This window comes from Caballeronia mineralivorans PML1(12), assembly GCF_001028175.1.
GTDB classification, from domain to species: domain Bacteria; phylum Pseudomonadota; class Gammaproteobacteria; order Burkholderiales; family Burkholderiaceae; genus Caballeronia; species Caballeronia mineralivorans.
This window is the reverse complement of sequence record NZ_AEJF01000051.1, coordinates 57,672-108,245: the sequence shown is the minus strand read 5'-3', so window position 1 is coordinate 108,245 and position 50,574 is coordinate 57,672. Positions and strand designations below refer to the sequence as shown.

Below are 50,574 nucleotides of genomic sequence, written 5' to 3'. Positions count from 1 at the left end.
GAAGGAAACGAGCGCGCTCGTACGCGCGGCGCAGGCGGGCGTGGTCGTCGTGCAGGCGACACGCGCACCGCGTGGCACCGTGCCCATGCAGCGCTTCCTCACGACCGACGGCCTGCTGGCAGGCGGCGATCTCGCGCCGCCCAAGTTGCGCATTGCGCTGATGCTCGCGATCGCGGCCGACGACGCGAGCGGCGGTATCGACTTGCCGCGTCTTCAGGCGCGCCTGCTCGCACTCTGATGCGACGTGCGATGAGCGCGGCGCTCTTCCCTCTCAGCCATTGACCCGATCATCATGCAACTTTCCTATCTCGTCACCTTCACGCATCCCGACCCGGACGCGCGTATTAGCGCAGGCGATCTGGAGACGATGACCACGCGCATCGACTCCACGCCAAATCTTCGCCGCGCGCGCCTCTACACGCCGCAGCGCGCCGACGATTACTACACGAACGACGGTCCTTCGCCCATCTTCGCGCTGCAACTGGACTTCGATACCCTCGCAGCGCTCGAAGCATCCATTGCCGCCGATGGTCACCTGCAAAGCATCGCGCACCGCGATTTTCCGAGCCTCGCGGCGTGCGCCGTCGAACAGCAGGTGATGGCGCGCCGACCGTTCCCGGTGCTCGACCCCATGCCGCGCGTACCCGATGGCACGCTACCCTGCCAGTTCCTGGTCCACTATCCTGGCCGTGCGGAAAATCTCGACGAATGGCTCGCCTATTACCTCGCGCATCACCCGCAAATCATGAAGTTCTTCGACGGCGTGCGCGAAATAGAGATCTTCACCCGCGTGGACTGGGTCGACGCGATGCCGTGGGCAAGGGTTCACTACATGCAGCGCAACAAGCTTATGTTCGACAGCGCCGAAGCGATAACCGTCGCGATGAATTCGCCCGTGCGTCATCAGATGCGCGCCGATTTCGAGCGCTTTCCGCCGTTTGAAGGCAGCAACATCCATCATCCAATGTCGGCGCGGACACTCGTGAAGTGAGCCCGCCGGGTCCAGCGTTGCAGCGTGCCGAACCCGGTATTTCCACTACTGCGTTGGAGCAGTGGCAATACCTTGAGCTGCGCGTTTGGCATCAAGACGCTTTTGCGCCGCAACGAGGTCGTTCGGATAGTCATACCGCACTAAGTCAGGCTGATATCCAACGCCGATCAGTTCCCTGAGTTCCTGCGTCACCTTCGTCCGGGTGACAGGGCTATCGTTCGATGTTTGCGCGAACGCAACCCCGGGGAGAAGAACCAGCGTTGCGGCAAGCGGCAGCATCATTCTAGGCATGTTCATGATCCACACTCCTGGCGAGGCGCTAGATGAGGTTGGACCAGCCTCGCTCAGCCAAGTATAGGTGTGAATCTGCAACAACTGAAAGGCGTGGAAAGCAAAATGCGTGTCCCGAGATTCCCGAAAGGTATCCGCAAGCGTCGCTCAAGCGTCGCTCGAAGAATCGCCGGACAACGCGGCATTGATAGCAGAGGCCAGGCCCGCTGGATTGTCCCGCATCATGAAGTGCCCTGCTTTATGCACGATGTCGACCGCGATACCTGCTCTCGGCAAGCTGAGGGCGTCGGGATGCGGTAGCGAGTGCTCGCCGAAAATCACTGAGCGCGGCATTTTTAACCCGAACAACAATTGGCGCCACGGCAGTGATACGCCTTGTACCAGTGATGTCGCCGCACGATGGATTGCTCTGGGACAGGAGATCGCGAGAGTAGCCGCCCAACCGGGATCGCCTTCTTTCGACGCGGTCGCGACCATTTGCGCGTGGCCGTATAGCACGTAGTCAGATTCGGAATAGGCGGCAATCTTGCGACTGAACAATCCTCCGCCCGCGTCAAGATTCGGCTCTGCGAGAACCAGCCGGCGCACCTCGCGAGGCGCCATCGTAGCAGCGACGATAGCGACCGCCCCGCCCATGCTATGACCGAAGAGATCGACTTCCCTTTCGAGACCCTGAATGAGTTCGACGACGATTCGAGCATGGTCTTCTACACGATATCCAAAACGCTCGGGCCTATCGCTATATCCGGATCCCAGCAAATCGACCAGAATGCCGCGCCGCCCGGTCAATGCCGAATCCGCAATCACTTGCGGGTAGTCGCACGAGGACGCGCAGCCAAGCCCATGGATAAACACCAGCGGCGTGCCTGACCCCGGAAGGTCATGGAAGCGCAGCATCGCATTGTGCCCGGAGAGCGTGAGAACGCGCATGGATGATTCCCGGTCGATAGGCCCGACCCGTGGCGCTCAGGCGGTCGCTAAAGTACGCGCCGGCGGGGGCAAGACATCGGGCGGGATCGGGCAATCATAAGACTTGTACCCGCGCTTTTCGTCGAGTTCCGCTTTTGCTGCGCGCAGCACATCCGGTTGGGCGGCCAGATCGACGGCGGTCGCCGCCAGCGTCTGCGCGGCGAGCAACATGCCCCGGTGAGCCAGCGTCGCCTTTCCCTGCGAGACCATTTGCCATGAGTGAAAACCTGTTCCCCACGCGAAGCAGGACGTCAGGCATTGCGTGGTCGGGACGACCCAGGTGACATCGCCTACATCGGTCGAACCTGTCACCGGGCGGATCATGTCGGCCCGATACGGCTGGATTTCAGTCACGATCGGCCGCGGGTCACGCAGGGCCACCGCGAAATGACGGGCGCTGTTCTCGAAATCGCCAAGCGAAATGGTCTGCTGAATCTGCCTGGCGAATTCAACGTCGCGCTCGCTGACGTCGAAGCCACCGAGCGCCCGCATGTTCGCGTCGAGAACCTGGTCGAGCGTATCGTTATGCAGCACGTTCGAGCATGCCTTGTCGAAAACGATCTCGAGACGTGTGCCGGTCATCAATGCGGCACCGTTCGCGATCTGCTTGACGCGCTCGAACAGGTCGCGCGCGTCTGCGCTGTGAGGGGATCGCACTGTATAAAGCAGTTCGGCGAGCACCGGCACCACGTTGGTCGAAATGCCGCCGGAATTGATGTAGGCGAAATGCACGCGCGCCTGATCCGGCATGTGCTCGCGCAGATAGTTGACACCGACATTCATGAGTTCCGCGGCGTCCAGCGCGCTGCGCCCAAGATGCGGCGCCAATGCCGCGTGCGCAGCCTTGCCGTGAAAGCGGAAATACGCCTGGACGTTCGCGAGCGTGGCATTCATGAACACCGAATTGGCTACCGACGGATGCCAGCTCAACGCAACGTCGAGGTCATCGAACAATCCGGCGCGCGCCATGAACGTCTTGCCGGCGGCCGCTTCCTCGGCGGGGCAACCGTAGAACCTCACCGTGGCAGCGATATGGTTTTCGGCAAAGTAATCTCTCGCGGCAACTGCAGCGAGATGTGCGCCCGCGCCGAGCAGGTGATGGCCGCAGCCGTGTCCGTTGGTGTTGACTCCGTCAGCGGCCGGTACGCAGGTCAGCGCTCCGCTTTCCTGGCTCAGTCCGGCCAAGGCATCGTACTCGCCGAGAAATCCGATGACCGGGCCGCCGCTGCCCGCCTCTGCCACGAACGCCGTCGGCATTCCGGCTACGCCACGCGTCACGCGAAACCCTTCCTCCTCGAGCAGCGCCGCATGCAGTTCGGCAGAGCGGTATTCGCTGTAGCGCATCTCGGCATGCGCCCAGATTTCATTTGCCAGTTCAAGGTATCGCTGCTGCTTTGCCTCGACGAGACGCTTCACCTGTGCTGCGTGCTTCACATAACCTCCATTCGTTCGGGATCGGTAGTCGGTAGTCGGTTCGGAAAGATTCGCGGCGGCAACCGGCCGCCAATCTTTCCGATTTCTGCTGGCGTAGAGTATGTCGACAGATGACAAGCCAACACCTCAATGAAAGTGTTGCTGTTGACTCCCGGTTGTCTCCTCCTGACAAAATTTGGCGTCATACATTGACCATGAAGCTACATCAACTCCGCGCACTTGTTGCAATAGCCGACACCGGCAGCATCCGGAACGCAGCCCGCGCCACGGACCTCTCGCCAGCCGCCATTACGAAGGCGATACGCGAGCTCGAGGAAGATCTGAATGTCACTCTGATCATTCGCGAGGCCACCGGTGTGACGCTGACCGAGGCAGGCCAGACGCTGCTCGGTCATGCGAGGCTGACAGTCGGGCAATTGGCACGTGCGCGGCAGGAAATGGAGCGGCTATCCGGTATGAGGGACGGCACCCTGTCGATTGCAGCGGTGTCGTGGGTCGGTCTAACGTTGCTCGGAGAGGTTGTCGGCCTGTTCCAGACACGTATGCCCGAGGTAAAGATCGAATTCTTCGAAGGATTGGCAACCGTGTCGATACCCAGATTGCGTGATGGAACACTCGATATCTCGATTGGAAGGGCCAGCCCCGTTACGCAAACGGAGGAGTTCACCCATGTCCCGCTGTTTCGCACGGGCTACGCGGTGGTCGCCCGGGCAGAACATCGCCTGGCCGAGTGCAGATCGCTGCATGAATTGAAGGACGCCGAGTGGATCCTGAATCGCGACTCTTCCGTCGACGAGCTCGCCGCGGACAACGCGTTCACCGAATACTGCCGTGTCTACGAACCACGCATTCACATATCGCATTCCAGCGCCATCGCGCTTGGGCTGGTCGCAAGCACGAATATGCTGACGCTGATGCCCTGGCCACTCGCTGAACTGCTCGTGAGCAAGGAACGATTAGCAGTCCTCCCGCTCGTCGACTCGATTGCCGAGGCCGAGGTCAGTCTCATATACCGGCGGGGTGCGCCGCTTAGCAATGCCGCTAAATACTTCGTGGAGTGCCTGACGAGCGTAATCCGCACTTCCATGACCTCGGAAGATCCTTTAAAGCGCCGGCTCTTTCACTCTGTCGAGTGCCTGTTGTAGGCGGTACGCATCCGGTTTCGCAGCGAGCTGTTTCTCACGACGCGGCCCATTCGCTCCATGCCGGACAAGCATGGCGCCGGATTGCTTCGTGCGTACTTTCTGAATGATCCATCGGTCACGAAAGCCACATGAGACCAGATGAAGCCTGATGAATTTTGACCCGTTGACGACAGTAAAAACGAACTACATTATTTTTTCAACCGCGCGGCAACAACGCCGGCGCTAACCCAAATTCGGAGACGGGTGTGCCAAATCAAGCAAACGGGTGCGAGCACTCGACAGTCCAGACTGCATCGACCCGCGACTTCATCGCGGTGGTCGTGGGTAACGCCCTGGAGTTCTTCGACTTCACGGTTTACGCCTTCTTTGCGGTGTTTATCGGCAAGGCCTTTTTCCCGGCGTTTTCTCCGGCGAGCCAGGTGATCGCATCGGTCGCCGTGTTCGGCGTCGGTTTCGTCGCACGGCCGATCGGCGGCCTGGTGATCGGTGCCTACGCGGACCGTTCAGGCCGCAAGGCGGCGCTGTCTCTTACGATCGGCCTGATGGCGCTCGGCACCGCGATCCTCGCGTTCACGCCATCGTATGCGACGATCGGCATGGTGGCCCCCGTCCTCGTCGTCATCGGCCGCCTGCTGCAAGGATTTTCAGCCGGTGGCGAAATGGGGCCCGCGACAACATACCTGCTTGAAATGGCGGCGTCGAACCGGCGCGGCTTCTACACGAGCTGGCAGCTTGCGACCCAAGGCGTGGCCTCGCTGCTCGGCGGGCTGGTCGGCTACGTCGTGTCGTCGATGCTGTCGCCCGCTGCGCTCGAGGAGTGGGGATGGCGCGTACCGTTCGTCGTCGGTCTGCTGATCGCGCCGGTCGGACTGTATATCCGCAAGCAACTGAGCGAAACCCTCGATCTCGAGTCCGCAGTCAAAGGGACGAGTGAGCTCGTATCCGTCATCGTCAGCAAGCACCTTGCCGATTTGCTGATCTCGTGTGCCGTGCTGATTGGGCCGACGATCACGGTGTATGTTGTCGGGTACTACATGACGACCTACGGCTTGCGCGTGTTGCACCTGCCCACTTCGACCTCGATGCTGGTCGGACTCATCACCGGCGGTGTGGGAATCGTCGCATCGCTGACCGCAGGCCTGATCTACGACCGGTTTCCCAATACGAAGTGGATGCTGCTGCCGCAGCTTCTGACGGTTCTGGCGATCGTGCCGTTATTCGTCTGGGTAACCCAGAACGGCACTGCCGCCACCTTTCTTTCGATGGTCGGACTGCTGACGTTGTTGCGCGTGCTAATGGCGCCATTCCAGCTGTGCTTCATCCCCGAGATATTCCCTAACGCGATTCGCAGCACGTGCGTGTCCATCTGTTTCAGCGTGCCGACCACGATATTCGGCGGCAGCGCGCAAGTGGTAGTCGCATGGCTCGCCGCCAGGACCGCCGATCCGATGTCGCCGGCCTGGTATCTGCTCGCTGCAAATGCAATCTCGCTGCTCGCCGTCCTGACGCTCTACATGCGGCATCGCGCAACGCTGGGTCGCAACAGCGGGTTCCACGCCAAGGCAGGAATCTAGCCGCCTGTAGATAGTCGAACCACCCCGATCAATTATTCATGTTCGTGATTCGGATGCACGGCCTGACCTGTCGTTTCGATTGCGGGTCGAACAGCGACGGACTGCGTGCTTCAATCAAAAGGGATAGCAAGTGAATTTCGATCAACTCGATCAAGAGATTGCCGCACGGATCGAATCGTACCGTGAGGTATGTGTCCACCTGAGCGACCGGCTGTGGGATCTCGCCGAAACGGCCTATGCAGAGTACGAGTCGGCTGAACTGCAAATCCGCGAACTCGAGCGGCATGGCTTTCGAATCACGCGTGACGTTGCGGGCATCCCTACTGCGTTTGTCGCCGAAGCCGGCGATGGCGGCCCCGTCATCGGCTTTCTCGGCGAGTACGACGCGTTGCCTCATCTCAGCCAGATCGCCAACTCCGCCAGCCGACAACCTGCTGTAGACGCCGGCAGCGGACATGGATGCGGCCACAACCTGCTGGGCGGCGCGACACTGATGTCCGCGTTCGCCATCAAGGATTGGCTCCATGCGTCCGGCCGCCCGGGCCGGGTCCGCTATTACGGCTGTCCCGCCGAGGAAGGCGGAGCCGGAAAGACGTTCATGACGCGAGCTGGCGCATTCGCCGATCTCGACACCGCACTCACCTGGCATCCCGCAAGCGTCCTCGCCATCGACGCGATGACAACCCTTGCGACGCTCCACGCGCGCTTCACGTTCAACGGCGTCGCTGCGCATGCGGCGGCCGCGCCTCACCTGGGACGCAGTGCACTCGACGCCGTCACGCTGATGAATGTTGCCGCCAACTATCTGCGCGAGCACATGCCCAGCGACGCCCGCCTTCACTACGCACTGCACGATACGGGAGGGACAGCGCCCAACGTCGTGCAGGCTCGCGCCGAGGTCGTCTATCAATTGCGCGCACCAGAACTCTCCACGATCCATTCGCTGCTCGAGCGTCTGCGAAAGATTGCGGACGGCGCCGCGATGATGACCGACACCACCGTCGTATGCCGGGTGGAGAAGGCAATGTCGAATATGAAGCCCAACAAGGTGCTGTCCGGTCTGATGTACGAACGCATGCTCGCGATCGGTCCAACACCGTTCGATATCGTCGATCATGAGTTTGCCGCGCGCATGCACGCCGCGATTTCACCCGCCGAAGCGAAGGATAGCTTGTCGATTTTCGGCGCCCATCGGCTCGTTGGAGTCCTGCATGACGGGGTTCTGCCCGCTGAATCGATGCCGTCGTTGTTGCCCGCCTCAACCGATGTAGGAGATGTCAGTTGGGTCGTACCGACTGCCCGCTGTCTCGGCGCCTGTTTCGCGCTGGGTACGCCGTTCCATTCCTGGCAGTTGGTCGCACAAGGCAAATCGTCGATAGCGCACAAAGGCATGCTTCATATCGCAAAGGTCATGGCTGCCACCGCCGCAGCACTCTACGCGAGTCCTTTGTTGCTTGAACAGGCCAAGGCGGAGTTGCGTGAGCAATCGGCTGATGAAGCCTACTTCTGCCCCATCCCGGACGACGTGCTTCCTCCCGTCGCCCGAGAAGGTCGAACGCAAAGAGGCTCGATGCGGGGGTCGTTTCCAATCCAATACGCAAGAGTCGACGCATGAAGCGTGAAGATAGCCAGAGGCTCGCGCTCATCGAGCAACTCGTCGAAGCAAAGCGCGACACCTATATTGAACTTGCGGATCGGATCTGGGATCTTGCCGAGGCGCGTTGGGAAGAATTTCGCTCAGTCGAAGCGCAGATCGAGATGCTTGAGCGCGAAGGATTTCGGATCACGAGGAGCCTCGCCGGTCTGCCGACGGCGTTCGTCGCCGAGGCCGGCGATGCAGGGCCCGTCGCCGGTTTCCTGGGCGAATACGATGCATTGTCGAACATGAGCCAGCAAGCCGCGGCCGTAGAAGCATGCCCGGTATGCGCCGGGGGCAACGGACACGGATGCGGCCATCACCTGCTCGGTGTCGGTGCGATGCTGGCCGCGGTTGCCACGCGCGACTACCTCGTTTCCCAAGGTTTGCCAGGGATCGTTCGGTATTTCGGATGCCCTGCCGAGGAAGGTGGTGCGGGCAAGACCTACATGGCTCGCGAGGGCGTCTTCGACGAGATCGACTTTGCGTTGACCTGGCACCCCGGCCCTTTCTCGGGGATTTTCAAGTACAAATCGCTGGCGGTGATTCAGGCATTCTTCCGCTTTTCCGGCGTGGCCTCGCACGCAGCGGCTTCACCCCATCTGGGACGCAGCGCGCTCGATGCGGTTGAACTGATGAACGTCGGTGTGAATTTCCTGCGCGAGCACATGCCCGCCGAGGCTCGCGTCCATTACGCCATCACCGATGCCGGCGGCCTGGCTGCGAACGTTGTCCAGGCTCGTGCCGAAGTGCTGTACGTCGTCCGCGCGCCGAACATCGAGCAGGCGCGTGCGCTATTCGAGCGTGTCCGGCGAATCGGTGCGGGCGCTGCGCTGATGTCCGAAACGAGCGTCGAGGTCGAAGTCGATCGCGCATGCTCCGACGTGCTGCGCAACGAAACGATCGAAGCCTTGATCATGGATAACCTCGAGTGGCTCGGTCCCCCACCCTTCGACCAGTTCGACCGCGATTTCGTCACGCGGCTCGCCGGGAACATCAGCGCGGCTGATTTGCAGGAATGCCTCGACGCCTATCGAGGACCCGCCGACGCCCATGGACTCGCCGATGCGCCGCTTTCACTGAACGAAAAACCTGGCTCGTTGACAGGATCGAGCGATGTCGGAGACGTGAGTTGGATCGTGCCGACAACCCAATACCTCGGCGCGTGCTACGCCGTGGGTACCAACATGCATACGTGGCAGTTGGTGTCCCAAGGGAAACTGCCCGCCGCACACAAAGGAATGCTGCATGCAGCGAAGGTGCTCGCGGCAACCGCGGTGAATCTGTTGACCGAGCCGCCGTATATCAGCGCTGCTCGGGCAGAACATGCGCGCCTTACGGGTGGACGTCGCTACGTCTGCCCTATTCCCGAAGCGGTGCTCGCGCCGCCGCTGCGTAGAAGTAAAAGGACGGGATAAAGAAATCTTGCCTGATTCCAAACCGCACGCCTTGCACGCACTTAAGCTGATCTGATCCATGACATTTTCTTACTTCATTACGGCGACCAACGAGCACGATCCGGGCGCTCGGATAAGCGCGGCACATTATGGGCTCATTCAGGAGACCATCCGCGCGACACCTGACTTATTGAAGGCCGAACTTTATACACCCGCCCAGATCACGACTTATCACGACGACGGGCATTCTCCCCTGCTCGCGCTCCGGCTGGAGTTCGCCTGCATCGAGGCGCTCGAGTCACAAGTCGCCGAGAGCGGACATCTCTGGCGGCTTGCGCAGTCGGACGACTGGCTCGCGACAGGCGCAAGCCTGGTCACGCATCAGGCCATGCTCACTCGAACGTTTCTACCTCTCACGAGGACGATCGCGGAACCGGCGTTGTGCAGCTATCTCGTGCACTACCCAGGTGCCGCGGAAAATTTCAACGAATGGCTTTCCTACTACATCGCGCATCATCCTCAGATCATGCTCGACTATCCGAACGTACGGCAGGTCAACGTATTCACCCGGGTCGACTGGTGTGACTCGATGCCATGGACGCGGGTGAACCACATGCAGCGAAACATGCTGACCTTCCCTTCATCGCAACTACTCGCTGAGGCGCTGACGTCGCCCGTGCGTGCGCGAATGCGAGACGACAATGGACGGTTTCCGGCGTTCTCGGGACGCGCTTGTCACTACCCGATGCTCACCACCGTAGTTGCTCCAGACAACGGGAAGTACTTCGAAACACCACTGTAGTTCGCAAGCTGACACAAAAGGAGAAAGCCGAGCCCGAAGAGGCTTCATTCAATACCTCACATTACACGGTTAAATATTAGTAATGCTAATTATAAATAGATAGTCGATCACGTTTGGAATTCAACTCCGTCAACTAATCGACCCGAAAAATCGAGCATCAATAAGAACATTTTTGGGCGATCTATGCAGCACTTTAAGAGGATGTTTAAAATGCGTAGGAAAGTTCTAGTCACCGCTACCCTGCTCGGCTCCATCGCAAGTACCGCGCACGCGCAAAGCAGCGTGACGCTATATGGGCTCGTCGATTCGGCAATCGGTTACACGAGCAACATGGGTTCGACCAATGGCCACATCAATCACGGCATTCAGGCGCTGCCCGGCGCCATGTCGGCGAACCGGTGGGGCTTGCTCGGCTTCGAAGACATCGGAGGCGGCACGCAAGCCACCTTCAGGCTTGAAAACGGCTTCAACATTCAGAACGGCGCGCTCGGACAAGGCGGCCGGATGTTCGGCCGCAGCGCGTACGTGGGCCTCGTCAACAACAGTTGGGGAACCGTAACGGCGGGGCGCCAATACATGCCGTTCCAGGAAGATGTGGGCAACGAAATGGCCGCCCTCTACATGTCAGGTTATACGTTCCACCCGTATGACAGTGACGACATGAACTGCACGTTCCGGCCCAACAATGCGATCAAGTACACGACACCTACCATCGCCGGTTTCACCGCGAAGGCCCTGTACGCGTTTTCGAACCTCCCAGGCCAGATCAATACCAACCGCCTATGGAGTGGCAGCGCCGACTACGTGAACGGTCCGGTCCACCTCGATGCGGGTTTCTTCACGGTCACCCAGCCAGGCTACAGCACAGCCGGTGCGGAAGCTTCGGATAACACATACGGTGCACTTCCGACGATTGCCGCCGGCGGCATTGCGAAGCACACGGTATGGGGCGCCGGCGGCACCTATACGTTCGGCTCGCTCCTCGCGAGCATCATCTATACAAATGCGGCCTTCGACGCAACCGTCGGCGGCGCACTGAAGTTCAACAACTATGAAACGAGCTTGCGCTATCAGGTCACGCCCGCTACGGTGCTGACCGCGGCCTATCTCTACACGACTCAGAGAAGCACCGTTGCCGCCGGTGGAAACACGCACTACAACCAGGGTGCATTGGGTATCAACTACTTCCTGTCGAAGACGACCGACTTGTACAGCAACGTTGTCTACCAAAGAGCCGCCGGTACGGCCCATGCGTGGATTCTCAACGGAACGGCGGCGTCCAGCAACAACAGCCAGTTCATGGCCCTGGTTGGGATCCGGAAGAAGTTCTAGGAACGGCTTTGTCAACTTGTCGAGACTGAGGCGCAGAGACGGCGGGAAAGAACATGCCTCAGAAACTCGGGGTGACTTCTGCAGGCCGAAGGGATGGAAGTCGGCAGTCATCTGTGATCGACATGATCAAAGAAAAAACTGGCAATCCGTTCTTCTTCGGCGCCCCCTTCTCGGGTATGACGCCGGCATTCTGTGCGAAGCAGCTTGGGCGCAGCGTCGAAGTCTTTCTGAGGACGTATGTGAAATGGCTAGATGGGGGCAAACGATATGGAGATGGCTCGGCTGGAGAATTCACTGATGTCCCCGGCCGGTCCCCAAAAGAAACGCGCGGCGCGCAAATGACTGATAACGCTAAGGATTCTGGTGGCCGGGTGGGACACGCATTGAAGCGCCTGAGGCCCGTCATCTCAGGAGTTCTTGATGTGGCCCGTGGCAGGTTACCCCCAAAACTACCCCCAAAAATGGCGGAACAGATCGGAATGTCGGCCGGGAAGACGAATGGCCCGCGCTATCGATCTTCCTCACGAAAGCTGTAGGCAATGTTGCGATAGCACGACGGTCCGCAATATGCACCGGTACTGCTCGCGAGACCGGGCACAGTGAGCTAGCGGGGGATGGCCGTGCGTGCTGCGAAGCGGGATCGAAAAATCCCAGCAAACCCACTCCCATCATCGCCTTGATAAAACACCTCCCCATCGGGTACACATTCACCGCGTGACAGCTCTTCCAACGTCAGAAATGGCCGACATGGTTGACCGTCACAGACCCGAAGCGGAAGTTGAACGGTTGAACGACCGTCTCTGCACGCTGAAAGCGGCCATTGGACGAGCGATGAAATTTTCCAAGCAATGCCGACGCCGCCCAGCGTATCGCCAGTCGATTGCGAGATCAGTGGTCGACCACTACGCGCGGCGCTGCGACGACACATGATCTGTATCTGATTCAGTTTGCGTTAGTTGTCGGTCGGCTGCCGTCTCAACTTAGTTCAGCGTAGATGACTTAGACAATCGCATGCGCAGAATCTCGATCTGCTCTTCGACCACTGCATCGGAAAGCCTTTCCAAGCGACGGCGAATCACTTCCAGCGGAGATAGATCGAACACACCTGAGACAACGGCGCCGCCCAGCAACAGGCAGTCGTTGTCAGCGCGGACATAAGCAGCAGGAATGTCGAGTGCGCTGAGGTCAATCTCTTCCTGCCGAGCGATCGTCCGTGCGGCAAGGAGAAAATCTAGGGGGGCGTCGACTATGTCCAACTCGACGTGAGTTTGCCACGCATCAGAAGCATAGGATGAGAAGCAAATGGCTGACATGCGTTCTGTCAGACGGGCGGCATATACTCGCGTCGCGCGAAGTGGAACGCGAAATGTGGACGTAGGTTGAATGAGCGCAAGCAACTCACCCTTATGCTCCTTGAGACACTTCGAAGCGCGCCGTACGCCCTGAACAAACAGCTCAAAATATTCGACCGCCGGGGCTATGCGTCGCCCTTCGACTTCCACTGCGCTGCGGCTATGATACTGGACGAGTTGTCGGCACTCCGACGATAAAACGACTTGCAGGCCAGCGTTCGGATCGGCACGGAAGAAGAAGTCAACGCAGCTTAGGCCACCATAGTCGATTTCCTGTCCACCGTAGCGGTCGAAGTTCATGAACAGCGACGTGACGTCATCGTGCTCTTCCCGAGGTCGCTTCAGCAGATGTGCTGCCGCTGACTCGGAAAATCGTGGTTGACACAATGTTTCGCAATCCACGACTACGGGGCCGTTATGAGAAGCGACGATGTTCTCGAAATGTAGGTCCGACGCGTTCAGCGCGCTCGCGACGGCGTATAGCACACCGCCATTGAACGCAAACCGTTGGGCGGACTCGCCGTTGAGCGCCGGGTGATATTGCACCTCAGCCATCCAATGGTAGCCGTCGCGCACTAAAACTTTGGCCGCGCCAAGTTCAAGCCCCCATTGAGACAGCATATGAGATATATCCGCCAGCAGTTGCGCGCCAGATCCGGATCGGGGTTTGTAATACAGTGAGTGCTGACCGGAAAAATCAAGCCTTAGCACGTGCTGACCATGGTGCTTGTCCGCTGACGCGATCCGTACGGAGTCGAGTTTAGAATCCACAACCCATGAACACACGCTCCGCAGTTCTAATTTGTCCAGCATATACCGATGCTCGACGACATTGAATTCAGTTATTAACTGTCGCGACTGCTCGTGAAGCGCTCTGTCGAGAACTGGGCAGCGGCTAAGTTGGTCTCTAATCCATTGGGCCAGTCCGATTGCCGATAATTCACTAAAAAGCTGCTCGACGGCACTCTTTAAAGGATGGCACATTCGTTTGTAGAGCGCGACAAGTTCCAGTTCTAGGCCCGCGACCACCGCTGGATGGGAAGGCCGGTCCGGCTGTAGCCGGTTAATGACTGTCTTCGCGATTTCTCGGAGGCCTGCCTCGTCATCATCTGCTGAGACATCTGCGCCCCCAATCATGGATGAGATCAGCAAATCTTGTACTCCAGCACCCCGATGGCGAGAAGTTGACGCCCTAGTTCAAGTGCGTCCGGAATCGCAATGCCGAGTTCCTGAGTAAGAATGCGTGGGGTGAATTCGAGCCTGTCATTGATCATTTGCAACGCGCGGAAGTATCCTGCAGGGAAAGCCGCTTTAGCGATCAACTCAGAGCGCACGCCATAGTCGAACAAAAGGCCAAGCACCTCGATTGTCGAGAGCTCGCGCGACAGTCGATAGATGATGGGCTCTCCTCCCGTACATACCAGAGTGTCATCCTGCGCAAGACTCCCGATGCGCAGGATTGAGGCCAGACAGTCCCGTGGAAGGAATACCCTATTTGTCGCATGCGGGGTATCCGTGCCGCTTCGCCCATCCAGTGCTCGCAGGGCTTCGTGCACCGCCTCATCTTGCAGACCAATTGTAAGCGGCCGGCGCAACGCCTGCTCAAGCATGCTAGTTTTGCGGATCATCGCGACGATGCCGTCGGCGACTGTTGGGACGTGAACGCCTGCGGACAGATGCAAGGAGCCCGCTTGGCCCGGCGACCCCCGGTGAATGTGGCCTCGCGGGATGAATAGAACATCGCCCGGCTCGAGATCTACTTGAAGATATTCGCGTCCGGACTGATCCTGAGCTACTGGTGGCTTGTGCATTCCCTCAACTGGAAATGGCGTATCGGGCTCGGCAATAGACCATGACTTTGTCCCGTGAATCTGGACTAGAAAGACGTCAACCTCGTCGTAGTGGTAGCCGAAACAGTGTTGGGACGACGGGGACAAAAATGCCGTGACAAAGGTACGTGCACCCTCTGAATATGCATGATTGATCTCGTGACAGAGCTGCGCAATACGGGGATTGCAATGGTTCAACTTATTGAAAATGGCCGTGTAGCCAATTGCCAACCCCTCAAAGATCCACTGAAGCGCATCCTGCCGCGCCGCAGCGACCGTCGGATAGATCTCCTTATCCGCTCCCGCCATGCGGATGTTTTGGTCGATCCGAAATCGATTTATCCAAAGATCAACCTCGAAATCCGCCAGCGAATACTGGAAGGTCGGGGTCGCGTCCGTAAGGCGAAATTTTCGCGCAGTGTCGCCAGGATAGAATCCCATCAGTTGGCAATCGCGTCAGCAAATGATCGACGGTAGGATCAGCTGAGTTCCTGCTCGCGCGATCTGAAGCATGTCGCTTTGCGTGAGCGGTGGCGTTAACGGTGGTGCGGGGATGATGAAATGCAGCTTAGGTGATTCGTCGGTCACGAAAACGTATTCAATATCCGGATTCACTTGGATGCCCTCGGCTTGAAGGACTGCTTTCGGATCCGCCAGCAAGGCTGCCTTGAACGCGGGATCCTGCCAGCACTTCAGCACGATCCCAGCCATCTGTTCTCGAATTCGTGCTTTCTGTGCAGCTAGCGCTTCGCCCTGGACGATCATGTTTTGTGGCATTTTCGATCCCCCCTCCCCGAGTGGTGAGAAAACAATATTCTTAGGCGACGCGCTGTGTCAAGCAATTCGGACCCTATGGATTATTCAGCTAAATGGTAGGACGCACCTTCGGGTTAGCCGCCTTCCCTTTGCCCATCCTTTTAGCAGTTGCTCGAACGACCGCAATGTCGACATTATTCCGGGCTGTTGCGAATGAGTGCTTTTGGCCGATTTCTGCCCAAAGTCGCGCTCGAGTCGCCACGGACTCGACGGCAGCTCTCAGGGCAAATCGGGCGAATCGACAAGCCTTATCTTAAACCTCGCCCCGCGCCCGGTCATCAGGGTCAGCATGTTCTCGGCGCGCTTGAATGGAGAGGACATGGATCGGATCGACGTCTTTGGATCGATAACCGTCAGCGTCACCTTGTTGCCCAACAGATCGGTATTCTGCTCAGCCAACAAGGTATTGACTTCGGCGAGCTTCATCTTCGACAGTTCGAGATGCTTATCGTCCTCGGCCTTGCGAAGCGCATCGTACACCCCCTTCTCCAGCAGCATGGGCGCTTTAACGAGAATCGTCCTTGCTTCACCACTGTCCAGGCTGATCGGAAGATCTAGGCTCTTCCCATCCATCGTCTCCAACGTATCGAAGCCGCCGATTTGCGTATGCTGACCGCCGTTCAGATTTTCGAGATCTGCACTGGTGACAGATAGGCGGCGATCGCTGGTGTTCGAAATCGTCACGAGCCAGCACATCACCGCCATGCCGTTGAGGGAACCTCCGCGGTATTCAAATTGGCATTGCTCCGTCACCTTGGCCGAGTAGGAAATTGCCTCATCCTTCATGTTGTTGGCCTGGTAGGCCGAATAAGCGGACCAGGCCGAGATTGCTGCGGAGGCAATCGCAATAAACGTCTCGCGGTTCGGCTTTCCAAACATGAAGTTCCAAAGCTTCTCCCTGAGCGGTGACTTCGGCGAGGGCGAAGGTGCAGAAACGGATGCTGGTGTCGAAGTGGGCGTCGGCGTCACAGATGACGCTGACGTCGGCATTGGTTCCGGTGCTGGTGCTTTGGCTGATGTCGGTGATGCCGTGGGGTTCGTTGGGCCGGGCGGGGGTGAATTACTTGGTCCGTGTGACGGTGGCGTTCCGGAGGGCATGAGTGTCATCTCCCATTTCGATAAAGCAACGGTATCGCAGACACTCCGCAGCGATTGTGAGCACGGAAAGCTGGGAATGAAAGGGACAGCGTGATAATAGGTCGTGAAAAGCGCCCGCGTCGGTTCCTCTTAACGTCGTCGCACCGCTTCCGGTGCATTCTGGGCGCATAGCAGCCGGTCGACGACTAAAGTTGCGCGCAACTGAACGGCAGCACCTGGCTGGGGAGACATCCCGCACGACCGGAGCAACACGGGCCGATCGCAACGTCCGGCTAGTCCAATTAATTCGCGTCTCGAATCCGGCGAATCTCACGAATTCGATTCGAGCGTCGTTCGCCGCGAGACCGAATTCGTGAGCAAGTCATTGCCCATGCTGGAGTGCCAGTCTCAAAAATAGGTACTTTTTACCTATGACTAGCTTGGATTCATCGTCTGCCGAGCCACATCAGGCAAGGAATTAGAAGGAAATTAGGCTGTTGGTCGAAAAGCTCGCTTTTCAGTCCAGGAGCCAACTAGGAGCCACGCCGGCGCAGCTTGGCGTTTAGTAGGTAGTAGAAAGATTGCATCACGCCCGATTGATGAAATTGGTAGACGCAGGGAACTCAGACCAAATTTGAGTCCTCTCGAAGAAATTCTTGAGGTGAAGCCCGTCAAACTCGGTGAAGGCCCTGGACGATTCAGTCCGAGCTAATGCCGAGCCAAGCCCTCGAATCGAAAGATCCAAGGGAAGGTGTAGAGAGCAGACGGCGGCCCCCTATGGCAAAGCGGTAACACGCGGCGCTATGGTGAAGGCGTGCTTCAGACCACGAACGCCGCTTCTTCGGAAGAGTCGGCGGCGAAAGCCGAAGTGGCAAGAAAATCCCCGCCGCAAGGCGTGCCGGTTCGATTCCGGCCCCGGGCACCGCAAAATATTCCGGTAAGTTCCAGAGAAGTATAGAAACCCGCGCCAGCTCAAGGCTTCGCGGGTTTTTTTGTCTTGGCTGAGCGGAGATGTTCCGTGGACATCTGTTGGTATCGGGTGGTATTTTTGTTGGTATCGACCTCGCAAACGCACTTTTCCGCTTCGAGATACCAACATGCCGCTCACCGACATCCAGATTAGGAACGCACGCTACAACTTAGACGGAACCGGCAACCGCCTGTCAGATGGTGGCGGCATGTACCTTCAGCTCGATAAGTCCGGCGGGAAATACTGGCGGATGAACTATCGGTTCGTCGGCAAACAAAAAACGCTCGCGCTCGGCGCATATCCAGCCGTGTCGCTAGCGGCAGCTCGCAAGAAACGCGACAACGCGCGCGAAAAGCTTGCGGCGGGAATAGACCCTGGCGAGGCGAAGAAAACCGAAAAACGCGCAGTGCGCATCGCCGCCGCCAATTCATTTGAAGTCGTCGCCAATGGCTGGATGGAAGAACGCAAGACGGTTGTTGAAATCGGTCAGTACGAGAAGACATCGGCCCGCTTCAAGAATGATGTGTTTCCGTGGCTGGGCAAGAGACCGATCACCGAAATCGACGCCCCGGAGATCCTTTCTGTCCTAAAGCGCATCGACGGCCGGGGCGCGCGATTTACGGCCCATCGGGTGCGCAGCGAGATCAGCCGGGTCTTCCGCTATGGCATCAAGGAAGGGTTTTGCAAGACCGACCCGGCTAAGGATCTGATCGGCGCGATACCCCCCCAGTAGAAAAGCATTTCGCGGCTATTACCGAACCCGTGAAAGTCGGAGAGATGCTGCGCGCGTTTGACGGTTTTTCAGGTACGTTCCCAGTGCTTTGTGCGCTCAAGATAGCACCGATGATATTCGTGCGGCCCGGCGAATTGCGGCAGGCGGAATGGACTCAGTTCGATCTGGACAAGGGCGAATGGCGCTACCTCATTAGCAAGACCAAGACGGAGCACCTGGTGCCACTCGCCACGCAGGCAGTTGCAATCCTCCGCGAACTGCACGCGATGACAGGGCAAGGCCGATTCGTGTTCCCGAGCGCCCGCTCCAAGCTTCGTCCGATGAGCGAAGCCGCCATCAATGCAGCGCTGCGTCGACTCGGGTACGACACTCGCACGGAAATTACGGGCCACGGCTTTCGGGCGATGGCGCGTACGATCCTGCATGAGGAACTCGAACAGAAACCGGAGGTGATCGAGCATCAACTCGCGCACGCCGTTCCGGATGACCTCGGTTCTGCCTACAACCGGACAAAGTTCATCCGTGAGCGGCGCCTCATGATGCAGCAGTGGGCCGACTACCTTGATCGAATCAAGGTCGGGGCGAAAGTCGTATCAATCGCCGCACATCGGTGATAAGACTGCGCCCACGACAACCCCTCCAACTAAGGGGAATACTGCGAAAAACACGCTACAGCAGCGACAACACCGCCGAGAAGTAGCCGCACAAAAAAAAGCCCAGCAACACACGCTGGGCTTTTTATCTGAATTGGCTTACAGAGCCCCACTCAGGTCTACGTTCGACACAATTGCTGCGATCGCGAAGCAAGCTGCTGACTTCGCGAGTTTTGATGCCTTACATTTCCAGTTTTTCTTGTTCATTTGCTTGGTTCCTTGTGCAGTTGGTTTGATTGCCTTAGCTTGCGGTTTGCTCTGCACGGTTCGTTGCTTTTGAACGTCTTGCTGGTACTTACTTACTGCTTCGTGTCGAACGTTGCCGCGCGAAGCGATGTGCTGCTCCGCATGACATGTCACCATTGGCTGAGTGTGGATGACGCCGGTTGTGCCCAGCCCTGTAAGCCAACTCTTCCGCAAGAAAGAATATGCCGTATCGCCGAACTGAAGTCAATTTACCGACCCGGTAAACGTTCAGCTTAGCCACGCCTAGCCGTTGAGCCAGCGTAGACGCACATTCCCATTGTTCTCATTCACTAACCATTCCTAGATACTATGTCGCACAGCGAACTGTGCGGAACTGCTGAATCGGGGGATTCGAATGGCATCAGAGATTAAGCGTCTTCACATCGAACGTTTTCGTGGAATTCGGGAACTGACATGGCACCCCCAACCGGGTCTGAATCTTTTGCTAGGCGGAGGCAACGTCGGCAAGACAACAATCCTGGAGGCCATCGGTCTTTTGCTCAGTCCGACCACGAGCTACACACTGTTGGACTCAGATTACTTAGGCCGTCTCGTAGAAGAAGAATTTCTCATTGAAGCGATCATGAGCCTGCCAGGAGATATCAATCGCCAGGCTACCATGGCGTGGCCATGGGAATGGGACGGTCTGAACGCAGTGCTCGCGGTAGCTGGTGAGCCAGAAAACACCGCGCCCCTACCGGCTCCTCAGCAAGGCAGACCTGCGGTCTACAAGGTCCGCGTTCGAGGCACAGCTGATCTTGAGCTGGTTTACGAAATCGTTCAGCCGGATGACAGTGTCGCTGCGTTCACTGTGGCATTACGGCGAAAGGTTGGCCTCGTACGATTGCTAGGCGATGATCGCACTGATCGCGACCTGCGGTTGGTCGTTGGATCTAATCTCGACCGGCTAATCAATGATCGTGGATTGCGCGCCCGGCTCGGCCGTGAGTTCGCCGCTGACTCTGTCGTTCAGCATCTGGACGGTGAGTCACGCACTCGCCTTGAGCAGCTCGATCAGGACTTCGTCGAGCGTCAGCTCCCAAACCAACTCGGCCTGGCTGTCACCGGCGGCGCCGGGCAATCCATCAATGCGCTCATAGGCCTCACCGCAGTTAAAAACGACGTCGTGTTGCCCCTTGCCACCTGGGGCTCCGGCACCCGTCGTCTGGCTGCATTGGCCATCGCAGACTCCTTGCAGGACGGCCATCCGATTACCCTCGTTGACGAACTTGAGCGAGGGCTTGAGCCCTATCGTCAGCGTCAGCTCGTTCGCCATATTGCCGCCGGACAGGGGCAAACTTTCATCACCACACATAGCGCCTCAGTCGTGACCGCTGCAACTGACGCGTCGATCTGGTATGTCGATACCGGCTGTAGGGTTGGCGCGCTAGCGCGAGAGAAGGTTTCTCGCCACCTCGCCCGAGACCCGGAGGCATTTCTGGCCCGGGTGACACTTGTCGCCGAAGGAGCAACGGAGGTCGGGTTCCTTCGAGAAATCTTCGATCGCGAACTCCCCGGATGGAGGGATCGCGGAGTACATATCGCGGACGGCGGCGGCAATGACGACACCCTGACGCTGCTAGAGGCACTCTTGGTCGGCGGCGTGAAGTTTGCCGGCTTTGTAGACAACGAAAACCGCGACGCGGGACGATGGCGTGCAGTGGCAAACCGCGTCGGCTCGCTTCTGTTCCAGTGGAACACCGGGAATATGGAGGAAAATGTGATCCCGTTTTTCCCAGCAGATCAGCTTCAAGCGCTTATAACTGATCCAGAAGGCGAAAAAACCGGACACCGGTTGCGTACCCTCGCCGATCGGATGGCGACGGTTGACACATCGTTTGAGGCGTTGAGTGCGCTTGCTTTAGAGCGCCGCGGTGAGAACTCCGGCCACCAGGTTCATCCCCTGGTTCCATGGATCATCGAAGCCGCAACGGGTAAGGTGCCCGACGCATTGCGCGACGCGCCGGCCGCGCAGCGCAATCCCTTCAAGGGACATGCGACGGCGTGGTTTAAGAGCATCGAAGGCGGCCGCGAACTCGCAGGAAAGGTTTACAACTCCGGCGTTTGGGAGACGCAACTGGACGCCTTGCTGCGTCCGTTCGTCAACGCGGTTATCCGCACACAGGCCGATCCGGTTCCGGCTGTCGCTCAAAGGCGAAACTCGTGAGCGACGCCTCTGTCGCTGAGGCGCTGCGCTCGGACGTGCAACGTGTCGTCGTCGAGGCGCCTGCAGGGACTGGCAAAACACACCAGGCCGCCAGCTACGCTCGGGATGCAACAACTGGCCTAGGTAAAGGCCAGCGGGTACTGATATTGGCGCATACGCATTCCGCCTGTGACGTCTTCTCGTCGAGAACTGCCGACCTGGAGGGGCGGTTGCGGATCGGGACCATCGATTCGCTAGTGGCAATGATCGCGAAGGTCTACCACCGGGCTCTCGACCTACCGGCTGATATTCACGCGTGGTCGATTGACCGAGGCCCCGACAGCTATGCCGACCTTGCACAAAGGGTGCAACTTCTGCTCGTCCGTTCGCCCAGCGTCGCCGGCGCGGTAGCAGAGCGGCACCCAATAGTAATCTGTGACGAGCATCAGGATGCCAGCAGCGACCAACACACCATTGTCGAAACGCTTGCGCAGGCAAGTGCGAAAGTGAGGTTCTTCGGCGACCCGATGCAAGCGATCTTCAACACGGGACTGGAACGGGAAACGCAAGAGCTGCAATGGCGTGAGCTTGCGGTGACCGCCAACGCGTTCGAGCGACTGGACACCGCACATCGCTGGGCCTCCGGCTCTCCCTCACTGGGCGCCTGGGTGCTCGAACAGAGGGAGCATCTGCGCACCGGCGGCAGAGTCGACCTCCGGCATAGGTTGCCTATTGGGTTGCACCTATTGCGGGCCGACAATCGCGCGCCACGCTTCGGCGGCTTCCAACTGAGCCCGGCTGAACGTCGCCCGCTCGATGCACTGGTCCGGAACAGTCCAAATCTGCTGGTGTTGACGGCTCACAATCAGACCGTCTTCGGCCTCAACGCCTTCTGGGGAACTCGCATCCCAATCTGGGAGGGCTATACAAGGAGCGCTTTGGGGGACCTTCTCGCCGCCTGCCGGATCCGATCCGGCGATCCGGTAGGTCTTGGCAGGTCAATGTGTATCTTCCTCGAGGCTATCGGAAAAGGTTTTTCAGCGACATCCTTCGGTAACCGGCTTACTCAAGAACTAGAGACCAATTGTGTCAGGCCTTGCCGTGGCAAGCCAGCTGAGATTCAGTCAGTCGCTCGGTTGATCATACGGCAGCCTAGTCATATAGGCGTCGGCGAAGCAATCGATCGCGTCCATCACCTAATGAATGCGAGCGAACACTTCCGCGAGGCTCGCGTCGATCTGCGAAAAGAGTTTGCCGAAGCACGACGGATCCATTCACATCCTGATATTAGTACCGTGCTTGCCGGACTTTCGCACCAGCGCGGCAGGCGAACCGACCGCGTACCTTCCCAATCGATTAGCACCATCCACAAGTCCAAAGGGCTTGAATGCGACGGAGCAATTCTGATCCCATGCGATGCAAACAGTCTCGCTCCTAACCAGAAGAACCGATGCCTTCTATATGTCGCCCTTAGCAGGTCTTGCAAACGACTGGCGCTTGTGGTCCCTGAGGGCAACCCATCCCCGCTCTTCCAGCTATAGCCCCGATGCGCGAAAAATTGCTCTTTGCTCGCCCCTCGCCCTTTAAAGGGCCGCCCCGAGACGATTTCTGGGCGCTACTAACCGCGCGCAAGAGGCTCACCAAGGCCGGCGTGCACGGGTCCTCGCGCAGCGGGACGACCTGTGCCCAGGCCCCATCAACCGCATAGGCCACATCGGTTTCGCGCGAAATGTACGAATGACTATTCTGTGTGTTCGCCCCACAGCTTATTGCCCGTCGCGGGACAATGAAAAGGGATGGCGCGCCCCCAAGAAGTGACGTTTGTCCGCTCAAGCATCTAAACAGCCACACGAATAGCACAACCGCGATAATCCAGGCGACAACGGGTTTTCAAGCATGCTTTAATCAACAATCAAAAGGGTGCCGCAAACAGAGTTTCTGCTAACCACTTAGGGGCGAATGGCGCTACCTCTTAGCAAGACCAGGACGGAGCACCTGGTGCCACTCGCCAAGCAGGCAGTTGCAATCCTGCGCGAACTGCACGCCCTGACGGGGCAAGGCCGCTTCGTGTTTCCGGGCGCTCGCTCCAACCTTCGTACGATGAGCGAAGCGGCCATCAATGCAGCTCTGCGCCGACTCGGGTACGACGCGCGCGGAGATTACCGGCCACGGCTTTCGGACGATGGTTCGTACGATTCTGCGCGAGGAACTTGAGCATAAACCGGAGGTGATCGAGCACCTACTTGCGCAACCCGTTCCAGACAACCTCGGTTCGGCCTACAATCGGATGGGCCTGCCTTCGCTGAGTTTTGCTCTCACGCGGAGGGCGTTATAAGGCCGAGTTGGCCGCTCTCAAGGCGATGGAGGCACCATCCGTGGCAATCCATTCCTCGTAGTCAGCCATCACCAACTCCGACCGCTTCATCAGCGGCTGCATGAACGCCTTTCGGTTGGGATGCGCAAAGATCGCGGGAGCTAGCGCCGCGGCGTCGAGCAGTTCCTTGAACTTCTCAAAACGCTCTTCCCAAGGGAAATCGGCGCCCTCCTTTGCCATCGCGAGAATCATCTTGCGATGGATGTCGTTATTGCGGGACCTCCCCGTGGCGTCCATCGCCTTGAAGAGCGCGGCGAGGAACGCTTTTAGCCGCTCCATGAGTTCGAGCTTCTGCTCCTCGGTCAGTTGCAAGGCGGCCAACAGCTCGAAAGCGTCCAAAGACTCGGAGATGGCCTTCACCGATTGCGGCCCGTCTTGGCCTGCGTTAGCGCGGCGCTCCTTGCGCGCGGGAGCGTCGGGCAGGTCGTCGAGGCCCCAGCCCTCCGCGTCCTCGACCATGTCTATGTCGAACACCGCGGCCACGCTTTCGTCAGCATCCTTCGTCTGCGCCGCCAGGTGGCGCACCACCTGCTCCGCGAATTCGGCGCGCAGCAAATCCTTGTGCTTGCGTAGCTCGTTGCGCTCAAAGTCGAGAATGCCACGCAACCTATCCCTGCTCGACAGCCATGCGGAGCCTGCCTTACGAAGCAGTGCCGCCCGCACGATGTCGAGCTTGACTAAGCCGTCCAAGAAATCGGACAGGCTCCTGGCCCCGATGGCGTCCTTGCCGCCCGATCTGGTCGCTTTCCATGTCTTCCAGTGGAGCTCGATGTCCTTGTCCAGGAAGAAAATGCGGTAGGCCGCGTCCATTTTCTCCATGAGGTCCATAGCGTCGAGGTCCGAGACCGTGATGCCGCCATATTTCGCGAAAACCTTTGGCAGGTTCTTCGAGACGATGCCGTCGTGCGAGAAATCGATGATCAGACAGTCGTTCTTGTATTTACGGGCCCGGTTGATCCGGCATGCGGTTTGAAACAGCAACACATCGTCCATGCCTCGGTCGATAAAGACCGTGTGGAGGGTCGGCTCGTCGAAGCCTGTCAAAAGCTTGTCGACTACCACGATGATCGCGTTGCGCACTTTGAGCCCCGTGTGGCTCTCGATGCCCTTGCGCCGAAACTCGTCGATGATCTGCTCTTGGTTCTTTCCGTCGTTCTTCGACGCGCAGGTCGCTTCGCCTTGCTTGTCCGTGTAAAGCAGCAGCACTGGAATAGCCCGAAGCGTCTCCGCATGCTCCGCGAACCGCGGGTCGTTCGCCAATGCGGTGAGCTCCTCCTTGATCAGTCCCTGGTAGACGATTGCGGCCCGGATCGAGTAGGCAGCCAGTAGCGCCTTGCCCTCGCCCAGGGCCCGGCCGCCCGATGGCCGGACCGCCATCATCGTCTTGGCTGCGAACACCAACACCGCCTGCTTGGCGACGAGGCGCTGCCGGCTCGGGTTCTCGTAAATCTCCTCCGCCGACGGGGCTCTGAGCCGCTCCTCTTGGCCAAGCTTGGCGACCGACTCGGTGATTTTGTAGAGGATGTGGTCGCTGAACCGGACGACGTTTTGGATCGGATTGAGGATGACCTTGTCGCGGATGGCCTGCGTCATCGTGTAGGCGAAATATGGCGCCCATCGGATGTCGTCCCCCGGCCCCGTGGGCGCGCGCCACTCACCGATGCGGGCGAGGATCTCGTCCTTGGGCGTCGCGGTGAGGCCGACGATCAAGTTGCGCTTCGCACCTACGGGACGGATCGTTCCCCACTGGTCGAACACCTCCACCGTCGCGTCGTGCAGTACTCCATTTTGCGATCGGTGCACCTCGTCGATGACGAACGCCACCCTCTTGCTCTCCAACAGCTTGGACAACTCCGGATCGTCGCTCGCGAGGCGTTGGATGGAGGGGAATTTCTGGATGTTCACCACGACGACGCGCGCCGAGCCTTCGAGCGCGCCGCGCAACTGGGCGAACGTCTCAGCCTCGACGACGATCCCCTTGGTGGCGCGCAGCCGCCCGGCCTCTTCCGCGACGTTCTTGCGCAGCTCGGTCCGATCAGTGAGGAGCACGCACAAGTCGAAGAGAGGCGCCGCCGCCGCGCTGCGCGGATCAGCCATGTCGGCGATGGCTTGGGCCAGCCACACGATGACGTTCGTCTTTCCCAGCCCGGCGGCGCCTTGCAACAGGAGCGAGTGCGAGTCGGCGCCATTGCGATGCAACAGCGTTTGTTTGACTATCCGGTCCGCCTTCGCCGGCTCCAACGCCGGCAGGTCGACGGCCAGCCTGGCGCGGATGTCCGACTCGCCTATCTTCGGCTTTCCCTCGTCCGCGTAGAGCTCCCGGACGCGTCGCATGGTTTGGAACAGCATCGCACGCTGCGCCGGCCTGGGCATCAGAATCTCGGTGCCAGTCGTGGTCCGGCTAGGCCGATGCTGGTTGAAGAAGAAGACCTCCTTGTCGATGCCATCGCCGGCCGCGAAGAGCGAGGCCAGATGGTCCGCCAACGCGGCGCTTGGGGACTTGTCGCGGATGTCGGCGGCCCGGCCGAAAACCTGGACGAGGCGATCGGGGATCCCCGATTCGAGCTCGATCCGATCGTCCCGCTCCATCGCGTCGTCGACATCGGCGAGCAGCCATTCCATATTCTGCAACAACATCAGGTTGCCCATGTCCAGGCAGCTGATGTGAGTGGCCTTCTCGTAGAGGCAAATGTCCTGCCGAATGCTGGCCCGCTCGCCAGCCGGCATCGATCGACCTCGGAAACTCGGCCACTTCGCCCCCTGCTGCAACCAACGCTCACGCGCCTCTCCAAGGGCGGCGATGGCAGCCTCGACGCAGTTGTGGGCGATCTTCTTGCGGCCATGGGAGGACGCAGTTTGCCCAGTCTGCGCGGTCTTCAACTCGGAGTAGGCGAAATAGATCCCGTTGACGAAGAAGACGCAGTCCGGGCGCCTCCGAATCCTCTTCCCCGTCAGCGGAAAGACGCGCTCGAACGTCGCCTCCGGGATGACGCGCAGCAAATTCCTCGCGAACAGATCGGCGGCCGCGCGTTCCGCTCCGGCGCGGGGCTCCTCGTTCCAGAGCGAGAATGATTGGCCGTTGAAGACGACGGGGTCCCTGAGCACGAACGCGGCGTTCGAGGTCGCCTCCACGCGCGGCAGCAGCGCCTCCTCGATGAACGCCAGGCAGAACTCGGCTTCGGACGCGAAGCCCTTGGACGCCTTTTCGAACGCGGCTTGGTTCAAGGGGCCGCCATCTCGAAGGAACGCGAGCAAGTCGGCTGGGACGACCCAGCGAGCGGAGTCGAGGTCTGACGGCTTCCCCAAGATCCAGTCCAAGCCATTTTTCCCATGGCCGGTGAGAAAGGGGAGAAACACCCCCTCTTGAAAATCGATCTCTTTGAATCCGTGCGCCACGTTCGGTCCTTCGCTCAAACGGCGCACGCGGCGCCGGGTTTTGTCGGCACCGCGCGCCCCATGACGGCCGGCGCCAAGGCCCCGGTGACCGCCTCGTGAATCAGCGCGTTGCGCTGCAAAGCCAAACCCTCCTGCGACTTCTCGAGCAGCACGATCTGCCTGTCCACCATGTCCAGCTTCGCGTCGATATCGGCGGCGATCGCCGACTGCTCTTCGATTGGCGGCAGCGGAATTCGAATGTCCTTGAACTCGTCCCAATAGAGGCGCAGCCGAAAATCGATGATGCCTCTCGAACGCCGACGCATCTCCTCGATGCCGGACGGCGACCGAAGCACATGCTCGACGTAGGCCGGGACCACTCTGCGCCGCGGCCGGGCGACGACGTAGGCCGGGCTCACCAAGCCCTCGACGCTCGCGACTCCGAAGCCGCCTTGCCACGCGCGCATTTGGTTGTAGACGAGGTCGAGCGGCTCGACGCGCTTGTAAATGCCACGGTCCTCGCTGCGGCTAACCTTGCGGGAGCCTGGTTCGTCAGCCATCTCCCTGTCGGAGATCCCCGAATGGATCGACACACTCAGCACCGGCAGATCGGCGTAACCCAATTCCGCGGCCTCTCGAAACAGGTTGCCCAGCCGGTCCATTCCCCAGTGGCTCGGCACCTCCCCGTGCCATGGCTCCTCCGACGGCGAGCGCGCGTCACCAGGCCTGAGCCGGCCAAACGCGATCGCCTCGCGCAGCGCCTGCTTGGCCTCCGCCAACACCGCCTTCTTTCGCTCGTGCGCCTCGCGACGCTCGGCGAAGAGCGCGAGCTCCCGCTCGATGAACGCGACGATGCGCCGCTGCTCAGGGAGTGGTGGCAGCCTGAGCTCGAAGTCTCCGACCATCCGGTCGGGCACTCGCTTCAATCCGCCAACGCCCCGCATCGCGTTCACGCCGAACTCCTGGAAGTCGAACGCCTGCAATCGATATAACAGGAACTCGGGCAAGATGCGGCGACTTGGCCGAAACACCGACACCTCGGTCGTCGCCAAGCCAACGCCTCGCTCGAGCCCATCCGCCAACGCGCACTTGCGATTCTCAAAGCAGGGCGTGACCTTCGCGAAAAGAACGTCTCCGTTCACAAACTGCGAGTAGCCGCCGGCCTCGGAAACGTCCTTGCTATGGCCGCGCGCGAGGCCTCCCCCCTCGACCAGCGCCTCCATGGGAAAGAAGTCGAGCTGCCCTTTGCGGGGAATTCGAGTTGCCGGGTTGACCTGCGCCAACGATCTGAGTCTCTCGACTTGCCACGACGTGCTCATTTAGCCGCGGCCTTTGCCAAGCTTGAGGCGAACTCGGACTCCAACTTTTGGATCTCAACGTTCACCTCCCTCAGCTTGGCCATCACGGCGGTTGCCGAGTCGACCCTCACCGCGCGCGGAAAGATGCGATTGAAGTTGATTTCGCAGCCAACGCGGGATCCGACCACCTCGTGTGGCTCGCGCACCCACTTGTCAAGGTGCAGCGCGATCAACTCATCGTTCTTGCGGGCGGACTTCGAATAACCGACCACCTCGAAGTCCTTTTCTATCAATGGCGCCACGACGATGTTGACGTGCACGAATTCGCCGCCTTTCGACTTGCCGACCTTCGCTCTTGGCAGAATCCGGCCTAGCCCAAGGTCTCGCTCCTTACCCTTTTTCCGCAACGAGACGCGCCCATAGTCGCCGACGCGAGACCACTCGGTCCCGTCCTCCAAACCGACCGCCACGCGCGAAGCGCATTTGACGGCCTCGTTGAACATGGCGGATGTGTCCTTGGGGGCGGCTCCTTCGAACTGCTCAACGTCCAAGCGCCCACCGAGGATCTCAAAAGTCTCGTCGTCGAGCGTCACGAGCAACCGCTCGCCCTCGATCGACACCTCCTCGGCTATGGCGCGGCCATTCTCGTCGTGGCGATGCACTTGGAGCTCGACCTTGTTGTAGAGGATATCCTGGACCGACACGACCTTCGCGATCGGACCATCCTGGTAGGCCTTGAACGCCGCGACGACGCGCTTTCGGTTGGCGGCGTCTATCTCACAATTCTTCTTGTTCAGGTTGCGCTTCAACTTGGTGAAGCACGCCTCTGCATTGATGAGGATTACGCGTCCCTTTCGCGCCTTCGGCTTCGACTTGTTGAGCACCCACAAATAGGTCGAAATATCGGTGTTGAAAAACTCGCCGCGGGGCAGCTGAACGATCGCCTCGACGATGTCCAACTCTTGAAGAAGCCAGATCCTCGTCTGGGACTCTCCGCTTCCGGCGTCGCCTGAGAACAGGGTCGATCCGTTGTGGACGATGGTCGCAACGCCCGTCTCGGTCAGGTGAAAGGCCGCGTGCTGCAAAAACAAAAGCTGGCCGTCGGACACTGGCGGCATGCGGGTCTTCTCAAAGCGCCCGGACGCGTCCGCCTCAACGGCCGACCTGGAATCTTTCCAGTCCAGCCCATAGGGAGGATTGGCGACGATGACATCGAACTTATCGGAGAGAAACAAGTCGTTGGTCAGCGTGTTCTCGCGCTCGATGCGCGCGTCCTCGCGAAAGCGCGCCTCGATCGCCGCCAGCGCGTAGAGCGCGTCGTTAAGCTCCTGGCCTCTCGTGCGCACCGACAGGCTCGGAAACGCCGAGCGGAGAGCGTCCTCGGTCGCGAACAAAAAATTGCCGCCTCCGCAGGCCATGTCGTAGATGTCCGCGATCCCCTCGGAAAGCTTGCCCTCCCTGCGCAACTCCACGATGAGGTCGGCCGCTAGTTCGATGACATCCATTGGTGTGTATTGCTCACCGGCCGTCTCGGCCGAGATGTCTCCCCAGCGGCGCTTGATGTGTTCCTCGATGGTCGTCACCTCCGAGTTGCTAAACCGCGTGAGGTCGATCGCCGCCCACTTCTGCGCGAACGCGTAGAGCGGACTGTTTGGCCGCGAGAACAGATCGGACGCCTTTCCCTGGATGTCCAGAAACTTCGGCGTGCCCTCGGCGTAGCCCAGTCCGAGGAGGCGCCTCGTCTCCGGGTCGTATTGCCCGAGGTGCGCCATGAGGCGATTGCGGAAATTGCCACCTGGAACGGCGCAGGTCTCTTTGAGACCCTTGTCGAGCAACAGCAGTTCGGGGTGGTAGCCCTTGTTCATAGCCTTTGCAGACAGCTCCAACCACTCCCTATGCTCGGCCTTCTCCGGGTCGAATTTGACCGCCATCGCCTGCTCAAACTCGGAGATCTTTTCCGCCTTGAAGCGGCGCAGCCGAGATTCCAAAAGCATCAACGCGAAAAACGGCATCATGTAGCTAGGAAAGTCGCCCTCCTTGATGCCCGCCCCGCGCAGCGTGTCCGCCGTCTTCCAGATCGTTTCTGTGTAGGAGAGCAATGCCGCTCCAATTTTCTGTGCCATGAGTCCAATCAATTTTTGTTTGTCGACGCCACAGCGGCGCGTTTTCGAGCAGGTTTCGCGGACACCTTGCCTCCTCGCGCGGGAGCCGGCGCCGCGGTGCCCTCGATAGCGGGCGGCCATCCCAACCCCTCGCGCTCACATTGCTTCCGTATGAGCCATTCGAGCATGTTGGCCATGCTCCGTCCTTCCTTGTCCGCAAGCAGCGCCAAAGCAGTCTTGACCGTAGTGTCGAAGCGAAAGGCCGTGGGAGCGTTCTTGACAGTTTTCATGCGATCAGCCCGAGTGCAGATAGCAATACATTCAAACTACCATTGTAATACAACAGATCAAGCCCTAAAGCTGGGATTATCGCCTTCTCATGAATGCTTCCGCTTCGGATCGCGCGTAAATCGTCTGGGCACCCGACGTAGCCACCCATCGGGCCCTTCGCCGTTCAGGGCTGGACACCTCAGCGGTGACGTCACCCGTCAAACCATATGCTGGTTCGGTGATCACGACCGGCTGAACACATCTCGAATTTCATTAAGTCCTGCAATGAGCAAACCTTACTGTTCGGGTTTGTCACCCTTTATCCCATATGATCGGTAGCAGGTTGCGGTATGCGCTGTCGTGTTTCAGGTAGAGGCTTACGCCTTCACCAAGGCGCGAAGGAGCCGCTGGATACTTGTCGAACGTCCCGAAAAGAGGAATGCTCCAGTCGATACGGCGTGACAATCATGATGAACTGTTCTTCGAGAGCGGCGTCGTGCTCGTCGTCGAGGACATGCGTGCAGCACGACAAGTATTGGCGAGAAGCTGCTGATGATGCAGCGGTGATAAATTCGAGGCGGTCTATACGAGCCGGCAAGAAACTACTGCCACTCATGGTAAGTGCAATTTCGACTCGGCGTTTTTCTTGCCTTTGCGGGGACTAGGCCTGCCGATCGCCCGACGGGGCAGCCGAATCGTAAAGCCGATTGGAGTTTCCCGCGTTTCTGCCGTTAATATACTGGGCGATCCCGTGCGATTGACCGCGATCGTAAGGGTAAGTTGATGCGTCAATGGCACTGCGCGCAATCTGGAGCAGTTGCCTACGACGAAACCCGGGAACCTTTGAGAAAATGGAGCCCGGAGCGACATGCCTTACGCGCCAGTCCGGAAAGACCCGTATCAGCTGATCTGCGCATTGAACCAGCACGGGGAAAGGCAATGGCTCGGATGCCCAGTCGCGCAGAACCGACCCACTCATCGGCTACTGCCACAATATCTATGCGAGCGCGAAGTTGGCCGAAGAACCAAGGGCCGTCCACGGCCAAGACCAGCATGGACCAGGCTGCGGGCGAGGGCGGCCCGCTGGGACGCATGCGATGATGGACCTTTGATCCAGCGAACGACAGTGGGACGAGATAGAGTCATGGGCACAAAAAACAAAATCGAATTCATGCAAGGCGCCGAGTTTCCTGATTCCCTTAGCGCACTCTTTCGAAAAGGGGGGAAATATCAGAAGGCTGCTGAACGTGTCTATCAGGCGTGGGGCAAGGCAAATGCGGGCGAAAACAGTTTTGACGGTGTGTTTGCCGGCCTGACGCTTACGAATAACGGTGAGGACCGGATCGCCCACTGCCGCAAGTTTGATCTCACAGGCTATGCACGACTCGTGACAGCCTACAGCAACAATCTATGCATCTTCTTGTTTGCCGGCGATCATGAGGCGGTAGCACGTTGGCTGGATGCGAACAAAGGGCTGGATTTTGTCGCTCGCGTGCAAGGATGCCGTCTTGAAGTTGCTCCCGTTTATGTGTCGAAGCGGGCTGACGGCAAGGAGGGTTTGATCCGATCTGAAATCGACTGGATGAGTACTGGCCCCGTCGTCGATCAACTACCCGAACGATATCGTGAGCGCTTACTGGAAGGGCTCGAAGGTGATGTGGTGGAACATGTTCGTAGTGTGAAATCACACACATCGGAAGATGCCCTCCTGGATATCGTCAGTACCATCGCGGAATCAACGCATGCCGACGCCGTGCTGGATGTCTTGCTGAAATTGCGTTCCAGCGACATCCGCGGAGCCAAGGCACGGGTTGATTTATATGCCGATGAGGTGCGCACCGTCGACACGCTCAATGCCGATGAGGTTGCCAGGATATCTTCGAGTGAAAAAACCGTGCGGGTCCAGGATATTGACCCGGTCCTGTTCGAGCACTTCATCAAGACCGCCGACTTCAAACAGTGGATGTTGTACCTGCATCCGCAGCAGCGGGAGTTCGTGGATAGAGATTTTGCCGGCCCTACTCGTTTGGCCGGTGTGTCTGGCTCAGGCAAGACGTGTGTCGTGATTCACCGAGCCCTGCGTCTTGCGCGTGGAGCCACCGATAAGAAGGTGCTGGTACTGACGCTGAATGAGGCTCTCGCCAAGCTGATCAATGAGTTGATCGACGCCGAAAGCGGATCGACGCGCCCCCGCAACCTGATGGTGAAGTCGGTATTTAACCTTTGCCGCGAGAAACTCATCGCTTTGGAGCCCGATAAGGGTGACTACTACGGCAAGCGCATCGTGCAGCGCAACGCCTTTGCAGTAGCCGAGCACATCGACGACATTTGGGAAGAGTATTTCCACTGTCAGGCGAACAATCATGATGCAGAGACTATGTTCGATGTGGTGCGCACCTTACTCGTCCGTAACGTGCTGCCGCAGGACTATTTGCGTCAGGAACTGGACTACGTGCGGAGTGCCTTTGCGCCGGAAAACCGGAGTGCTTACCTGGACATGCAACGTGACGGGAGAGTGATTGCCTTGGACCGTCGCTACCGTGAGATGGTGCTGAACGGCTTAGCAGGATGGGAACGTAAAATGGCCGCGGTGGGAGCCATTGATGATGGAGGCATCGCAACCGTGCTGTGCGGGCATGTGAATGCGTTGACACAAGAGTTTGACCACGTGCTTGTCGATGAAGTACAGGATCTAGGCACGCTGGAGCTACGCATCATTCGCCGATTGACCCGCCCAGGCGCCAACGACCTGTTCTTGTGTGGCGACTCGGCACAGACTGTGCATACAAAATATCTGAACTTAAAAGATGCGGAGATTGATCTACCCCCGGCGCGCTGGATCAGACTGAACCAGAACTATCGGAACAGCCGCCAGATTTTGACCGCAGCATACGAGCTCCTGACACGCTCCTTCAGCAGCATTCCGCGCGGAACTATTGATCTGGAAATTCTGCAGCCAGAGTTCGCCAACTTCACATCTGCCAAGCCACTGCTGCTGAACGCCTCTTCCATTCAGGAAGAGCTCGCCATGGCGTTGACTTACGCGCGCGAGAATATCGAAGGGGCACCTAATCACAAGGTCTGTATCTCGTTATGTGGATATTCGCAAGCCGCCGTGGAGCGTCTGGCGGCCAGCCTGGCATTGCCCGCGCTGTGCGGAAACACGGACTTGTCAGCACAGTCGTTGTTCTTGTCCGACTTAGAGCAAACGAAGGGGTTTGAGTTCGACCTGATGGTCGTACTCAACTGTGGCGGAAAGGTGATTCCGCATCCAGATTTGCCCGAGCATGAGTCCTTCCGCGAGCTGTTCAAACTCTATGTGGCGCTGACACGCGCAAAGACCGAGCTGGTCGTCAGTTTCCATGGCGGCCTTTCCCGTTTCGTGGGAGCGGCGACGGAGCTCTTCAACGAAGCGGGCTGGCAGGAGCACGTAGACAACCCCGCCGATGTCGCCGGTGTCGTGTGGCCATCGCCGGTGTTGCGTCAGACCGGCAACGTCACGAACTGGGGTGTAAGCGGTCGCGAATTCTTACGGATGCGGGAAGCGGTAGGACTCAGTCAGGTAGTGCAGGACGAGATGCTTCAGCATGTAACGGGAAGCATCAAGACGGAGGCTCGCTCGGGTGGCGGACGCAGAAAACAGATGGAATGGCGCGAGTTCCGCGCTTTCTACCAGGACATGGAAAGCCCGATTGCCCGCAATGGCATCATGAGCAACGAGGCGTGGTCGGAACTGAATGCACGGCTCGCGCCGCTGATCCAGGACAACGATGACGATGAGACCGGCAACCTCAATACTGCGGCAGCGCCAACCCCGGCCCCTTCGACTTCCGCATCCGACCCGGGTGTAGAGATCGTCGATGGTCCAAAGCCCGTTGCAAATTTAAAGCTTCACCGCCACAGCGAAGTGCTGAAGTTTTCGCAGCGACAGCTCAGCGCACATACCCTCGCCTCATTTCTGGTGGCACAAGGCGTGGATCAAGCTAGCCAGCTAGAGGTTGGCAGGCCGATGGCCTATCCGGTACTGGGATTCCTGATTCCTCGACAAGAACTCGCCGAATGGCTCAGGCACCAACATGTCAGGCAATTGCGCACTGATCCAGACGCGATGGTATTGACCAAGGCTGGACTGGACGAGTGCCTGGGCCGGATCGAATCCAGCAATTTAGTATCCTCCGCTGCGAGCGATGTCACGGCAGACGATATTGAGACTAACCGGAAAATGATTCTGATCGGACGCCCAGCAGCTCCTGTGATGACAAAATTCTTTGAGCATTCTTTCGAAATCAAGGCAAGTGCGACTAAAGGCACCGCGTGGGAAATCCCATGATGCTTTCCATCGAGAATTTTGAACTATACCAGGAGACTTTTCAGTTCCCGGATGGAAACTGCTGTGTCCGGCCAAACGGTGAAAGCACGCTGCGAGTCATTTTGAAGCTGCCGACTCGCTCCCCGCTAACGGCAAAGATCAATCAAGGCTTCAGTGGAAGATCCTCCCTCCCTTCGCGGCCGTCGTCGAACCACGTTTATGGCTTGATTGCGCTATGCTTGAGACGGCGGTAGTCGGCATTCCTTTTATTCGAAGGCCACCGAATGGCTGCTCGGAAACTTGAAGGACTCAAGTCAACGCATGTCGGGCGTTCGAGTTGTCGCGTATCTCGTTGCTCGTGTCTTTCGACTGTGGCAGGCAACCTACGCTGCCTCCTGTGAGACTCTTTTGACTAAGACGCGTACACCTGCATATTCATTCGAATAGCCCGTGCCAAGCCGTCGAGGTCTCCGTAAAGGCTCTTGCTTGTAAGGTTCATTTTTCGCAGAACCGCAAAGCATGAGCCATACAATTTGCCGGGAAAGCATATTTTCTGCATCGTCACACCGTCGTAAGCTTGCGTAGCAAGTACGTCTTCAATGCGTGCCCCGCGATCGCCACAAATCAGGAACGAACCGGCTTGTCTGTCGAGTCGCGCGTTCAACTGCTTTGGTTCGGCTATCCATGCAATTGGATATGCAAACCGGTCAACTGTCGTATCGAAGATTACATCCGCTTTCTCGTAGACCGAGCGTCGGTCTTCCTTGAATCCGCTGTCTCGATCTTTGATGTGCACTATCGAACGATCCATGATGTTCGTATAGTCGAGCGCATATATCGCAAGGTCGTTTTGCGACTGGTGGGAATAACCCTCAAGGGCGAAGTAAAGCGCAACGTATGGACTCTCCGAGAAATCGAGAAGGCGTGTTGGCACTCCATAGTGCTGCATGATAGAAAGCCACGCCAGCTTGGACGTCGGTTGGGTGTTTTCCTTGTCGTACAAGTGAAATTTCGAACGGAACTGCTCCAGTGAGAACTCTTCGAACTTAGTAGCCTGCTCAGGCGACCATTTCTCACCGACAACACGTTCAAGCGATGATTGTAACCCCCAGACCGCGTTCGCCTGGCCCCGAAAGACAAACTGGTTTTCAAACGAGTTGAGTTTTTGGATCAGCTCGTTAGTCGTCTCGACGCGTATTTCTTCCATTGGATCTCACTCGACGATAAAGTTCAACAAACTGCTGCAAAACGAGCTGGGGCAGATGATTCTTCTCGTTGTACACACGCTTTATTGGATCACCTTTTAGGTTGATAGTCACCGGTCGTTCAGCGCGTGCCTTTATGATGCGCGCCGAAGCTTCGTTCCCCGTGGCGGCGGTACTCCGCGTAACTTCAGTGAGTACCTCCCTGTTTAGATTGTCCCCTTGAATTTGAGCCTTCCCAGCAATGCCATCTGCTGCTTGAAGATAAACAGATAGAGGCTTCTGGAAGTGCTCATCTGCATCAAAAGGATTAGGGCCGTGGAAAGTCGCCGAGAAACGAATCACCCGGTATGCGTCTGCCAGCATACGGAGGAAGCCCTCCGGGTCGGGAATTGGCAAAATCTCAACTTTCACGTCGTACTCAAGCACAGAGTCAGACACCTGCAATAGCTGTTGCACCTTCATTGCAATGCCTTTTGCATCAGAAGCCAGACTGGTCTTCTTCGCAACCGCGAGCAGACTTAATTCAGTGTCGAAAACGCAGTGCGTGAACGGACTCTCCTCAAGTTCCTCATATACGAAATTTCCCGCTGTCTCGTCGAACTTCTCGATTGTCGAGCGAGTGGTTCGACCTATCGCGAAATAACCGGACGAATTCGAAAATGCCTCTACGTTGCCGATGTGCCACAAGTATCCTTTTCGCAGCTCCGCAGACGGTTTCTCATTCACCGCCGCCAAGAACAAGGCAGGACGGTCAACATTTGGCCGGAACAGACTATGTTGAGGCCCTGATACGAACTTGACTCGAAAAAGACTGTATTCGATTGACGCCATCTTCTCTCAGCCACGCAATTTCAATGAATACACAGTCTTCACACCGTGTAGCGCTTGTTCTATGGTTTAACGGTATTACGGCACGACGGCGGGAAACTTGACGTCAGAGTTCTGACGTTGCGGTCGCCAATCGCCCGATCGAGCAGTCAACCGCGTACCGGTCGGCAGGAAGGATGCGCCGCCAGCACGCGTTCAACTCAGTAGCGGCACGAACAAATCCGCGATAAGAGAGATCGCGCATAACATCCCAATCGCCTACTCAATAATTGGTGCTACTTCCGAGGGCTCACAAATGCGAACATCCTGTAGGAACCTCGCGATGGGCCTCTGTAGCAAAAACCAACGTTTTGCGCGCAATATAGTTCGAGCCGGGAATTGTCCAGGTGCGCATTCGCTATCACGCAAGCCCGTACTTAAGCTCGCGTTGGCGAAAAGCGGTCTCGCCGCCTTCAAGTATCACGCATATTTTTTCGCGCATGTGGGGCTCCTCGATCGCCCCAGTCTCGTAGCGCAGTACTTCCGCATCGTTGTGAGCAATGATAATCTGTTCCGCATCGGCGTTTACGACAAGGTTCGCGTTATGCGTTGCGATGATCACCTGGCGATATTTCTTTATCTTCCGGAAGATCGGAATCAGATCGTTCACGATGAACTCGTTGTCCAGGTCATCTTCCGGCTGGTCAAATACGAAGGGACTGCCGAACGGATCCGTCGCCAACTTCATGCACAAGAAGAATGTACCCCGCTGCCCAACCGATAACCTTTCTGGCGGCTTTCCGCGATAGGTTAGGCCCGCACGAACAAACAGATATTTTCGCTGCTGCGACGGTTTGAACAGGTAGTCCATGAAGTTCAGCGCATCGCTGTTGGATACATACTCGGTGTCTCTAACAAATCGGTCGATCGATACTTTCGAGTCGTCGTCCGCCAACACAACGGCAGCGCCCGAGACCAGCGTCCTGAAGGTATCCAGAGAGTTGACCGATAGTTTCGCGATCAATTTTTCACGCTTCGAAGCGCCGGCTGCGGCCCGGAATTTTCGCATATTCAAATACGGCTCCATACCCGTATAGAAAGCCTCTGCGTCGAAGTGAACCGCACCTTCGATATTGACGCCCTCGAGCAGCTCATTGACGAGTTGCACCTGCTCAGGCCTCCAGCCTTCCTGTCCTTTTTTCAGAAGCTGAAAAGCCGAGCCAATATTGGCCGCATCAGTCGCAATGTCCTCAAGGTGCGCTACCATCAAATCCCCTCGAAGCCTGTTCAGCGACTCCGCACGTGCCTTTTTATCCTTGTAGCGTTCGATCCGGTCGTTCGCACGAGCCACTTCTCGCTGATAGCCCTCAACCTTGTCGAGGAGCCCCTTCGGATCCTGCTCGATACCCTGCTCCCGCAACTTCTCCAGCAGTTCGGCGGACGTCACGTCCAGCTTCTCCGTATAAGCAGTAATGTCGATCGCAAATTGTGCCAGGGCGTCGACCTGCGGCTTGACATCAATCGCCGGGATCCGCTTGTCATGCGGCTCTAGTTGGGTATTCAGCGCTGCTACTTCGTCGGAGAGTTCACCAACAGTGGTCGTTAACTTATTGCGAAAAGCATTGAGCCGATTCTTCAGTATCAGGGCTTCTCCTGCCAACTTTCGATTGCCGTTATATTCGGTGACGAGAAGCTTGTTCTTTTCATTAGTCAGCGTGTTCACGCGCTCTTCATTGGTGCGCTTGACTTTGTCGTTGTATCGAGGCGTATTTATCTTATTGCCCTCCTCGTCTTCCTCCTGAAACCACGCGAAAATTTCTTCCTTCTCGCGCAACAGGGCAGAGACCTCCTCTTCGACGTCCACGAGCGGATCATTGGTCGCGATGGGCAGAAGCGACTTGATCTCCTGACTCAGCTTGTTCGGATCAAGGGCGATGTCCTGCAATTCCTTCTGCCGAACGTGAAGATAGTCAGGGCCAACGGAGCCGTCACGGGTGATCTCTATGCATTCGCCGTCGTTCTGCTTCGTGAAATCTAGCGTGAATGCCGGCGGCCGGTAGTCCAAAGAGCCCTTTGTTGACAAACGCTCAGGCTGCAACAGCGCAAGCACAGAGTCCAGAAGCACGCTCTTTCCAGTCCCACGACCGCCGATAATGGCGACAAGATCACGGTTGATCCCAATAGAGGATCTGTGGAACGCGAGCGATTGGCCCGCTGACAACGGCCCCTCGACATGCAGGCCGCTAAAGAACGGCTTCGGATACAGATGCTCGGGGCTATCCAGATCCAGACTGACCCGTTCCGTGGGTTCATAAATGAGTTGGCGCAGCCCGTCGAACGTAGGCTTCGCCTTGACCCAACTATAGTTGATGCCGAGCTCATTGATGCGATGAGCGTCACTTCCCTGCAACACAGGTTTTGCGATCGCACCAGCATACCGGTGCGCGTCAGCGAAGAAGCCGCGCTCCTTGAGGCCACCGAACATTATCGCGCAACCCTTGTCCAGCTCGGTCGCGATCTGTTCGCCACGGCCTTCGTTGCGTTGAGGCCGGAACGATCCATATCCAACCGGACAACCGATCAGTACATAGTCATCCCGATTAAACTGCGCATGGAGCCACTCTCGCAGATCGCGAAATTCAACCGTTATGTTGGCTATCGTCAGCCCCGCTGCCGATATATCGCGTTCCGTGCAATACACTGGACGCGCGCCGTCTGCGTCTAGTGTATTGATCAGTTTGAGGCGGGATAGTCGCTGATTGATTTCGGCTGTCCCGAGCACCGGGTCAAATAAAACATGTGCATTGATCGCTTCGCCGTCCTTGTTCGGCTGGGTCAGCCGGAATTCCAGATTTCCGACTACGACGGCGCTCGCCCCTGCGTCCTGGAGCGCCTGACCGGTTCGCTCGATCTCGTCCTCAGCGAAAAAGAAATAATTCGTCACGCCGATAACCGCAAATCCGCCTGCAGCCACTTTCTGCGCGAAACCGGACCAATCGCCGCTATATTCATTTGCCAGGTGCGTGTCTGGCGAATGAACGTGCAGGTCCCACTTCCCCCAGGTAGATCCTCGATCGCTGATTGCCACGTCGCCCTCTTTTCTTTAGGTTCTTATCCAGAGACTCTCGCGATCCAAAGGCATGGAAGGCAGTGAAAGCAGAATGCTCCAAGCACGGTCGCGACTGCATTTTGTCATGCTTCGAGGCCGAGGGGCGACCCTAAATACGCTAATTCAACCCAGAATCTAAGTGGGCGCGCATACGCGGATACGCGATGCAAGTGCGTACCGCCGACCGACAATCACTTGTCGCCTCGACGGCGCAACATCCAGCTTCCGTGGATCGCACCCGATGCTCTCGCTTAGCATCGACGCGATTGCGCTGCAAACAGAACCGTTCACGAGAACGAATCCAGACTACACACTCGGGCCTTTAGCCTTGCGGCAAAGGCGCTTGTTTCATATCGGCCCAGTGCCGGATCAGATCGCGCACGCGCTTGAGGCCCTCATCCGGGTTGGGGTAAACACTCTCGCTGACCAGGACAGTCCCATCTGGAGCGGTCACGATCCATCTCGGTGTCTCAAGCGGGTCGTCCCTGGGGATCATTGCCGCATCGCGGACCAACGAGGCACGGACGATCGCGGTTTCGAAATGCGCGTCTACAAGTTCCTTGGTTGTCTGGTACTCCATGAAAAACCCAAGTGAGTGATCCAGCTTGCTCATTGTTGCGTTCGAGTCGTCGAAAACGATCACAAACGCTGGCTTGCCGGATAGCCCGCTCTTTGCCGTTACCTCCTCAAGGGTTCCGCACGGACGGGACTTGAAGAAACCCCGGGTTACGACCTGGCCCGACGGATCCTCGATCAGCGCACGTACACCGCTGGTAAAGATCTGCTGCATCATCGTCTCGAAGTCCTTGCCATATTCCGGCTTATCGACTTCCGTTCGATAGACTGGTGCGCCGTCGACCTCAATAACGATCTCACCGCCAACGATCGTTGCCGCGAACGTGGCGAGAAACCGCTGTTGGTCGCTGTGGGTGTTGGCAAAACCCAACATGTTACGCACCCCATGCGGCGTCCGTGAACAGCCTGACTGCACCGTCACAAAAGCATGTTTGAACCGCACTGCGAGTTTGTTCTGCACCGACTGAATCGCAGTCATGGCGGCGTCGCACAATTGAGCCTTGGCTGCTTGGTCCTGGTTTGCGCGCCGGTCTACGTGGCCTATGACGAATTCCAGATCTCCCTGGTTGCGATCAGTCGGCTCCGTCATTGAATGTGCCAGGGCAAGTTTGAGTGCCTCCAGCATCTGCGTAGCACCTGCATATCGACGTTGCACGTTGGGGTTAAATGCATGATCGAACCATCCAAATAGTGTCATGGCGCCGGGACCCGCAGCCCTGGCGATAGTCGACGAAAACGCAGATCTCTGATGAGGCATAAGTTCATCGCCGTCCGACAAAGACGCGGGAATACCACCCGTCATAACGAAGAATAAGATGGCGCCGACAAACGAAAGATCGGACCGAACGTCCTGTTTGTTTGCGCTGCCAATCCCGAGCTCAGGCAAGCGCAAGAATCTGTTCCCCACCTCCTGATTCAGCTCGGTCACGAACGACGGACTGATACCGTCCTTGAAGCACAGACCGAAGTCCAGAAGCACGGGAAACTCGATGTTGTCGTCGCGCACAATGATGTTGTCAGGCTTGATATCGCGGTGAACCCAACCCTGTTCGTGGAGGTAGATCAGCGTGTCGAGCAATCGGCTCGTCAGTCGAACTGCATCGGCGAATTCCAACACCCCATTCATCTCGATAAACTCGGTCAGCGTAAGCCCTGGGACGTACTCCGTGACGATGAACAGCTTATAGTTGAGGTCATCTTCATGAGCCGCATTCGTCTCAATCAATGCGGGAACAAGTTCGTGATGACACGTACGGTACGCGGTCGCCTCGCGTAAGAAACGTGCCCGGCGCTCCACGTCCTTTTGCTTACTGAGCACCTTCACGCACGCTGCGCCATCACCGTCCAGGCGTCTGGCTTTGAGCACGACACCTTGGCCGCCCGAGCCCAGATTCTCAACGCTGACCCATCGCTCGGTCCATACCTTAGTGTCAACCCAGACGCTCATGTTGCTGCTCCCCTTGTTCATGTTGTAGTTCTTCGATCAACGAGACAGCTTACCCCAAGGACCACAAGGCGCGCGTACCAGGGGCCGGTGTGCCGCCGTCGCTATCGCTTCTCTTACGCGCTTGACCGCTAGCGCCCGTTCACGAAGCCACACTAGGCGCATTGTTAGGTCGACCCGGCCGACTCTTCGAACGGTCAACTTATTTGCAAATGGGCCAACTTAATCGCCAAGGATCAAATGGGTTTGCGAACATCGTTTGCCCATCCAGTTGCGACCATGAAGCAGTTCATCCCCTTTTCCGATACGCAACGGGTACGGCCCATCATCGACACCACGCAACCGGGCGACCGCGCCTCCATGGCAGAAACAAGCGGAAGGCATGCGTACTGCCGGCCTCCGCCCCGGGCGTCTCCCTTCCCTAGCGCTACGGGCCGGGCTTTCGTGCTTGCGCATCGAGCCGCTTACAGCGTCTCGCCCCTACCGGGCATCAATTCCTGACGCGACACCGACACATCTAAACCCTTAGAACCCAGTCAGATGGGCCCAGAAAAACGGCCCCAGATTCGCGCTCGCCGCGCGGCATTTCATCCCGCTCAAAGGCGCAGTGCTTCGCAACCACCAGTCTCCACCGTTCCCGCCCTAACCCGCGACCGTAGACGACACCGGGTGGGTGTCAAGGCGTTCGGGGCCGAGTCCTGCGCTTCGCTGCGTCCCGCACCAACCCCTCACTTCTTTCCTTGACACCCACCCGGCGCCGTCTCCTTCAGTCGCACGGGCGCGAACTCAGGAGACTGGCGGCAACAATGCCAACCCTGGCTTCGACCAGGATGAAACCAACCCCTACGCGGCGGGCGGAATCTTGGAGCCCGGTCAGCGCAACACCGATCAACCCTTTTTGACTGTTTTCTCAGGAGACTGACATGCAACTCGCTTCCTCTTTTCGTTACGACGCCCCGATGCTTCGCTCCGACTCGCCGCTGTCGGACGACCAGATCCGCCGCGTCGCGCCGTCCATCTTTGCCCAAGGCAAGCACGATAGTCGCTCGCAACGCTATACCTACATCCCCACCATCGACGTACTCCGGGGCCTGCGCAACGAAGGCTTCCAGCCCTTCATGGTCTGCCAGACGCGCGTGCGCGATCAGGACAAGCGCGAATTCACAAAACACCTGATTCGCATGCGCCCGGCGAATGAGATTACCGGCGAGGACGTCAACGAAATCATCCTGCTCAATTCGCACGATGGCACCAGCAGTTTTCATATGCTCGGTGGCGTCTTCCGCTTTGTTTGCCAGAACGGCATGGTTGCGGGCGAAACCGTTGGCGAGGTGCGTGTGCCCCACAAAGGCAATATCGTGCAGAACGTCATCAATGGCGCATTCGACGTGCTCGACGGATTCGACTTGATCCGCGAGCAGAAGGACGGCATGCGCGCCGTGACGCTCACGCGCGACGAACAGCACGCGTTCGCCCGCTCCGCCCTCGCGCTGCGATACGACCCGACCGGCGCCGACGCACCCGCCCCGATCACCGAAAGCCAGTTGCTCATCCCGCGCCGCTTCGAGGATCGCCGCGACGACCTCTGGACGGTTTTTAACCGGACGCAAGAATCACTCACGAAGGGCGGCCTGCACGGACGCTCGCGCAGCGGGCGCGCCATGTCCACTCGTCCCGTCACCGGTATCGACCAGAACGTGAAACTGAACCGCGCGCTCTGGATGCTCGCGGACGCCATGCGCCAGATGAAGGCATAAGCACGGCACGGGCGGCATCTCATTGCCGCCCCGCTTCCGATTCATACCATCAGGATTCCTATTCGGGTCAAGTCCTGACGGTATCCCGCAGCACCGTGACCCGGCACTTTCCTTTTCCATTTCTGGAGTCAATCATGCGAGCCCATGAAGTCGAAACCCCCGCCGAAACCGTGGCAACCACCGCCAACGCAACTGACGCCACGATCCTGCTGGAAGCCACCGTTGGCAAAGAGCAGCCGGTCGTGTCCGTGCCGTATTCCAGCCTGCATCCCTCGCCGCTCAATGCCCGCACGAAACCGCTCACGGGTATTGCAGCCCTTGCCGTCAGTATCCGCGCAAAGGGCCTGCTTCAGAACCTCGTCATCCACGAGATGAAGGGCTCGCGCGGCAGGCAGCGCAAATACGGAGTCTGTGCTGGGCAGCGCCGCGAGGCGGCACTCGATCTCCTGTTCGAGCAGAAAGACATCACCGCCGACTATCCGGTCCCCGTGCGCATCGTCAGCGAAGGCGAAGCCCTCGCCATTTCGCTGATCGAAAACAGCGAACGCGAAGGGCTCGACCCGTTCGACGTGCTGCGCGCCCACCGGATGCTGGCCGAGGAAGGCCGTAGCATCGATTACATCGCCGCTCTTTTCTCGGCCGCGCCGATCACGATCAAACGGCGTATGAAGCTCGCCAGCGCCTCGCCGACACTGCTCGCGCTGCTGCGCGAGGACGCGATCACGCTTAACCAGCTTTCGGCGCTCGCGCTCACAGATGACCACGAGACGCAGGAGCGCATCTGGTTTGACGCGAACGAGTGGCAACGCCAGCCCAACTATCTGCGGCAGGCGATCACACGTACCGAGATCGACGCGAGCCGCAGCCGCCTCGTGCGCTTCGTGGGATTGGACGTCTATGAGGCAGCGGGCGGTTACGTGAGACGTGACCTCTTTAGCGACGACGAAAACGCGGGTTACGTTGCCGACGCCGAACTGCTGCAAGGTCTTGCCGCCGCGAAACTCGACTCCGCCGCCGAAGAAGTCCGCGCCGAGGGTTGGGGCTGGACCGAACAGCGTATCGAGCGCGACGTGTTCGAGCTGAACCGCTACGGCAGGCTGCAACCGGTGCAGCGCCCCCTCACCGACGACGAACAGCGGGAAATGGACGTGCTCACCACGCAGCAGGACGAACTGGCTGAAAAGTTCGATGCACTGTCGGAGGACGACGAGAATGCCTACGAGCAAGCCGAACGCCTCGAAGCCGAAATCGACAGGGTGAACGCTGCCCTCATCGCACTTGAAAGCGACACGCTGTCGTGGGACGCTCAGCAGATGGCCGAAGCGGGCGCATTCGTGATGGTCAGCCCGCAGGGCGAACTGGTCATCGAAAGGGGTCTGGTGCGCCGCGAGAACAGCGCGGCACTGGATGCGGTGGGCGCGACCGTGACCGGCACGCCGGGAACTGAACGCGCATCCGGCGAGACAGAGGAACCCGAAGCGAAGGAGAAGCCGATCCACAACGCAAAGCTCTGCCAGCGCCTCACTGCGCATCGCACCGCCGCTATTCACGCGGAACTGATCGCGCAGCCATCCGTAGCACTCAGCGCCATCCTCCAACGCCTGATTCCGGAAGTCTTTCCGGAGCGGTATGGGACGGGTCTCGCACCGCATGCGCTGAAACTGTCCTGCACGAACAACCGCGACAGTCTGCTCGGCTCGGCGGACGACCTGCCCGCCAACACCGCGTGGGGTCTCATCGAGGCGCAGCGCGAGCAGTGGGGCCGTGAACTGCCCGCGCGGCGCGCGGACCTGCTGCCGTGGCTAATCGAACAGGACCCCGGCACGACCCTGCTCGACCTGCTCTCCTTCTGCACCGGCGCGCTGCTTGACGGTATTGCGGGCGACGAAAAGCCTCACGCCATCAACACGCTCGCCAGCGCGCTGAACCTCGACATGACGCGGTACTGGACGCCCACGCGCGCCTCGTATTTCGATCACGTCAGCAAGGCGCGCATCGCGGAAGTTGTTGCCACCGCCGTGTCACCGAAGATCGCTGCTGACCTCGGCAAGATGAAGAAGGCCGACGCGGCAGCCGCCGCCGAACTGCGGCTCGCGAAAGTCGCATGGGTCCCGGAAATCCTCACCGATCGCGAAATCCCGGCCGCACATTCATGGGACATCCACGACGAAGACGACGGAGACAATACGGATGCCGGGAACGGCGCAGGCGAGACGCAGGGTGGTGAGGATGGCGACGCCGAACCGGATGAATTCAACGGCGGCGAGAACATCAACAACACGCCTCACGATGCAGACGCGTCCCCCGACACGCGGAGCAAACAGCCGCCGTGGCTTTCCCGACAGCTGCCAGCGTGAGCACCGCGCAAGCTGACCGGCGCGTCGCGTAAGCCCGACCCGTTGCTCTGGTAACAGGGCAACGCAGACGGCGGCCCCTTCAAGGCCTGCCGTCTGCCTGCCGCATCTGCACCGTGCGACAATCCGCGCCCGCCAGATGACACTCCCTCCACCAGTCCGCCAGCCCGCCGGAAACCAGCAGCAGGCAGACGACGGCACCGCCCGCCAGCAACAGGCGACGTATCGAGCGTACAAAACGCATTTCCATACGTGTAGCCATCACCTCCACGCGCGCCGTCGCTGCCTCAACCGCCTGCCCAAACGCGGACATCGCAATGTCCAGTCGCTCGCGTTGCTCACGAGCCGAAACTGCTGCGACGCCGACCAACCGGTTGCCCGCCGTGCGCGCGACCTGATTTGACATGCGCTCGATCAAGGCCATCATTGCCGTCTCATTGAGTTGTGCGAGTGCTGCCCGGTACCGCGCCTCATGTTCCCGTATCAGGCTTTCCGCCAACTGGATCGTCGCCTTACATCGCTCCAGCGCATCCCGATGCTGCTGCATCAGCGCATCGGTCGCGCCACCGACTTCCCGGCGCGCGGCTTCGAGACTACCCTCGCTCGCCCACCGGATACGCTCCGGCATGGCTTCATACAGGCGCGCATAGTATTCGAGCACTGCGATAATCGACCATAACGCGTCATTGTCACGCAGGTTCAGTGCGCTCGATACCTGGTGCATACGGGCGAGACTCGCCCCGTCAGGAACATCCCCCGATACCTCGCGAAACAGGCGCACGAGCGGATCGACCGACCTCGACCGCCTATTGCTCATGGATGATCCCCTCGATGCTGATCACTTTCGAGAACATGGCATCGCACAATTCCCGCCAGCGAAACAACTCCGCGCGCTGTCCAATCTGCATGACTTCAGCCGCCTTGCGGATGGAGATACGTTGACTGCGCAATTCGTCTGCGACCCGATCCGCCAGATCGGGGAAGTCGAGCGACCGTCCTTTCGTCTCGATAGCTTTGCGAAGCTGCGATTCCTGATACAGCGTGAACTTGTCCGGCTCACCGAAGTAGCCGTTGCGAACGACATGCGTCAAGGTATCCGGAAACGTCTGTCCAAAGATATGCAGTAACTCAAGGCTATCGCGCTGCCGGTTGATCACCCACAGCACGACGAGTTGCCGCTGCAGTTCAGCCAGCGTCCGGGCCAGCGTCCCGCCGTACCGTGTAACCCCGGTCTGATTGCGTGCGGCAGTGTTGACGATCACAGCCGCACCCCGGTGGCTATCACAGAAGTTCACAAATCCGATCCAGCCGTCTGCATCATCGAGGTTATAGGCCGCGCATTTGATATCGTCCCTGAGCGCTTTCATGACATCGGGATTCGACGTATCGGTTTCCAGCAGCACCGCATGGATACCCTGTCGCTGCAAATAGTCCGCCAGGGCAAGCGTGACCATGCTTTTTCCAACACCGCCCTTGCTGCCACCGACCAGATAAATGGGATGCACCGTATCCATCACCGACCTCCTACAGGTTTTCGATATCAGGCCGTATCTCAAAGGAGAACGCGTCCTGAATCTCCATCGATCCCGGCTGGTTGACACCCCTTCCCCTTTGTTGTCGTGCGACGACATGTGCGTTGTCCACGCGCTTACCCTTCTGCTTTACAGCCTGCTTCGGACGGGACGACGGGTCGGCCTCGCGCGGCGCCTTGGGATTGGCCGTTCTGGATACTGCGTCAGAAGGTTCTGGGCGATACAGCGCGTACTTGACTGCGCCAATGCTCACATCGAGCCCCTTACGCCCAGCCTCCTGAACAATTTCCTCGAGCGTATATCCTTTCGCCTGGGTGGCAGTGATATGCGCCCGGATCTCTTTCATTGCATCGCTGACCGTGACGCGTTGTTCATTCCGGGGCTTCTCCGGTAACGCATCAAGGGCATGGACAAACTCATCCCACTGCGCCCGTGTGTAGCCTTTTGCACCCGGCACGATTCACTCCCATGCGTCGCTTTCGTGACCATCATGCGAATCGCGAAGCTGCTCGTCAATACCCATTCCGACTTTAGAACCGCATGACTGGAATCGATGGGAATACGCAGGAAACCGATGGAACAGAAAAAATTTTTGGCACCCGACCCGAGCCATCAGCTTTCGAGAGGGCATATCGCAGGCCAGAGCTAATGAGCTAGCGAACTGGTGCGCAGCGACGTGCGGCCATAGCGCTACACCTTCCAACCTGCATGCCGCAGTGAGCAGTCCCAACGGAGCACCTGCAAAGCTTAGTCGACCATACCGGAAAATTTGATCGGATAGCTCCGCAGACTTCCTGCGCGCACATCGCAAACCAGCGAATGAGAGCTGGCCGACACAGGGCGCGAACCCGTCAGACTGAGGCTATACACCGGTGCGACCAGCAGAGCAGTCCGGCTCAAATTCGCCCGGATGACCTCGGGAACTTCGGGATCGAAGTCGACATACTGACATTTTCGATTCCGTCGACCCGGTAGACGTAATAGTCCCAATCACCCCGGCGCACCGACAGACTCTTGGCACATAACTAACAGAATCGGACAGTCAACGTCACGAACTCGGCGGATCAACCTCGCAGAAAATGTCGAACTTCGAAGCCGAAATACGACATTGAAAAAGTGATGGCAGGATAGGCTACCGCCGGTTTTTGGCGCCATTGCCACACCGATGGCACTGATGTGAAAGCAGTGGATTCTGCTCATCGCGATGGCCCTCACCTACTTTCTCGACGCTGGCAGTTCGGCCGCCATCATGACCTCGTGGAACCCCGGCAGTTACCAGCGTATCGAAGACCTCCGAGCCGCCGCTAGTTTTCGCCCTATCCGTGCCTACCAACACGGATGTGCGGGCTATGCCAGGCTGCAAAATCAAGCAGAGACCCCTCGCCACCGCCGCCGATCGTAGATCCGGGAGAAGGCGGTACGGGACGTCATCAGCTTCAGCGGCGTGCTCACGACGATACCAGCATCGTGGTCAAAGATCCTCCACGATGCGCGTCGGTGAGTTGAACGGAGTCCTTAAGTTGAAGCGGTGCCAAGCCGGCACGATGGCGATCTGAAAGCAAGTTGCCGTGGCGTTCGAGTACATCATTGCGCTCCAGCCGAAAAGCGCAACCGCCCTAGCGCAGACTCGACAACGCCTACACGCCCCCTTCGTCAACCACCTTGTTCACAACCTTGCCAATCCGTTCCACTTCGACTTCGACCGTATCGCCTGCCTTGACGAACAGCGGTGGCTTGCGCGCCGCGCCAACGCTCGCCGGCGTGCCGCTCACAATCACGTCACCCGGCTTGAGAACGAACGCTTCGCTCAAGTACGCGAAGATTTGGGCGACGTCAAAAATCATGTTTGCCGTGTTTGACTGCTGGACGACGCCATCGTTGATACGCGTCGTGATCGCCAGTCCTTTTCCAAGCGAAGGCAAATCGTCGGCGGTGACGAAGTAAGGTCCAACCGAACCGCTTGAATCGAAATTTTTGCCCATCGTCCATTGCGGTCCGCGCTTGAGTTGATAGTCGCGAATCGACCCTTCGTTCGACACTGAATAGCCGGCGATATACGCGTCGGCATCACTGGCATCGATATAGCGTCCGCCGCGCGACAGCACAGCCACCATTTCGCCTTTGTAGTCGAACGCATTCGACAACTTCGGCTCACAATCGGCACCCCATGACCGACGAAACTCTCGAAGGTACGCAGGAAAACGACCGGATAAGCGGGCTTTTCCATTTTGCTTTCATCGGCGTGGTCCGCGTAGTTCAGGCCGATGCAGAAGATCCGGGCGTTCGGCGAGATCGGCGGCAGCAGCGTGTGTGCCGCGATGTCGACAGGTTTTGCATCTGCCCTCTCGCTTACTGCTCCAATTGCACGACGGATGATGCCGCGTTGCGCGTTGTCGAGTGTTGCAACGTCGGCCGGTGTCACCGCAGACGGCAGATCAAGATCGATGGTATCGAACCATGCATCGGTCGACTGATGATCGGCCGCAACCGCAATGCCTGTGGCAGCGGCCTTTTTGTAGAAAGCAAAACGCATGATGAGTCTCCTGAAAACTAATATGACATCGGCGCCACACTTCAAGGAGTACCGATGATTAGGGCGAACTAGTGGATTGCGCCGGTCACGGTCTCGAGCACAGCATCGAGATCCGCCGGCATCGCATCCCCACGCC

General features: G+C 58.5%; 33 protein-coding genes and 4 pseudogenes (1 of these 37 cut by a window edge). 18 read left to right on the top strand and 19 right to left on the bottom strand.

Annotation, left to right across the window (positions count from 1 at the left end; all coding sequences use genetic code 11):
• Positions 1-238: pseudogene (locus EOS_RS05910) on the top strand (asparaginase); the annotation flags it as partial.
• A 54-nt stretch (positions 239-292) separates the two neighbouring features.
• A complete protein-coding gene (locus EOS_RS05905; RefSeq protein WP_047845661.1) occupies positions 293-991 on the top strand; it encodes a hypothetical protein in 699 nt (232 codons plus the stop codon).
• A gap of 45 nt (positions 992-1,036) precedes the next feature.
• Here the strand turns inward: EOS_RS05905 and EOS_RS05900 are convergent, their stop codons facing one another.
• The 3 genes from EOS_RS05900 to EOS_RS05890 all read right to left on the bottom strand — a co-directional run bounded on the left by EOS_RS05900 (position 1,037) and on the right by EOS_RS05890 (position 3,685).
• On the bottom strand, positions 1,037-1,288 hold the full coding sequence (locus EOS_RS05900) for a DUF4148 domain-containing protein (protein WP_082163230.1): 252 nt from the start codon (positions 1,286-1,288) through the stop codon (positions 1,037-1,039).
• 141 nt (positions 1,289-1,429) lie between these two features.
• Entirely contained in the window at positions 1,430-2,212 is a 783-nt protein-coding gene (locus EOS_RS05895; RefSeq protein ID WP_047845660.1) for an alpha/beta fold hydrolase, read from the bottom strand.
• A gap of 36 nt (positions 2,213-2,248) precedes the next feature.
• Positions 2,249-3,685, bottom strand: coding sequence for an amidohydrolase (locus EOS_RS05890; RefSeq protein WP_047845659.1), 1,437 nt, complete (start codon positions 3,683-3,685; stop codon positions 2,249-2,251).
• A gap of 194 nt (positions 3,686-3,879) precedes the next feature.
• Between EOS_RS05890 and EOS_RS05885 the strand changes: the two genes are divergently transcribed.
• The 7 genes from EOS_RS05885 (at position 3,880) to EOS_RS47920 (ending at position 12,107) form a co-directional block, all read left to right on the top strand.
• Entirely contained in the window at positions 3,880-4,830 is a 951-nt protein-coding gene (locus EOS_RS05885) for a LysR family transcriptional regulator (RefSeq protein ID WP_047845658.1), read from the top strand.
• Positions 4,831-5,075: 245 nt separating this feature from the next.
• Positions 5,076-6,404, top strand: a complete 1,329-nt coding sequence (locus tag EOS_RS05880) for an MFS transporter (RefSeq protein WP_047845657.1) — start codon at positions 5,076-5,078, stop codon at positions 6,402-6,404.
• Between the two features lie 130 nt (positions 6,405-6,534).
• On the top strand, positions 6,535-8,019 hold the full coding sequence (locus EOS_RS05875; protein ID WP_047845656.1) for an amidohydrolase: 1,485 nt from the start codon (positions 6,535-6,537) through the stop codon (positions 8,017-8,019).
• Positions 8,016-9,458 carry an amidohydrolase gene (locus EOS_RS05870; RefSeq protein WP_047845655.1) on the top strand — a complete coding sequence of 481 codons (1,443 nt, stop codon included), beginning with the start codon at positions 8,016-8,018 and terminating at the stop codon, positions 9,456-9,458. The genes EOS_RS05875 and EOS_RS05870 overlap by 4 nt, the downstream gene beginning before the upstream one ends.
• Positions 9,459-9,516: 58 nt before the next feature.
• Positions 9,517-10,239 (top strand): hypothetical protein, encoded by a 723-nt coding sequence (locus tag EOS_RS05865; protein ID WP_047845654.1) that lies wholly within the window; start codon positions 9,517-9,519, stop codon positions 10,237-10,239.
• A gap of 210 nt (positions 10,240-10,449) precedes the next feature.
• Positions 10,450-11,571, top strand: a complete 1,122-nt coding sequence (locus EOS_RS05860; RefSeq protein WP_160312470.1) for a porin — start codon at positions 10,450-10,452, stop codon at positions 11,569-11,571.
• A gap of 53 nt (positions 11,572-11,624) precedes the next feature.
• Positions 11,625-12,107 carry a hypothetical protein gene (locus EOS_RS47920; protein ID WP_235442714.1) on the top strand — a complete coding sequence of 161 codons (483 nt, stop codon included), beginning with the start codon at positions 11,625-11,627 and terminating at the stop codon, positions 12,105-12,107.
• A 444-nt stretch (positions 12,108-12,551) separates the two neighbouring features.
• Here the strand turns inward: EOS_RS47920 and EOS_RS05855 are convergent, their stop codons facing one another.
• From EOS_RS05855 to EOS_RS05840, 4 genes are all read right to left on the bottom strand, one after another.
• Positions 12,552-14,075, bottom strand: a complete 1,524-nt coding sequence (locus EOS_RS05855; protein ID WP_152693084.1) for a DUF4135 domain-containing protein — start codon at positions 14,073-14,075, stop codon at positions 12,552-12,554.
• Positions 14,069-15,193, bottom strand: a complete 1,125-nt coding sequence (locus EOS_RS05850) for a JmjC domain-containing protein (protein ID WP_047845651.1) — start codon at positions 15,191-15,193, stop codon at positions 14,069-14,071. The genes EOS_RS05855 and EOS_RS05850 overlap by 7 nt, the downstream gene beginning before the upstream one ends.
• Before the next feature lie 15 nt (positions 15,194-15,208).
• Positions 15,209-15,529, bottom strand: coding sequence for a nitrile hydratase subunit alpha (locus EOS_RS05845; RefSeq protein WP_152693083.1), 321 nt, complete (start codon positions 15,527-15,529; stop codon positions 15,209-15,211).
• A gap of 258 nt (positions 15,530-15,787) precedes the next feature.
• Positions 15,788-16,447, bottom strand: a complete 660-nt coding sequence (locus tag EOS_RS05840; protein WP_047845649.1) for a hypothetical protein — start codon at positions 16,445-16,447, stop codon at positions 15,788-15,790.
• Between EOS_RS05840 and EOS_RS05835 the strand changes: the two genes are divergently transcribed.
• The 5 genes and pseudogenes from EOS_RS05835 to EOS_RS05815 all read left to right on the top strand — a co-directional run.
• Positions 16,446-16,760 (top strand): hypothetical protein, encoded by a 315-nt coding sequence (locus EOS_RS05835; protein WP_047845648.1) that lies wholly within the window; start codon positions 16,446-16,448, stop codon positions 16,758-16,760. The two genes, EOS_RS05840 and EOS_RS05835, sit on opposite strands and share 2 nt — an antisense overlap.
• Positions 16,761-17,742: 982 nt before the next feature.
• Positions 17,743-18,962 (top strand): annotated as a pseudogene (locus EOS_RS05830) (tyrosine-type recombinase/integrase).
• A gap of 640 nt (positions 18,963-19,602) precedes the next feature.
• Entirely contained in the window at positions 19,603-21,414 is a 1,812-nt protein-coding gene (locus EOS_RS05825) for an ATP-dependent nuclease (RefSeq protein ID WP_047845647.1), read from the top strand.
• Positions 21,411-22,934, top strand: a complete 1,524-nt coding sequence (locus EOS_RS05820; protein ID WP_047845646.1) for a UvrD-helicase domain-containing protein — start codon at positions 21,411-21,413, stop codon at positions 22,932-22,934. Before EOS_RS05825 ends, EOS_RS05820 begins: the two co-directional genes overlap by 4 nt.
• Before the next feature lie 410 nt (positions 22,935-23,344).
• Positions 23,345-23,728 (top strand): annotated as a pseudogene (locus EOS_RS05815) (tyrosine-type recombinase/integrase); the annotation flags it as partial.
• Here the strand turns inward: EOS_RS05815 and EOS_RS05810 are convergent.
• Genes EOS_RS05810 through EOS_RS05800 form a run of 3 tightly spaced genes read right to left on the bottom strand, consistent with a single transcriptional unit; the run spans position 23,723 to position 30,683 of the window.
• Entirely contained in the window at positions 23,723-27,163 is a 3,441-nt protein-coding gene (locus tag EOS_RS05810) for a type I restriction enzyme subunit R domain-containing protein (RefSeq protein WP_047845673.1), read from the bottom strand. The pseudogene EOS_RS05815 and the gene EOS_RS05810 overlap by 6 nt on opposite strands.
• Positions 27,164-27,177: 14 nt before the next feature.
• A complete protein-coding gene (locus EOS_RS05805) occupies positions 27,178-28,425 on the bottom strand; it encodes a hypothetical protein (protein WP_152693082.1) in 1,248 nt (415 codons plus the stop codon).
• A gap of 32 nt (positions 28,426-28,457) precedes the next feature.
• Complete coding sequence (locus EOS_RS05800) at positions 28,458-30,683, bottom strand: HsdM family class I SAM-dependent methyltransferase (RefSeq protein ID WP_235442712.1); 2,226 nt, start codon at positions 30,681-30,683, stop codon at positions 28,458-28,460.
• 1,273 nt (positions 30,684-31,956) lie between these two features.
• Between EOS_RS05800 and EOS_RS05790 the strand changes: the two genes are divergently transcribed.
• Positions 31,957-35,142: a UvrD-helicase domain-containing protein gene (locus EOS_RS05790; protein ID WP_047845641.1), complete on the top strand. Its 3,186-nt coding sequence runs from the start codon at positions 31,957-31,959 to the stop codon at positions 35,140-35,142.
• A gap of 391 nt (positions 35,143-35,533) precedes the next feature.
• Here EOS_RS05790 and EOS_RS05785 read toward each other — a convergent pair whose 3' ends face one another.
• The 4 genes from EOS_RS05785 to EOS_RS43445 all read right to left on the bottom strand — a co-directional run bounded on the left by EOS_RS05785 (position 35,534) and on the right by EOS_RS43445 (position 42,265).
• Positions 35,534-36,328, bottom strand: coding sequence for an FRG domain-containing protein (locus tag EOS_RS05785; protein WP_047845640.1), 795 nt, complete (start codon positions 36,326-36,328; stop codon positions 35,534-35,536).
• Positions 36,300-37,157 carry a hypothetical protein gene (locus tag EOS_RS05780; protein ID WP_047845639.1) on the bottom strand — a complete coding sequence of 286 codons (858 nt, stop codon included), beginning with the start codon at positions 37,155-37,157 and terminating at the stop codon, positions 36,300-36,302. Before EOS_RS05780 ends, EOS_RS05785 begins: the two co-directional genes overlap by 29 nt.
• 397 nt (positions 37,158-37,554) lie before the next feature.
• Positions 37,555-40,221 carry a TrlF family AAA-like ATPase gene (locus EOS_RS05775; protein WP_053063773.1) on the bottom strand — a complete coding sequence of 889 codons (2,667 nt, stop codon included), beginning with the start codon at positions 40,219-40,221 and terminating at the stop codon, positions 37,555-37,557.
• 343 nt (positions 40,222-40,564) lie between these two features.
• Positions 40,565-42,265: a serine/threonine protein kinase gene (locus EOS_RS43445; protein WP_160312469.1), complete on the bottom strand. Its 1,701-nt coding sequence runs from the start codon at positions 42,263-42,265 to the stop codon at positions 40,565-40,567.
• 920 nt (positions 42,266-43,185) lie between these two features.
• Between EOS_RS43445 and EOS_RS05765 the strand changes: the two genes are divergently transcribed.
• On the top strand, positions 43,186-44,019 hold the full coding sequence (locus EOS_RS05765) for a DUF932 domain-containing protein (protein WP_047845638.1): 834 nt from the start codon (positions 43,186-43,188) through the stop codon (positions 44,017-44,019).
• Positions 44,020-44,153: 134 nt separating this feature from the next.
• Positions 44,154-46,376 carry a ParB/RepB/Spo0J family partition protein gene (locus EOS_RS05760; protein ID WP_167348949.1) on the top strand — a complete coding sequence of 741 codons (2,223 nt, stop codon included), beginning with the start codon at positions 44,154-44,156 and terminating at the stop codon, positions 46,374-46,376.
• A gap of 79 nt (positions 46,377-46,455) precedes the next feature.
• Here the strand turns inward: EOS_RS05760 and EOS_RS05755 are convergent, their stop codons facing one another.
• From EOS_RS05755 to EOS_RS45580, 4 genes and pseudogenes are all read right to left on the bottom strand, one after another.
• Positions 46,456-47,190 (bottom strand): hypothetical protein, encoded by a 735-nt coding sequence (locus EOS_RS05755; RefSeq protein ID WP_047845637.1) that lies wholly within the window; start codon positions 47,188-47,190, stop codon positions 46,456-46,458.
• Positions 47,180-47,887 (bottom strand): nucleotide-binding protein, encoded by a 708-nt coding sequence (locus tag EOS_RS05750; RefSeq protein ID WP_047845636.1) that lies wholly within the window; start codon positions 47,885-47,887, stop codon positions 47,180-47,182. The genes EOS_RS05755 and EOS_RS05750 overlap by 11 nt, the downstream gene beginning before the upstream one ends.
• Before the next feature lie 10 nt (positions 47,888-47,897).
• On the bottom strand, positions 47,898-48,362 hold the full coding sequence (locus EOS_RS05745; protein WP_047845635.1) for a hypothetical protein: 465 nt from the start codon (positions 48,360-48,362) through the stop codon (positions 47,898-47,900).
• A 1,180-nt stretch (positions 48,363-49,542) separates the two neighbouring features.
• A pseudogene (locus EOS_RS45580) lies at positions 49,543-50,132 on the bottom strand (fumarylacetoacetate hydrolase family protein).
• Here EOS_RS45580 and EOS_RS45575 point away from each other — a divergent pair.
• Positions 50,073-50,459 (top strand): hypothetical protein, encoded by a 387-nt coding sequence (locus EOS_RS45575; RefSeq protein WP_053063770.1) that lies wholly within the window; start codon positions 50,073-50,075, stop codon positions 50,457-50,459. The pseudogene EOS_RS45580 and the gene EOS_RS45575 overlap by 60 nt on opposite strands.
• Positions 50,460-50,506: 47 nt before the next feature.
• On the opposite strand, the gene EOS_RS48700 is transcribed toward EOS_RS45575, so the two are convergent.
• On the bottom strand, positions 50,507-50,574 hold the 3' end of the coding sequence (locus tag EOS_RS48700) for an aromatic-ring hydroxylase C-terminal domain-containing protein (RefSeq protein ID WP_326972900.1). 82 nt of this gene lie beyond the right edge of the window; 68 of the gene's 150 nt are visible here — the last part of the coding sequence; the start codon falls outside the window, past its right edge — the gene reads right to left on this strand; the stop codon is at positions 50,507-50,509.

Bases quoted from the DNA above. Each gene is read 5' to 3' on its own strand.
- EOS_RS05905 (WP_047845661.1), top strand. From the start codon at position 293: ATGCAACTTTCCTATCTCGTCACCTTCACGCATCCCGACCCGGACGCG.
- EOS_RS05900 (WP_082163230.1), bottom strand. From the start codon at position 1,288: ATGAACATGCCTAGAATGATGCTGCCGCTTGCCGCAACGCTGGTTCTT.
- EOS_RS05895 (WP_047845660.1), bottom strand. From the start codon at position 2,212: ATGCGCGTTCTCACGCTCTCCGGGCACAATGCGATGCTGCGCTTCCAT.
- EOS_RS05885 (WP_047845658.1), top strand. From the start codon at position 3,880: ATGAAGCTACATCAACTCCGCGCACTTGTTGCAATAGCCGACACCGGC.
- EOS_RS05870 (WP_047845655.1), top strand. From the start codon at position 8,016: ATGAAGCGTGAAGATAGCCAGAGGCTCGCGCTCATCGAGCAACTCGTC.
- EOS_RS05865 (WP_047845654.1), top strand. From the start codon at position 9,517: ATGACATTTTCTTACTTCATTACGGCGACCAACGAGCACGATCCGGGC.
- EOS_RS05860 (WP_160312470.1), top strand. From the start codon at position 10,450: ATGCGTAGGAAAGTTCTAGTCACCGCTACCCTGCTCGGCTCCATCGCA.
- EOS_RS47920 (WP_235442714.1), top strand. From the start codon at position 11,625: ATGCCTCAGAAACTCGGGGTGACTTCTGCAGGCCGAAGGGATGGAAGT.
- EOS_RS05850 (WP_047845651.1), bottom strand. From the start codon at position 15,193: ATGGGATTCTATCCTGGCGACACTGCGCGAAAATTTCGCCTTACGGAC.
- EOS_RS05845 (WP_152693083.1), bottom strand. From the start codon at position 15,529: ATGCCACAAAACATGATCGTCCAGGGCGAAGCGCTAGCTGCACAGAAA.
- EOS_RS05835 (WP_047845648.1), top strand. From the start codon at position 16,446: ATGAAGTTCCAAAGCTTCTCCCTGAGCGGTGACTTCGGCGAGGGCGAA.
- EOS_RS05840 (WP_047845649.1), bottom strand. From the start codon at position 16,447: ATGTTTGGAAAGCCGAACCGCGAGACGTTTATTGCGATTGCCTCCGCA.
- EOS_RS05825 (WP_047845647.1), top strand. From the start codon at position 19,603: ATGGCATCAGAGATTAAGCGTCTTCACATCGAACGTTTTCGTGGAATT.
- EOS_RS05800 (WP_235442712.1), bottom strand. From the start codon at position 30,683: ATGGCCGCCCGCTATCGAGGGCACCGCGGCGCCGGCTCCCGCGCGAGG.
- EOS_RS05790 (WP_047845641.1), top strand. From the start codon at position 31,957: ATGGGCACAAAAAACAAAATCGAATTCATGCAAGGCGCCGAGTTTCCT.
- EOS_RS05785 (WP_047845640.1), bottom strand. From the start codon at position 36,328: ATGGAAGAAATACGCGTCGAGACGACTAACGAGCTGATCCAAAAACTC.
- EOS_RS05780 (WP_047845639.1), bottom strand. From the start codon at position 37,157: ATGGCGTCAATCGAATACAGTCTTTTTCGAGTCAAGTTCGTATCAGGG.
- EOS_RS43445 (WP_160312469.1), bottom strand. From the start codon at position 42,265: ATGAGCGTCTGGGTTGACACTAAGGTATGGACCGAGCGATGGGTCAGC.
- EOS_RS05765 (WP_047845638.1), top strand. From the start codon at position 43,186: ATGCAACTCGCTTCCTCTTTTCGTTACGACGCCCCGATGCTTCGCTCC.
- EOS_RS05760 (WP_167348949.1), top strand. From the start codon at position 44,154: ATGCGAGCCCATGAAGTCGAAACCCCCGCCGAAACCGTGGCAACCACC.
- EOS_RS05755 (WP_047845637.1), bottom strand. From the start codon at position 47,190: ATGAGCAATAGGCGGTCGAGGTCGGTCGATCCGCTCGTGCGCCTGTTT.
- EOS_RS05750 (WP_047845636.1), bottom strand. From the start codon at position 47,887: ATGGATACGGTGCATCCCATTTATCTGGTCGGTGGCAGCAAGGGCGGT.
- EOS_RS45575 (WP_053063770.1), top strand. From the start codon at position 50,073: ATGACCGACGAAACTCTCGAAGGTACGCAGGAAAACGACCGGATAAGC.